Genomic DNA, 55,978 nt, shown 5'->3' with positions numbered 1-55,978 from the left:
TCATGGTTGCGGCGCGGGGCGCCGCACGACCCTGCATGAGGCAGGCGCGATCAAGGGGATGGGACCAATGATCAACCAGACGTTTTTCTTCTATCACATTGCCGATACGCTGTTCAAAACGGGAATGTCTCCTGCCCAGGGAGAGGGGCTGGAGGCCATTCTCTCCTATTGGCAGGCAAAGCTGCCTGACGGCGACGACCGCTGGCTGGCCTATGTGCTGGCGACCGCCTATCACGAGACGGGGGCTGCCATGCAGCCTGTGAGCGAGAACCTGAATTATGGCGCGCCGGGCCTGTTGAAAACCTTTTCGCGCTATTTTTCGCCGGCAGACGCCGCCGCTTATGCCCGCAAGCCCGAAAAGATCGCCAACCGCGCCTATGCCAGCCGGCTGGGCAATGGCAGTGAGGCAAGCGGCGATGGCTGGCGGTTTCGCGGGCGCGGCCTGGTGCAGATCACCGGGCGGGCAAACTACCGGACCTATGGTATCGAGAACCAGCCGGATGCGGCGCTGGAGCCCGACACCGCTATCGGTATCCTGTTCGACGGGATGATCCACGGACGGTTTACGGGCAAATCGCTGGGCGACTTCTTCAACGCCACCAACGAGGACTGGCGCGGCGCCCGCCAGATCATCAACCGCATGGACCGGGCCGATGACGTGGCCCGGTATGCGCGCGGCTTCTACGCGGGCATCAGCTACACGCTGGCGGCGTAACAGGTTTTCCCCCTCATCCGGCTTCCGCCACCTTTCCCCGGTGGGGAGAAGGGAGAAAGAACCGAAGCGGCGCAGCAAGTCCCTTCTCCCCCGCGGGGAGAGCGACTGTCTTTGCAGTCAAGCGTTTTGCCATGGTTTTTGGTCCCGGATGATGGCGTTGAGCATGGTGAGGAGTTTGCGCATTGTTGCGACGATGGCGACGATCTTGGGTTTGCCGGCTGCGACGAGACGGTCACGAAAGGCTTTGAGCACGGGGTTGTGCCGGCTGGCGACGAGGGCTGCCATGAACAGCACGGCCCGCACTTTGCCCCTGCCGCCGCCAATGAAGCTCTTGCCTTTCCACGTGCCCGATTGTCGGGTAAAGGGTGCCAGACCCGCAAGCGATGCGATCTGACGTCGATCGAGACTGCCCAGTTCCGGCATCTCGGCGAGCAGCGTGCGAGCGGTGGCGGCCCCCACCCCCGGCACCGATGTCAGTAGCTGCTCGCGCACCCGCCACAGCGGCGACCTGCGGATATGTTCATCGAGATCGGCGTCGAGACTTTCCAACTCGCGCTTGAGGGCTTTCAGCAACCGCGTAATGCTCTTCTGGGCCTCTTTCGCCAGAACCATGCGCGCCCGGTTTTCCTCAGCCACGATCATCTGGACGATCTGCCGCCTGCGGGCCACAAGTGCCGACAAAGCCTGGGTTTCCAAGTCTTTGAGCGGTCTCAGCTCTGGCTTGGTCGCAATCACGAAAGCGGCAATCACTGCCGCATCGATCGGATCTGTCTTGGCGCGACGGCCGATCGCATTGGCATAAGAACGCACCTGCGCCGGATTGACCACGAGGACGGCAAAGCCCGCCGAAGACAGCGCCGCCACCGCCAGCATCTCAAACCCGCCGGTTGCTTCCATGGCAACGGCATTGGCTTTGATCGATTGCAGTCGCGAGACCAGATCTTCGACGCCCGCATGCGTATTTTCCACCGCAAACGTCACACCGGATGGCGCCACGGCGATATCCAGACGATCCTTCGAAACATCGATCCCAACAACGATATCCATCTTTTCCCATCCTTGCCTAAACGGACTTTGCCTGCGCAAGCGGTCCTGGCGACTGTTCGGGTTCGATGGAACGGCGGACGAAGACCCTTGCTCTCCCACGGGCTTGGTGTCCCAAAGGTTTGTCGGTCTCCCATCCGCCACCGCATTGGGCATTACACACCCAAATGCGGCTATTGGGAAGTTACAAAGGGTCCGCAGGACGCAAGGCGGATGAGGGGGCAGGCCGTTCTCCTCCAAAATCCGTTCTTCTCCAAAACCATTCTCCTTCAAAAAAGAGAGAGCTTCCATGACATCGATGTTTTCCCTGCCGTGGCGGCGCGCCGCGGTGGACAGGCGCGTGGGCGAGACGCCGGTTTCTGACGTGAAGGCGCAAGCGGGCGGCTTTGCCATTGTTTCCGGCGAGGGTGTGGCGCACTGGTCCGGACGGTCCTACGGGGCGTTGTCGCGGGCGGGGTTCATGAAGAACCCGGTGGTCTACCGCGCCATCCGGATGATTTCGGAAGCGGCGGCCTCCGTGCCCTGGCTTGCCTATGAGGGCGACCGGGAGATGAGCGCGCATCCGGCGCTTTCGCTGCTGGCGCGGCCGAACCCGCGTATGGGTGGGTCGGATTTTTTCGAGATGCTCTACGGCCACCTGCTGCTTTCCGGCAATGCCTATGTGAATGGCGTGCTTTTGGGGACAAGGCCTGCCGAACTGCATCTGCTGCGACCCGACCGGGTGAGCGTGGTGGTGGGGGCGGACGGCTGGCCGGTGGCTTATGATTACCGCGTGGGCGGTTGCGTGCGGCGTCTGGGCGCTGGTGGGGAAGACGGGCCGGGGCTTTTGCACCTCAAACTGTTTCATCCGCTCGATGACCATGGCGGGTTTTCGCCGCTTGGCGCTGCAGGGGCTGCCCTTGACCTGCACAATGCCGCCGCGAGCTGGAACAAGGCGCTTCTCGACAATTCGGCGCGTCCCTCCGGCGCGCTCGTCTACCAGCCGAAGGAGGGCGGCAATCTGTCTCCCGACCAGTATGAGCGGCTGCGGGCGGAACTGGAAAACGGCTATAGCGGGGCGGTGAATGCCGGGCGCCCGCTTCTTCTGGAAGGCGGGCTGGACTGGAAGGCGATGGGGCTTTCGCCAAAGGACATGGATTTCATCGAGGCGAAAAATGCCGCTGCCCGCGACATTGCGCTCGCCTTCGGCGTGCCGCCGATGCTGCTCGGCATTCCCGGCGACGCCACCTATGCCAATTATCAGGAGGCCAACCGGGCCTTTTATCGGCTGACCGTGGTGCCGCTTCTGATGCGCATAGCGGCAAGCTTTTCCGCATGGCTATCAGAAGTTTACCGGGATCGGTTGAGCCTTCGTCCGGATCTGGACCAGGTGCCGGGGCTGGCGGGAGAGCGCGATGCTTTGTGGGCGCGGGTGGGCGCTGCCGACTTCCTGACGGACGAGGAAAAGCGCCAGGCGGTGGGCTATTGAAGGCATGACGGGCCTGCGAGCGAAAGCTGGTCTTGAGGCTTGGAGGGAGAGGGCGTATTCTCTTGTAATACAGCGTATGACAGAGGAGCCCGTCATGAGCGACAAACCCGTTCTTTCCGACCCGATCACCCTTCGCGTGCCGGAGGATATTCTGGCCGAGGTGGAGGAAATCGCCAAGGCCACGGAGCGCAGCCGCAGCTGGGTGATCGTTCGGGCGCTGAAATATTATCTGATGGCGGAGGGGGCGGAAATTCGCAGCATCCAACGCGGTCTCGACGACGTGGAGGCGGGCCGAACTGTGGATGCCGATGAGCTTTTCGCTGAACTGGACAGCATGGACCGTGAGGATGCTGCCTGATGAAAATTCGCTTTTCCGATGAGGCACGGCAATACGTCCATCGCGAAAAGCGGTATCTGGCGGCCCATAGCCGGCGTGCTTCCGTTGCGTTCTCGCAGCAGATCCGTCGCGCCGTGACGCTCATTCTCGAGCATCCGGCAGCCGGTCCCCCGGCGGGACCGGTGGGAGGCGTACGGCGTTATGTCTCCACGCCCTATACGATCTATTACGTCATCCGGGGAAACGAACTGGTCGTGGTATCCATCTGGCACGGCCGGCAGATGCCGGGCAAATTCGAGATGGATGAAGATCCCTTCGCTTAAGCGGGGGAGGGCCTCTTCGGAGGAAGCGTAGGTCCTGACTTACGCGTTGAATCAACTTCTGAACATGCGGACTCAACCTGTCAGGAACAGGCCGCAGCATCCTTGAAATTGCAGGGTTTTTTAGAAACGCGCCGGCTTTGTCCGGCAGCGGCGGGGAATGTGTGTGCGCCGTTTGCAGCTGGGTACTCATCGAAAAATCATGAGGTGAAGAATGGCGGACCTTGGCCATGATGGCGGCCTGATGGCTGCAAAGGTGATCGGCGCGACCGCCGGCGCCTGGGTGTCGCTCGTTTATATGTTGCCGCAGGGGCGGCGCGAGGCGGCGAGCCGGTTTCTGACCGGGCTGTCCTGCGGGCTGATCTTTGGTGGACCGGCAGGGCTTTGGCTTGCGGCACGGCTGGGGATTGGCGGGCAATTGTCGCCGCTGGAGATGACGCTGACGGGATCGGCAGCGGCCAGCCTTTGCGCCTGGTGGGTGCTCGGCGCCGTCTCACGGGTGGCCAGCCGTTACGGGGCACGATCCGGCGATAGCTGAAGTTTCGGCCTCGTGCCGTGCCTCGCCGGTTCGGGCGACGGCGCTTTTATCTGAAAAAATTCGGGAGAGTTTCATGCACGTTTTTCGCGGGCCACGGCCCAATGCGCGCAAATTTGCCAGCCTTGAACTGTCCGGGCTTGGCGGCGACGGCACGTTTTCCGGTTATGCCAGCGTGTTTGGCGAGGTGGATCTCGGCAAGGACACGATCGAGCGCGGGGCCTTTGCCAACTCTCTGGTGGAGCGCAGTGCACCCGGCGTGCGCATGCTTTACCAGCACGATCCGAACGAGCCGATCGGGCGCTGGACGACCATTCGCGAGGACAGCCGCGGGCTTTACGTCGAGGGCGTGCTGTCGGCTGGCGTGGCCCGGGCGCGCGAAGTGTTTGCGCTGATGAAAAGCGGCGCGCTGGACGGGCTCTCCATCGGCTTTCGAACGGTGAAGGCGAGAAGCGACGCCAAGACCGGCGTGCGGCGCATTCTGGAAGCCGATCTCTGGGAAATTTCCGTCGTGACCTTTCCGATGCTGCCATCGGCAAGGGTCTCCGACGTCAAACACGCGCGGTTTTTCCGCGACCGTGAAACCGAACTCGTCCGCAGCCTGCGGCGAACGGCGAAACTGATGATGGCAACCAGCTTTAAGGGATGACGACATGACCGAGATGATGACGAAGGGCGAACCCGAGGCCGGGATCGGCCGCGCGAAAAAGATTGCGCCTGAAGTGAAGGCGGTGCCGGATACGGTGACGGCGGCCTTCGAGGAGTTCATGGAAGCCTTCGAAAGTTTTAAGGATGTGAACGACCGCAGGCTTGGCGAAATCGAGCAGAAGCTCACCGCCGACGTGGTGACACGCGACAAGATGGACCGCATCAACCGCGCCATGGACGACCAGAAGAAGGTGCTGGACCAGCTGGTGCTGAAAAAGGCGCGTCCGCCGCTTTCCGGCCGCGGCGAAACGGGGCTGGATGCCAGCGAACACAAGGCGGCCTTTGACGCCTATATTCGCCGGGGCGACGAGGGCGTGCTGCGCGAGCTGCAGGCCAAGGCCTTTTCCGTCGGCACGGCCGCCGATGGTGGGTATCTGGTGCCGGCGGAAACCGACAGCGAGATCGGCCGGCGTGTTTCGGTGGTGTCCCCGATGCGGGCACTTTCCAGCGTGCGCACGGTGTCTGCCTCGGTGCTGAAGAAGCCGTTTTCCACCACCGGGCTTTCCACCGGCTGGGTGGCGGAAACGGCAAGCCGACCGCAGACCAACACACCGGCGCTGGCGGAACTTTCCTTCCCGACCATGGAGCTTTACGCCATGCCGGCGGCAACCCAGGCGCTGCTGGATGATGCCGCCGTGGATGTGGAGGACTGGATTGCCGGCGAAGTGGACATCGTGTTTGCCGAGCAGGAGGGCGATGCCTTCATTCGCGGCGACGGCGTCAACAAGCCGAAGGGCTTTTTGTCCTACACGTCGGTTGCCGATGCGAGCTGGAGCTGGGGCAATCTCGGATATCTGGCGACTGGTGTGGCCGGCGGTTTTGCGGCCACCAACCCGTCGGACCTGCTGCTGAATGCCGTTTATGCGCTGAAGGCCGGGCACCGCCAGAATGCCAGCTTCATGATGAACCGCAAGACGCAAGGCGAAATCCGCAAGTTCAAGGATACCCAGGGCAATTACCTCTGGCGCCCGCCGGCAACGGCGAACGAGCCGGCAACGCTGATGGGTTATCCGCTGGCGGAAGCGGAGGAAATGCCTGATATCGCCGCAAGCTCGCTGTCAATTGCGATCGGCGATTTCCGCGCCGGTTATCTCGTCGTCGACCGGGCGGGCGTGCGCATTCTGCGCGACCCCTATTCGGCCAAACCTTACGTGCTGTTCTACACCACCAAGCGCGTCGGTGGCGGGGTGCAAAACTTTGAGGCGATCAAGCTCGTGAAGTTCGCGGTGAGCTGAATTTTCGGCTGACATCGCAACGATCCTGTCTGGCGGGCCACGGTGCGGCCCGCCAACTTCCGCTGCACGATCAAAGGATTTCCTCCCATGACTTATGTGCTGACCGATCCGCCGCTGGCGGAGCCGCTGACGCTTGCCGAGGTGAAGGCGCATCTGCGCATCGACCATACGGATGAGGATGCGGGCCTTCAGGCGCTGATTATCGCCGCCCGCGAACACCTGGAGCGCGAGACCGGGCTTTGCCTGATGGCGCAGAGTTTTCGGCTCATCCTCGACGACTGGCCGGAGACGGGTGTGATTCCGATTGCCAGGGGGCCGGTGCAAACCATTGACGACATTGTCTATTATGATGCGACTGGCACCGCCGTTCATGTATCGCTCGAAGGCCATGTGCTGGATGGGCGAAACCGGCCGGCGCGGCTGTGGCTGAAAAACCGGCCTTTGCCGGGGCGCGCGATAAACGGCATCGAGGTGACGTTTTCCGCCGGTTTCGGCGAGGCGGCAACCGATGTGCCGGGGCCGCTGAAACGGGCGCTGCTGGTGCATATCGCTTATATGCATGCCTTTCGCGGCGTGCTGTCTCCCGACCAGCAGCCGGTCGGTATTCCCGATGGTTATGAGCGGCTGATTTCCGCCTACCGGCTGCGGAGGCTGTGATGGGCGCGCTGTTTCTCGACCCCGGGCAGCTGACGGCGCGGCTGACCCGCGAAGTGATGGTGGAGACGCCGGACGGGCAGGGCGGTACGACCGGGGTCTGGCAGGCGGCGGGCACGCTGTGGGCGCGGGTGGAACCGGTTTCGCATGCGGGTTCCGAGCTTGCCGGCGCCGAGCGGCAGGTTTTGGCGCATCGCATCTGGGTGGCCGCGCAGGCAGGGATTTTTGCCGGGCAGCGGTTGCGCAGGGGCGCACGGATCTTTGCCATCAAGCTGGTGCGCGATCCCGATGACACCGGGCGTTATCTGATCTGCGACTGCGAGGAGGAGGCGTCATGAGTGCGGAAAATGCGCTGATGAAGGCGGTTTATGCACGGCTGGCCGGCGATGCGGCGCTTGTGGCGCAGGTGGGGGCGGATGGCATTCGCGACCGGCTGTTGCCGCGCATGCGCCTGCCGGCCATCGTATTCGCAGAGATGGAGACGCGCGATTATTCGACCGCGACGGAGCCGGGGGCGGAGCATTTCTGGACCATCGAGGTGTGGGCCGAGGGTGAAGGCCGCCGGGCCGCAGAAGTGCTTGCTGCGCGGGTGAGATTGCTGCTGGCCAATGCGGCGCTGACGCTCGACGGGTTCGTTCTGGTGAACCTGACATTTCAATCGAGCCGCAGCCGGCGCGAGCCGAAGACGAAGTTTTCGGTGATCGATCTCAGGTTTCGCGCGGTGACGGAGTGACCACAGGCGAAACGGAGCGGGCGAGCTTTTGAAGCTGGACCAGGAGGATGATGACGATGGCGGAGAGGAGTGCTGCAAGGGCAAGGGCCGCCGTGACACCGGCCCCATCCATCAGCGCGGCAAAGGCAACGGGGGCAGCGGCAATGGCAAAATTCTGCGGCAGCGAGATGCGCGCCGATTGCAGGCCGAACTGGGCGGGCGAAAACACCGCGAGTGGCAGCACGGCGCGGGCCACCGCCATGATGCCGGAGCCGAGGCTTTGCAACACGACAAAGGTGACGAGGAGCGGTGTGGATGCCGGCAGCGCAAGCAGCAGGATGAAAGACGAAAGCGTCAGCAGCATGCCTGACAGAGCCGTCAGCACCGGATTGCCGCGCCGGCCGAAGAGAAAATCGACGCCACGTGCCAGAATGGCGAGCACGCCGCGCGCCATGCCCAGCTGAAGCGCGAGCGCCGGCGATGCGCCCGACTGGTGCAGCAGTTGCAGGAAGGTAGCCGAGAGGCCGAAGGACACGAAGGCGGCAATGGTGATGGAGGCGGCAATCAGCAGGAAGGCGCGGCGGGCCTCTCCGGGTGACAGCGCGACCGGCGGGATTTCCCGCGCGGTTGTGCCAGCAAGCGTCGGGGCGGGTTTTGGCAGGGCAAAGAGATGCAGCGGCAGGCAGACGAAAAGCTGAAGCGCCGCAAGCACCAGCAGCGTGTTTCGCCAGCCGATACCTTCCGCAAGCCAGGTGTTGACCGGCCAGAAGACGGTGGCGGAAAGCCCCGTAAAGATCATGGTGAGCGCGATGACGCGTTTTCCCTCGGCACCCTCCCGCTCGACGATGGCGGCAAAGGCAGCGGTGGAGAGTGCCAGCGCCCCGCCCCAGCCGAACACCAGCCAGGTTACCGCATAGGCGATCAGCGAATGGCAGGCGCTGAGGAGCAGCAGCCCGAGCGCCAGCCAGGCAGAGCCCATGGCCAGCACCCGCGCCGCACCATGACGCGCCAGCATGCGCCCCACAGTGGGGCCGGCAAGGCCGCTCATCAGCATCATGATGGTGAGGCCGGCAAAGATGATGGCATTGGACAGGCCAAGCTCTGCCCCGATGCGCGGCCCAAGCACCGCCGGCATATCGAAACTCGTGCCCCAGCCGATGATCTGCGTGACGGAGACGACCGCGATCAGCCGGATACGGCGCAAGCTGGGGGACATGGGGAGGCTCCGGGAGCGGGCTGGGGGGAGAGGATGTAGGCAGTAGGCAGTAGGCAATAGGCAGTGGCGAATAGCGAATAGCGAATAGCGAATAGCGAATAGCGAATAGCCTATGGTGAGGGTTAGCGGATTCGGGGCGGGGCGGGAACCGGGATTTTGGGATGCGGGGGGATGTGTGCTCCAGCAGGATGTGCGGTGGTTTTGGTGAAAAAGCGTCTCCTTGTTTGGGGCGGCGACGAAAGGTTGCCCCTCATCCCGCTGCCGCGACCTGCTCCCTTTTATGACTAGGGCTTTCGCATTTGAAATAAGACCCTCTCTGCCCTGCCGGGCTGACCGGGGTCGAGCCACGGGTCTCGCCCCGTCCTTCGGACTCCCCACAAGGGGGGAGATATTGCGCGGCAAGCGTCCGGTCCCTGCATCAGAGGGTGCGGCCGGGTTAAGCCCTCCCCCTTGTGGGGAGGGTTTGGGAGGGGACTTGTCTCATAAGCGATCGTCTTGCCCTCAGGGCGGGGAGGGCTGGGGCGAGAGGCTCAACTATTGGTGTCGAATATGAATGTGCCCCTCATCCCGCTGCCGGCACCTCCCCGTCATGACGGGGAGAAGGGGCTCCGCGGCCACCCGCCACCTCCATCTTGAAGCGTGAGGGTTTGGCAGCCGTGTCAACCTCTCCCGCTCAAGGGGCTGCGCAGTGGCGGGCTTTTGGGATGCGGCGGAAAGATCGAGCAGGGCGCAGTGACGGGCAATCGTGAAACACGACAGCGCGACGCGTGAAAAACCGACAGAAAATAATGGAGAGATCGCATGGTGGCGCAGAAGGGTAAGGATCTGCTGTTGAAGGTGGACAATGGCGGCAGCTGGTTGACGGTGGCGGGGCTGCGGTCGCGGCGGCTGGCGTTTAATGCCGAGACGGTCGATGTGACGGATGCCGAAAGCGTCGGGCGCTGGCGCGAACTGCTGGCGGGGGCGGGCGTGCAGCGGGCGTCGCTTTCGGGCGGCGGCATTTTTAAGGATCAGGCGTCTGACGTGCTGGTGCGTGCGACGTTTTTTGCCGGCACGATCCTGTCCTGGCAGGTGCTGATCCCGGCGTTCGGCACGGTGAGCGGGCCGTTTCAGATCACGGCGCTCGAATATTCCGGCGATCATAACGGCGAAATCCGCTTTGAACTGGCGCTGGAATCGGCGGGCAGCCTGACCTTTGGAGCGCTCTGATGGGAAGGACTTTGCACGGAGCAAATGTCGGCCGGGCCAACCGGCGCCGGGGCGAGATCGAGGCGGTGATCGATGGCGAGCGGCGTATTCTCTGCCTGACGCTTTCGGCACTTGCCGAGCTGGAGACGGCGTTTGCGGTCGACGACCTGACGGGGCTTGCGGCGCGGTTTGCTGAGGGGCGGCTGAGGGCGCTCGATCTCGCCCGCATTATCGGCGCCGGCCTTCGCGGCGGCGGCAATCTTCTTTCCGACGAGGAGGTGGCGGCGATGAGTATTGACGGAGGAATATATGCCTATGCCCGCGTCGTCGCGGACCTTCTGGCGGCAACCTTTGGCGGTGCGGAGGATATGGGGGGCGGTGGGCCGGGCGTCGCAAGTGCCGAAGGTGCGCCAATGGCCTCAGTTGCCTCAGATGCCCCGGCTGTGCATGGGGCAGGCGGATCTGCCGTGAAGGGCATGGCGGCAAACCCTTGAGGGCCGCAGCGGGCGAGGTGGCAGCTGTGACGCCGTTTCCCTGGGCGCGGGTGATGCACATCGGCCTTTGCCTGCTGCGGCTTTCCCCCAAAGATTTCTGGGCGCTGACGCCGCGCGAGTTTTTTGCCGCATCCGGCGGATTTTTGCCACGCGCGCCGGCGTTTTCCCGGGACGGGCTGGCCTCGTTGATGCGGGACTTTCCCGATGCGGCGCCTGCGGGTGGCTGACGGCTTTCTTTGTCCGAAAAACGTCAGGAGACGAAAGTGGAGATAGATGCGGGGGCTGTTACAGACACGCTTGCCACCCGGCTTTTTCCGGCGACGGGTGGGATTCACTGATGCGGGACTTTCGTGGTGCGGCGCCTTCGGGGGGCTGATGACTTTCTTTGTCCAACAGATATCCGGAGACGGGCATGGAGATGGATGAGGGGGCTGTTGTAGACACGCTTGCTTCCCGGCCTTTTCCCACGATGGGCTGGCCGCGTTGATGCGGGACTTTCCCGATGCGGCGCCTGCGGGTGGCTGACGGCCTTCTTTCTCAAAAGAAAAAATAGCAGGAGACGGGCATGGAGACGGATGAAGGATCTGTTGCGGAGACGCTTGCCTCGACGCAGGCGCTGGCAACGGCGATTGCGGACCTTGAAGGGCGTTCGCAGCGGTTTGGTACGGCGCTTTCAGGGGCGCTCAAATCTGCGGCGGTGAGCGGCAAGAGCCTGGAGGATGTGCTGAAGGGGCTCGGCACGCGGCTGACGGATATTGCGCTTTCTGCGGCGCTGAAGCCGCTGGATACGGCGCTTTCCGGTGCCGTCGGAAGCCTGTTCGGGGCCTCGTCCGGATCGGTGACGGCCTTTGCCGATGGCGGTGTGGTGCGCTCCCCGAGTTATTTTCCGATGGGCGGCGACATGGGGCTGATGGGCGAGGCGGGGGCGGAGGCGATTTTGCCGTTGCAGCGCGGGCCGGACGGAGTACTCGGCGTTGCTTCGGGCGGTGGCGGCGGGGCGTCGCAGATCGTTTTCAACGTGACAGCGACCGATGTGGCAAGCTTTCGAAAAAGCGAGGGCCAGATCTCGGCCATGCTGGCGCGCAGTGTTTCGCGCGGGCGGCGCGGGCTTTGATGTCAGAGCCTTGGGCTCAGAAGACGGAGGGTTTGGATGAGCGGCTTTCACGAGGTGCGGTTTCCGCTGCGGCTGGCGCTGGGCGTGACCGGCGGGCCGGTGCGGCGCACCGATATCGTCAACCTGTCGAACGGGCGCGAGCAGCGCAATGCCCGGTGGCGATCTTCAAGGCGCACCTATGATGCGGGCTCGGGGGTGAAGTCGCTGAGTGACCTTTACGAGGTGCTGGCGTTTTTCGAGGCGCGGGCCGGTGAGCTTTACGGTTTTCGCTTTCGCGATCCGCTGGACTGGAAATCTGCGGCGCCGGGGGCGGCGATTACCTCTGCCGACCAGGTGATCGGCACCGGTGACGGGGTGAGGGCGGCATTTGCGCTCACAAAAACCTATGCGGATGCGGCGGCAGGCTCGGTGCGCGCCATCGCCAAGCCGGTGGCGGGAACGGTGACGGTGTCGGTCGGCGGGGTGACGAAGGCTTTGAGCGCCTTTTCCTGCGATGCGACCACCGGCATCGTGACGTTTGCGGCGGGCCATGTGCCGGCAGCCGGCGCCGTGGTGCGGGCCGGATACGAATTCGACGTGCCGGTGCGTTTTGCAACCGACCGTATCGAGGTGAACCTCTCGAACTTCAATGCCGGCAGCATTCCGGCCATTCCGATCACGGAGATTTTGCCATGAGGAGGATTTTGCCATGAGGGTGATACCGGAGTCGCTTGCCGGCCATCTCGCCGGCGATGCCACGACCACCTGCAATGCCTGGCGCCTGACACGGCGCGATGGCGTGGTGCAGGGGTTTACCGACCATGACCACGACCTCTCCTTCGCATCGACCTTCTTTCGGGCCGCGAGCGGCTTTCTGGCCAGCGATGGCGAGGAGGAGCAGGGATTTTCCGCTAGCGCCAGTGACGTGGCCGGCGGCTTTTCGAGCGAGGTGATCAACGCGGCGGATCTTTCGGCCGGGCGGTATGACGGCGCCACCGTGGAGCTTTATCTCGTCAACTGGGGCGATCCGACGCAGCATGTGCTGTTATCCGTGCGCGAGGTGGGCGAGGTGACGCGGGCGGGTGAAAAATTTACCGCCGAACTGCGCAGCCGCGCCAACCGCCTCGATCAGCCGCAGGGGAGGCTTTACAACCGCCGCTGCGACGCAAGCCTTGGGGATGCGCGGTGCGGGGTGCATCTTGTTGCCTATCGTGGCACGGGCACGGTGCTTGCCATGGAAGACCGCAGCCATCTGGTGGTGGGCGGGCTCGGGGGATCGGCAACCGGCTTCTTTGATCGAGGTGTGCTGACGCTCTCCTCCGGCGACAGGGCTGAGGTGGAGGCGCATGTGCGCGAGGCGGATGGCACGGCGCGGCTGACGCTGTGGTTGCCGCTGGAGCGGGCGGTGTCTGCCGGCGAGGGTTTTTCGATTACGGCCGGCTGCGACAAGAGTTTTGCCACCTGCCGCACGCGCTTTGCCAACGGCCTCAACTTTCGCGGTTTTCCGCATGTGCCCGGCAGTGACTTTGCCTATTCCTATGTGGACGGGGAGCGCGTGCATGACGGCGGCGTTTTGTTCGAATGAGCGAGACGAGGACGACTGGCGCGCAGGTGGTGGCGATTGCCGAAGGGTTTCTCGGCACGCCTTACCGCCATCAGGGGGCGACAAAGGGCGTCGGCTGCGATTGCATCGGCCTCATCCGCGGTGTCTGGCGGGAGCTTTATGGGCAAGAGCCGGAAGCGGTGCCGCCTTACGCGCCGGACTGGGCGGAACGCTCCGGCGAGGAACGGCTGCTCGCGGCGGGGTTGCGGCTTTTTGGAGCGCCAGTTCCGGTCTCTCAGATGGCGGCGGGCGATCTCCTGCTGTTTCGCTGGCGGGCGGGCTGTGCGGCAAAACATGCGGGTATTCTGGCCGGGCCTCAGCACTTCATCCACGCCTATGAGCAGGGGGCGGTGACCCGCTCCGTTCTGGTGCCCTCCTGGCAGAGGCGGATTGCGGCGGTGCATCGGTTTCCGGAGCGGCTGGACGCTTGAAAACAAGGGGTTCGGGCGTATGGTGTGGTGAGCGGGCTGCTATCCCGCCCACCGTTGCCTATATGTCGAAAATTAGCCGGACGGAGACTAACCAGCCCGTCCGGGTTTTTCTGACAACTAGCGAAATACCAATCGGCGTCAGCCAGATAGAGCATTCAAGCAAAAACGCTTTCGCCTGAGCGCTCTATCTCTTTGTTTTTACGCAATTCCGGACGCAAAACCGCTTCGCACTTTTGCTGGAATTGCTTGAGCATTCCCTCCATGATCGACAGCAAGGCCATTGCCTAAGTCAGCGCGGCCCGTCCTCGCTGATGCAGCGGCTGGTCCGCTGCGTGCTGCTTGACGCTGTCGACTTCTTTCAGATTAACACAATTTTAGCGTGCGCATAGGCGTGCGGGGGATGACCCATGGCCACCATTCTGTTTCAGGCGGCAGGGGCCGCGCTGGGGTCTGTGCTCGGACCGATCGGAGCCGTTCTGGGACGGGCGGCGGGTGGGCTTGCCGGTGCTGCGGTGGACCGGGCGCTGATTTCGGGGACTTCGACGGTGACGGGAACGCGGCTTTCCACCGCGCGTGTGCCGGGGGCTGACGAGGGGACGCCGATTGCCCGCGTTTATGGGACAGCGCGTATCGCCGGCACGTTGATCTGGGCGACGCGTTTTGAGGAAGAGGTGACGACTGAGCGTCAGGGCGGCAAGGCGACGAGCGGCACGCGAGTCGAAAACTTCAACTATTATGCCAACCTCGCTGTCGGGCTCTGCGAGGGGGAGATCGCTCATGTGCGCCGGGTCTGGGCGGATGGGCGCGAGCTGGATCTGACGGCGATCGAGATGCGCGTTTATCGCGGCACGCAAAGCCAGATGCCGGACCCGCTGATCGAGGCAAAGCAGGGGGCGGGCAAGGCGCCGGCCTATCGGGGGCTTGCCTATGTGGTGTTCGAGCGGCTGCCGATCGGCGAGTTCGGCAACCGCATTCCGCTTCTGCAATTCGAGGTGGTGCGGCCTGTCGGGGCGCTGGAGCGGCAGGTGCGGGCCGTCACGCTGATCCCCGGCGCCACCGAATACGGCTATGCGACGGTGGCTGTGAGCGACAATGACGGTTCGGGCACCGCGCGCATCCTCAACCGCAATACGTTGACGGCGGCGACCGACTGGCAAGCCTCGCTCGACGAGTTGCAGGCGGTGTGCCCCAATCTTCAACGGGTGGCGTTGGTGGTGAGCTGGTTCGGCACCGATCTGCGCGCCGGCCAATGCCGTATCGTGCCGGGGGTAGAGGTATCGGCACGCGCCGGCCTCAGCATGAACTGGCAGGTGGCGGGAATTTCTCGCGAGGCTGCGCATCTGGTGAGCGAGAGCGGCGGCGGGCCGGCCTTTGGCGGCACGCCCGCAGACGAGAGCGTGCGCCAGGCGATTGTTGATCTGAAGGCGCGGGGCTTGCAGGTCTATCTCTATCCGTTCGTGATGATGGATGTGCCCTCGGGAAACGGTTTGCCGGATCCTTACGGGGGAGCGCAACAGGCGGCCTATCCCTGGCGTGGGCGCATTACCTGCCATCCGGCGCCTGATGTTTCGGGCTCGCCGGACAAGACCAGTGCGGCGCGGCTGCAGGTGGAAAGCTTTTGCAACGGGCCGGAAGGCTATCGCCGGATGCTGCTGCATTATGCGGGCCTTGCGCAGCAGGCCGGCGGCATCGACGGGATGATTCTTGCCTCGGAGCTTGTCGGATTGACGCGGGTGCGCGGCGAGGCGGGGCGGTTTCCGTTTGTCGAGCAATTGGTATCGATGGCCGGGGCGGTGCGCGCCATTCTTGGGACGACAACCAAGCTCACCTATGCGGCCGACTGGAGCGAGTATTTTGGCTATCACCCGGCAGACGGATCGGGCGATGTGTATTTTCCGCTCGATGCGCTCTGGGCTTCCAGTGCGATCCATGCGGTGGGCATCGACAATTACATGCCGCTTGCCGACTGGCGCGACAGTGATTTGGGCAATGCCAACCCTGATGGCGCGCGGCTGTGTGACGATCCGGCAGCCTTGCGGGCGGGGATTTCCGCCGGCGAAGGGTACGACTGGTATTATGCGAGCGACACGGCGCGGGCCCTTCGCCAGCGCACGCCGATCACGGACGGGCTTGCGGCAAAACCCTGGGTGTTTCGCTACAAGGATCTGGCCGGCTGGTGGAGCCATTATCATTACGAGCGGGTGGGCGGCGTGGAAAAGACAACGCCGACGGCCTGGGTGCCGGGGGCAAAGCCGATCTGGTTTACCGAGCTTGGTTGTTCGGCCATCGACAAGGCTGCAAACCAGCCTAACCTGTTTGCCGATCCGAAATCGGCCGACAGCGGTGTCCCGCATTTTTCGAGCGGCGCGCGCTCCGACAGCATGCAGCGGCGGTTTCTGGAGGCCCATCACGGCTGGTGGCAGGGGTCTGGCGCGCCGGCCGGCATGGTGGATGCCAACCACGTCTTTCTCTGGTCCTGGGACACGCGGCCTTTTCCGGCCTTTCCCAATGAACTCTCCGTCTGGAGCGATGGTGGCAACTGGAAGACCGGTCACTGGCTGAACGGACGGCTGGGGGCGACCACGCTTGCCGATGCGATTGCGGCGATCCTGACCGATCACGGGTTTTCGACGTTTGACGTGTCGGAGGTGAGCGGCGACCTGATCGGTTATGTGCAGGGCGATACGGTGTCGGCGCGCGCCTTGATCGAGCCTTTGACGAATGCCTTCCTGATCGATGTCATCGAGGAGCCGGCGGGGCTGCGGTTCCGTTCGCGCTCGCGGGCAAGTCTGGTGCCTCAAGTGATCGACGTGCTGGCCGAACGCGACGAAGAACCGGCCTGGACGGAGGTGCGTGGCCATGACAGCGATTTTGCTGCCGAGGCCGTCGCAAGTTTTGCCAATCCGGTGCTCGATTATGAACAGGCAACGGTGCGCTCACGCCGGATTGTTGGCACCAGCAACCGTATTCTGCGCGCCGATCTCGCCGCCACGCTTTATGAGGAGGCGGCGCAAAGTGCGGCGGAAAGCCTTTTGCGCGACAACCATCTGTCGCGGCGAAGCCTCAGTTTCCCGATCTCGCCGGCTGAGGTGGCGCTTGCACCCGGCGATGCGCTGCGGCTTTCCGACGGGCCTGACGGTGTCTACCTGGTGACGCGCATCGAGGAGGGGGCGGTTCGGCGCGTCGAGGCGAAACGGCACGAGCCGGCAGCGCTTCTGGCGGGCGCATCGGCTGCCACCGGGCGCTTGACCGGCGGGGCGGTCTCGGCCGGGTTTTCGCCGGTCCTTCACCTCATGGACCTGCCGCGGTTCGAGGCCGGCGAGGCGGAAAGTTTTGCCCGCGTTGCCGCCTATGGCAGCCCCTGGCGGCGCATTCTCCTTTCCAGTTCGCCGACGACCGAGGGATATCGCGCCCGCGCCACATTGGACCGGCCGGCGCAGGTGGGCCGGCTGACGGCAGCGCTTGTCGGTGGTGTTGTCGGACGCTTCGACCGGGGCCACGCGGTGGAACTCGACCTGTTCTTCGACGGGTTGTCATCGGTCGGCGAGATGGCCGCCCTGTCCGGCGAAAACCGGATGGCGATCCTGTGTGCCAATGGGGCATGGGAAATCCTGTCCTTTGCCGGGGCAGAGGAGACGGCGCCGGGGCATTTTCGCCTGACGACGCTGTTGCGGGCGCTTGCCGGCACGGAGGATGCGATGGCGGCGGGGGCTGCCATCGGCGCACCAGTCGTGCTGTTGGGCTCAGGCGTCGTGCCGCTCGGATTGAGTGATGCCGAGCGGGGTGTCGTCTATAACTGGATGGCCGAAGCCATCGCGTCGTCCGGCGGGCGGGCTGGGCCTTATGCCTTTGCCGGCGGCGCACGGGCGCAGACACCGCTTGCGCCCGTGCATGCACGCGCGGTGCGCAAAGCAGACGGCGTGCGGTTCTCCTGGGCGCGGCGCGGGCGCATCACTGCCGATGACTGGGAGGCAAGCGACATTCCGCTCGATGAACCGGACGAGCGCTACCGGCTGGAAATCCTCTCCGGCGAGACGGTGGTTCGGCTGGCCGAGGTGGCGGAGCCTGCCTTTCATTACCTGTCTGCCGATGAAATCAGCGACTTTGGCGCGGCCGCGAGCACGTTTCGCGTGCGGCTTCGCCAACTGGGGCGGGCCGTGCCGCTCGGAATTCCTCTCGTCACGGAGATCCTCGTCAAAAACCAAGGAGATGCATGATGGAAAATTCGAAAGCCTGGTATCAGTCGAAAGCGGTTTGGGGTGGCCTGATCGCCATGCTGGCCTCCGTTCTGCAGGCGCGGGGGCTTGAGGTTTCGCCGGTTGCGCAAGGGGATCTGGCGGAAGCCGGGATGAGCCTTGTGGGGGCGGTCGGCGGGCTTCTGGCCATCTATGGCCGCCTTTCGGCCAAGACCAGCATTACCGGGAATTAATGCGAAGCTGACCCAAAGATGGACGGTTGAGTGGCGCATTCATTTGCCATTCAGCCGCCTTTCGTTACATAATTCACCCAATGGTTCGGTTCGCAAACCGTGCGTCACCGTGAGTGGAAGTTGTAGTCATGGCATCAAACAGGATGATCGCGATACTTGCCGCGGCCCTTTTTACCCTTTCGACGGGGCAAGCCTTCGCACGCGATTACCTCGTTCTGGTTGCCGGCGATTGCGGTGATGCCGCTTCCAAGGTGGTGCGCGATACCGGCGGGCAGCTGCTTTCCGCCCAGCCTTCCAACGATGGCCGCACCTGCATCGTGACTGTTCTGGTGCAGGGCAGCGGGGAGCGTCCGCGCAAGGTGACGGTTCGGGTGCCGATGTAGTAGAAGACGGCTCTAACCCCTGGGCACACCGTTTCGAAGGTCTCTCATGCGCATTCTCGTGGTCGAAGACGACGTCAACCTCAACCGGCAGCTGACCGATGCGCTGAAGGAGGCCGGTTATGTGGTTGACCAGGCGTTCGACGGCGAAGAGGGGCATTTCCTCGGTGAGACCGAACCCTATGATGCCGTCATTCTCGATATCGGCCTTCCCGAGATGGACGGCATCACGGTCGTTGAAAAATGGCGTCTGGCGGATAAGGGCATGCCGGTGCTGATGCTGACGGCGCGCGACCGGTGGAGCGACAAGGTGGCCGGCATCGATGCCGGCGCCGACGATTATGTGGCAAAGCCGTTTCATGTGGAAGAAGTGCTGGCGCGTGTGCGGGCGCTGATCCGCCGCGCCGCCGGCCATTCCTCGTCCGAGCTTGCCTGCGGGCCGGTGCGGCTCGACACCAAGGCCTCGAAGGCAACGGTGAACGGCGTGACGCTGAAGCTCACCTCGCACGAATTCCGGCTGCTTTCCTACCTGATGCACCATATGGGCCAGGTGGTGTCGAGAACCGAGCTGATCGAGCACATGTACGATCAGGATTTCGACCGCGACAGCAACACGATCGAGGTGTTTGTCGGCCGGTTGCGCAAGAAGATCGGTGTTGACCTGATCGATACCGTGCGCGGCCTTGGCTACCGGATGCAAGCGCCCGACGATGTACATTAAATCGGTCACAGCGCGCGTTCTGTTGCTGGCAACCGCCTGGTCGGCGCTGGCGCTGGTGGTGATCGCGCTGGTGATCTCGGCGCTTTATGCAAAATCCTCCGAGCGGGCGTTTACCGACCTGTTGCGCGCCCAGCTCTACAATGTGATCAACTCGATCACCATTGGCGACGACAACAGCCTTGCCGGCAATCCTCAGCTGGGAGACCTTCGGTTCTCGCAGCCGGAAACCGGCTGGTACTGGATCGTCGAGCCGCTTGGCACCTTTGCCGCGACACCCTTGTCCTCCTCCTCGCTTGGTACCTCCAATATCCAGGTGCCTTCGATCCTCAACGTGCCCTTCAACAATCGCTACGAGCGGTTCTATCCGGCAACCGATGCCTATGGAAACCGTGTGCTGGTGGCCGAGACGGAAGTGGTGCTGGATGCTGACGGGCGCGCGGCACGCTTTCGGGTCTCGGGCAATCTCTCCGTGGTGGACGAGGATATCAGCGGCTTCACCCGCAATCTCTACATTGCGCTTATCGTGTTCGGGCTGGGCAGCCTTGTGGTGAACGGGCTTGCCATTCTCTTTGGGCTTCGCCCGCTGGACGAGGCCCGCCGGGCACTGGAAAAGGTTCGGCGCGGCGAGGTGGAGCGGCTGGAAGGTAAGTTCCCGCGCGAGGTGCAGTCGCTGGCCGTGGAGATGAATGCGCTCATCGACAGCAACCGGCGCATTGTGGAGCGCGCCCGCATGCAGGTGGGAAATCTCGCCCATTCGCTGAAGACGCCGATTGCCGTGCTCCTCAACGAGGCGCGGCTTTTGGAACGTTCGCAGGGCGAGGTGGTGCGAAGCCAGGCCGAGGCCATGCAGGGGCAGGTGCAATCCTATCTCAACCGCGCCCGGATTGCCGCTCAGCGCGAATCGCTTCTCGCCCGCACCGAGGCGGAACCGGTTTTGGAGCGATTGGTGCGCGTGATGCGGCGGCTGAACTCCGACAAGGACTTTCACCTGGAGGTGAGCCCGCCCGGCCTTGCACTGGCCATGGAACAGCAGGATGTGGAGGAAACCGTCGGCAACCTCCTGGAAAACGCTGCCCGTCACGCGGGAACGGGCGTCTGGTTGTCGGCCCGTCCGGCACAGGCACCCGAAGGACCGGAGGCGGCCAAGCGCAGTTGGGTGGAAATCGTGGTGGAGGACGACGGGCCGGGGCTTGAGCCGCACGAGATCAAGGAGGCGCTGAAGCGCGGTCGGCGGCTGGATGAAAGCAAGCCTGGGACAGGGCTCGGGCTTTCCATCGTCGGCGAGATCACCCGCGAATACCAGGGGGTGTTCGAACTGTCACGCGGCGGGCGCGGCGGCGTGAGCGCCCGTCTGGCGCTTCCAGGCCTTGCCAAGGAGATCGTCTGACGCAGCTGCCGGGTGATTGCCGTCACATCCGGCCATCAAGTGTCGGGAATTGACGGTTCGGGCTCGACCTTCTGCGCGAAAACGCTAAAAGACCTCAAGGGGAAGGCTGGATATCCAGTCTTTGCCGTATCTCAGGAATTGTTGGAGAAGAATGCACTTGCGCTTTGCCACACTCGTCTTGTCCGCTCTTGTTTCAGCCGTCGTGCTGAACGGCTGTTCCACCACGGGAACGAATGGTTCCCGCAGCGGGATGTTTTTCGGCCGCACCGCGCCCGGTGCCGACTATATCAGTGCATTGCAGGGCGGCATTATCGGGCGCATTCCCGTGAAGATATCGGGCGGCGACCGGCAACGGGCGCTGGAGGCGGAATACCGCGCGCTGGAACAGGCAGGCGTTGGCCAGCCGGTGTTGTGGACCGGCAGCAATGCCCGCGGCCAGGTGGTGGCTGCTGCTCCCTACCAGGTGGGATCGCAGAACTGCCGGCAGTATACGCACACCATTTTTGTCGACGGGCGCGAGGCAAAGGAACGCGGCGCTGCCTGCCGCAACGACGACGGTACCTGGACACCGTTGACCTGACGAGGGTTTGCGGCGGATCGCAGTGCGAGCAGGGCACTGCTGAGCTGTTGGCGCTGCATGCAGGTTTTGCCATATTTGAAATTCAAAGTTGTTTTTAAGGTTTGCGTCGCACGCAAGGGCCGTGGGGCAATCTTGCCAATTGACGTAGATCAAGGCTGCCGTCACAGTCGGTGGCAAGAGGTGGGACGATCATTTGCGGCAGCAAGGGTGCGGCTTGTCCGGGTGCGGTTGTCCCGGGGCGGGGACCGGGTCCTGTCCTTGCCTCAAATTCGTGTCATCGCCCGTCTTCCGATTGGAATGGGGGCCCGAGTGCAGTAATTGGCCTTCATGACTTTATGGATCCTTCTTGCAATTATCACGGCCGGCGTTTCGGCGGTTCTCATCTGGCCGCTGATGAAGGCTTCGCCACGCGGTGAGGCAGACCGCGAGGACGAGGCTGCCGTTTATCGCGACCAGTTGCGCGAGGTGGATCGCGACCGGGCGCAAGGGCTGATCGGCGTTGAGGAGGCCAGCTATGCCAAGGCCGAAATCGGCCGCCGGCTTCTGGGCCTTGCCGACAAGACGGCCGATGCGGCAGGCACGGTCCGTGCGACCGGCGGCCGATCGCGGCATAGGCTGGCAACGCTTTCCGTCATTCTCTGTCTTCCCGTCGTCGGGCTCTGTCTTTACGTGACGCTTGGCAGGCCGGAACTTCCGGCGCAGCCGCTGGAAGCGCGGCTGGCAAACCCCGGCAACAACATGGCGCTGCTGGTGGCCAAAGCCGAGCGGCATCTGGCTGAAAACCCTGATGATGGCGCCGGCTGGGACCTGCTGGCGCCGATCTATTTTCGGGCCATGCGGTTGGGCGACGCGGAAATGGCCTATCGCAACGCGATCCGACTTCAGGGGGAAACCGCTGAGCGGCTGGCAGGCCTTGGCGAGACGCTGGTGGCGGCCAATGAGGGCGTGGTGACGGAAGATGCCGCCCGCGCGTTCAACCGCGCCGTGGCGCTCGACGGCAAGAATATGCGCGCCCGGTTTTACGCGGCGCTTGCGCTGGAGCAGGCCGGCAAGGCTGGCGATGCGCGCCGCGCCTTCGAGGCGATCCTCAAAGACTCGCCGCCCGGCGCTGCCTGGATTGCGCTGGTGAGCGAACATATTGGCAAGAATGGCGGCGCGCCTTTGGCATCTGCCCCCGGTCAGGCTGCGCGGGCAGATCCAGGCCCCAAGGCGCCGGGCAATCCGAGCCAGGCACAGGTGCAGGCGATGCAGGATCTTTCACCGCAGGAGCGCCAGCAGATGATTGCCGGCATGGTGGAAACGCTTGCCGCCAGACTTCAGGACGACCCTGATAATATCGAGGGCTGGTTGCGGCTGGTGCGCTCCTACATGGTGCTGGGCGACAAGGCGAAGGCTGAGGATGCGCTGAAGGCGGGGCTGAAGACCTTTCCGGCCGACCAGGATGGAGGCAAGCGGCTGCTGGCGCTGGCATCCGAGACCGGCCTTTCTGCCGCGGGAGTAACACCATGACTGAGGCGATAACCCATAAAATGCCCCGCAGGATGACCCGCAAGCAGAAGCGCCTCGCGGTGATCCTGGGCGGCATGAGCTTTATTCTGGTGGCGGTGCTCCTGGTGATGTTCGCCTTCAGCCAGTCGGTTGCCTATTTCTTCATGCCGAGCGACCTCCAAAAGACCACCGTGCAGCCAGGCACCCGCATCCGCCTTGGCGGGCTGGTGGAAGAGGGGTCCGTGAAGCGCGGCGCCGGTTCCACCGTGAGCTTTCGCGTGACCGATGGCGGGGCAAGCGTTCCGGTGTCCTATACCGGCATCCTGCCGGACCTTTTTCGCGAGGGGCAGGGCGTGGTGACTGAAGGTACTTTCGACACGGCCCATGCCTTCGTTGCCGATTCCGTTCTGGCCAAGCACGACGAAAATTATATGCCGAAGGAAGTGGCAGATGGCCTGAAGGCAAAGGGTGTCTGGAAAGAAGGCGAAGGGGCTGCGAAATGATCATCGAGATCGGCCATTACGCGCTGGTTCTGGCGCTGGCGACTGGACTGCTTCTGTCGATCCTGCCGATCATTGGCGCACGGCGCGGGGATGCGGGGCTGATGGCGTTTGCGCCGATCGGCTCCGTCACGCAGTTCGCGCTCGTGGCCTTCTCGTTTGGCGTGCTGACCTGGGCCTATGCGGTCTCTGACTTTTCGGTGAGGAATGTCTGGGACAATTCCCATTCGCTGATGCCGATGGTCTACAAGCTGAGTGGCGTGTGGGGCAATCACGAGGGCTCGATGCTGCTGTGGCTGCTGATCCTGACGCTGTTCAGCGCCATGGTGGCCGTGTTCGGGCGCAACCTGCCGGATACGCTGCGGGCTACCGTACTGTCGGTTCAGGCTTGGATCACGGTTGCCTTCCTGCTGTTTATCCTGCTGACCTCCAACCCGTTCATCCGGCTGGACCCGGCCCCCGCCGAGGGGCAGGATCTCAACCCGGTGCTGCAGGACTTTGGGCTCGCCATCCATCCGCCGCTGCTTTATCTCGGTTATGTCGGTTTTTCCGTCTGCTTCTCCTTTGCCGTCGCTGCCCTTATCGAGGGGCGTATCGATGCGGCCTGGGCGCGCTGGGTGCGGCCGTGGACGCTGGCCGCCTGGACGTTTTTGACCGCCGGCATCGCCATGGGCTCCTACTGGGCCTATTACGAACTGGGCTGGGGTGGCTGGTGGTTCTGGGACCCGGTGGAAAACGCTTCCTTCATGCCCTGGCTTGCGGGAACCGCCCTTCTGCATTCGGCGCTCGTGATGGAAAAGCGCGAGGCGCTGAAGATCTGGACGGTGCTTCTCGCCATCATGACGTTTTCGCTGTCGCTGCTCGGCACGTTTCTGGTGCGCTCGGGCGTGCTCACCTCAGTGCATGCCTTTGCGACCGACCCCTCGCGCGGCATCTTCATCCTGGCGATCCTCACCTTCTTCATTGGCGGCGCCTTCGTGCTGTTTGCCTGGCGGGCGCCGCAGCTGAAAAGCGGCGGCCTGTTTGCGCCGATTTCGCGCGAGGGGGCGCTGGTTCTCAACAACCTCATCCTCACCGTTTCCACCGCGACCGTGCTGACCGGCACGCTTTATCCGCTGGTGCTGGAGACGCTGACGGGAGAAAAGATTTCCGTCGGCGCGCCCTTCTTCAACCTGACCTTCGGGCTGTTGATGATCCCGCTGCTGCTCGCCATGCCGTTTGGGCCGCTTCTGGCCTGGAAGCGCGGCGACCTTTTAGGGGCCCTGCAACGGCTTTACGTGGCGGCAGGGTTGGCGCTGGTGGCGGGGTTCGGGCTGTTTTATGCGGAGAACGGCGGGCCGGTGCTGGCGGCGCTTGGCTTGGCAATCGGCTTTTATCTGGTGTTCGGGGCGATGGCGGACCTCTGGTACCGCGCCAATTTCGGCAAGCTTGCGTTCAAGGTGGCCTTTGCGCGCCTGCAGGGCCTGCCGCGTTCGGCCTTCGGGACAGCGCTCGCGCATATGGGCATGGGCGTGACGGTGCTCGGCATTGTCGCGGTCACCACGTTCGAGACGGAGCATGTGGTGGAAATGCGTCCGGGCATGACGACCGAGGCCGGTGGTTACTCCATCCTGTTTGATGGTATGCGCGAGGCCGTCGGGCCGAATTTCACCGAGGAACGCGGGCATTTTACCGTGAGACGCGGTGGCGTCGTGGTCGCCGATGTCTGGTCGTCGAAACGGCTTTATACGGCGCGTCGCATGCCGACGACGGAAGCGGGCATTTTGAGTTTTGGGGCAAGCCAGCTTTACGTGTCGCTGGGCGACCATATGGACGATGGCGGCATTGTTGTGCGGATCTGGTGGAAGCCGTTCATCCTCTGCATCTGGGGCGGGGCTGTCATCATGATGATCGGCGGGTTCGTGTCATTGTCTGACCGGCGGCTGCGCGTCGGCGCTCCAAGCCGGCGGGTGAAGGCGGCGAAGGTTGTGCTGGAGCCGGCGGAATGATGCTGTTCCCGAAGGGTTTTGTTCGTGCGTTGAGGGTGCCCGCCATCATAACGGTGCCCCTTGCAGCCATCTCCTCGCAGACGGGGAGAGGGGATTTTTCGCGTGTGACGACGCGTCAGCAAATCACAGCGCGGTGGAAGGGGTTGATGATCGCTGCGGTCATTGGTTTGATGCCGCTGCCGGCGCTTGCCGTCAATCCGGATGAGGTGCTGAAGGACCCGGTGCTGGAGGAGCGGGCGCGGGGGCTTTCGGCGCAGCTGCGCTGCATGGTGTGCCAGAACCAGTCCATCGACGATTCCAATGCGGAACTGGCGCGGGACCTCCGCTTGCTGGTGCGCGAGCGGATTGTCGACGGTGACAGCGATGCTGAGGTGATCGACTACGTCGTTTCCCGATACGGTGAATTCGTGCTGTTAAAGCCGCGTCTCAGTGGCAAGACGCTGGCGCTCTGGGCGATGCCGGTAGCGCTGTTGCTGATCGGTGGCGTGACGGTGGTGATGATGTCGCGCCGCCGCAGAGAGGCGCCCGAGGAGCGCGCGCTGAGTGCGCAAGAGCAGGCCCGGTTGGACAAGCTGCTGGGCGGCTGAGCCTTGCCTTCCTGTCGCATAAACTTTTCTGATACAAGAGCTTACGAGCTTGCCAGCCTCGGCTTGTGCGTTGGCTTTCGCCAGCAAAACGGAGGGCCTCTAGGCTGCCGGCAAACATTACGAACAATTCATGACGTGGACACGTGCAGTTAACGTGGGGGCTCCTATATCTTCAGTCATCCACCGCCGCCGGACCTCCGGCACCCCAGTCTGAATGACCTGAAGAAGAAGGTATCTTACAATGTTCAAGAGCAAGATCGGACGTCCCTCGTTGAAGACAGTGTTGAAGGGCTCGACCGTGGCGGGTCTCGCGGCCGTCATGCTCTCCACTGGTCTCCCGGCCCATGTCTACGAATCCTATGCGGATCCGGTGTCCGTCAACGCACCGCAGGCTCCGAGCTTCGCCGACGTCGTTTCGGCCGTCTCGCCTGCCGTTGTCTCCGTGCGTGTCCAGTCGGATGCAACGCCGGTTTCCGATGATGATCCCGGCAATTTCTCGTTCAATTTTGGCGGCCGCGGCCTTGACCAGCTGCCTGATGACCACCCGCTGAAGCGTTTCTTCCGCGAGTTCGGCGGCCAGGGTGGTCAAGGCGGTCAGGGCGGTCAAGGTGGCCCCGGCGGCCGCAACCAGGAGCGCGCCGACAAGAACCCCAACCGTCCGCATCACCTGCGCCCGACGGCACAAGGCTCCGGCTTCTTCATCTCCGAAGACGGTTATCTCGTCACCAACAACCATGTCGTTTCCGACGGTTCGGCTTATACGGTCGTGATGGACGATGGCACTGAACTGGATGCCAAGCTGGTCGGCAAGGACAGCCGCACCGATCTGGCGCTTCTCAAGGTCGATGCCAACCGCAAGTTCACCTATGTGAAATTTGCCGATGACAGCAAGACGCGCGTCGGTGACTGGGTTGTCGCCGTCGGAAACCCGTTCGGCCTCGGTGGTACGGTGACGGCCGGCATCGTCTCTGCCCGTGGCCGCGACATCGGCTCTGGCCCGTACGACGATTTCATCCAGGTGGACGCGGCCGTCAACCGCGGCAATTCCGGTGGCCCGACGTTTAACCTCAATGGCGAAGTCGTGGGCATCAACACCGCGATCTTCTCACCGTCCGGCGGCAATGTCGGCATCGCGTTTGCCATTCCCGCTTCCACCGCCAAGGACGTAATCGCCGACCTGATGAAGGACGGCAAGGTTGAGCGCGGCTGGCTTGGCGTGCAGATCCAGCCGGTAACGCAGGATATCGCCGAATCGCTTGGTCTTGCGGAACCGAAGGGCGCGCTCGTCGTGTCGCCGCAGGAAAATTCCCCGGGCGCCAAGGCCGGCATCAAGCAGGGTGACGTGATCACCGCCGTCAACGGCGAGCCGATCAAGGATGCCCGTGACCTTGCCAAGAAGGTTGCCGCCTTCGGACCCGGCAATAAGGTGGATGTGTCCATCTGGCGCAATGGCAAGTCGCAATCGGTTGCGGTGACGCTCGGAAACCTTGCCAGCGACGATGCCGCCAAGGCTGAAAACAGCGACAAGGCGCCGGAGCAGGCTCAGCCTTCGAGCGAAAAGGCGCTGGCAAGCCTCGGCATCACGGTAGCCCCGGCAGACGATGGCACCGGCGTTTCCGTGACTGAAGTCGATCCGGACTCCGATGCGGCCGCCAAGGGTCTGCGCCAGGGCGAAAAGATTACCTCGGTCAACAACCAGGAGGTGTCCTCAGCCGCCGATATCAGCAAGGCGATCGACCAGGCCCGCAAGGATGGCCGCACAAGGGCATTGTTCCAGGTGCAGTCCGACAGCGGCAGCCGCTTCATCGCACTGCCGATCAACGAAGGCTGACCGGTCCCGTCAACGGTAACAGGCGGGGGCGCCGCGCCAAAAGGGCGCGGCGCCCCTTTTTTCATTCGAGGAGGCATTCACGCATGCAGATGAATACACCCGAGAGCGATGTGAAGAGCGAAACCGCTTTTACCGAGGGCAAGCCTCAGTCTATTGTTCCGCACATGAAGATTCTGGTGATTGAAGACGATCTTGAAGCCGCCGCCTACATGACGAAGGCCTTTCGCGAGGCCGGCATTGTGGCGGATCATGCCAGCGATGGCGAAAGCGGGCTCTTCATGGGCTCTGAAAACACCTATGACGTGATGGTGATCGACCGCATGCTGCCGCGTCGCGACGGCATTTCCGTGATCAGTGAGCTGCGCAAGCGCAACATCAATACGCCGGTGCTGATCCTGTCTGCGCTTGGCCAGGTGGATGACCGGGTGACTGGGCTTCGCGCCGGCGGCGACGACTACCTGCCCAAACCCTACGCCTTCAGCGAGCTTCTGGCCCGCGTCGAGGTGCTCGGCCGCCGCAAGGGCGCACCGGAGCAGGAAATGGTCTATCGCGTTGGCGACCTGGAGCTTGACCGCCTGTCGCACGAGGTGCGCCGTGGCGGCAAGGAAGTGCTGCTGCAGCCACGCGAGTTTCGTTTGCTGGAATATCTGATGAAAAATGCCGGGCAGGTGGTGACACGCACCATGCTGCTTGAAAACGTCTGGGATTATCATTTCGACCCGCAGACCAATGTCATCGACGTGCATGTGTCGCGGCTGCGCTCCAAGATCGAGAAGGAATTCGACAAGCCGCTTTTGAAGACCATTCGCGGCGCCGGTTACATGATCAAGGATGAGGCGTGATACCCTCCATAAGCCGCCTTCGCCTGCTGTTTCGCTCGACGGCCGTGCGGCTGTCGGCGCTCTACATCGTGCTGTTTGCGCTCTGTGCCGCTTTCCTCGTCGTTTATGTGACGGCGATGTCGGAGCGGCTTCTGGCGCAGCAGGTGCGCGAGGGGCTGAACCAGGAAATCACTGATATTCGCGGCGCCTATGATCGCGGCGGCATCAACCTTCTTTTGCGCATGATGGAGCGACGCGCACGCCAGCCCGGCGCCAATCTCTACGTCATTGCAGGGCCGACCGGCGAGATGCTCGCCGGTAACGTGCAATCGGTGCAGCCGGGCGTTCTCGATCAGGAGGGATGGACGAGCCTGCCGTTCCGCTACGAGCCTTATACCGAGATCGGCCCGCCGCGCCTGCACCTTGCAACGGCGAATGTGTTTTTCCTCGACAACGGGTTGCGCGTCATGGTCGGCCGCGATCTTGGCGAGCCGGGACGCTTTCGCGGCATCGTGCGCCGGGCATTGATGGTGGCCTTGGCGATCATGGGGCTCGGGGCGCTGTTTATCTGGTTCGGCATTGGCCGTAATGCGCTGAAGCGCATCGACCGGATGTCGGCGGCGAGCACCAAGATCGTCGCCGGCGATCTGTCGCAGCGCCTGCCGGTCGGTGTGTCCGGCGACGAATTCGACCGGCTGTCGGAATCGCTCAACCTAATGCTGGAGCGGATCGAGAAGCTGAACGAGGGCCTGCGCCAGGTTTCCGACAACATTGCCCATGACCTGAAGACGCCGCTGACGCGGTTGCGCAACAAGGCAGCCGATGCGCTTTCCGAAGACCGCGAGGATGTGCGGCGCGCCGCGCTGGAAGGCATCATTGGCGAATCGGACCTGCTGATCCGCACTTTCAATGCGCTGTTGATGATTTCGCGCGTTGAGGCCGGCTCGATTGCCGCCGAGATGAGCGCCATCGACCTGTCGGCCATTTCCGCCGACAGCGCCGAGCTTTACGAGCCTGCGGCCGAGGAGGCCGGGCTTATGCTGACGACTGAAATCGAGCCGGGACTGGTGGTTCAGGGCAACCGCGAACTGATCGGCCAGGCGATCTTCAACCTTTTGGACAATGCCATCAAATATGCCTGCGATGCGGGCAGTGAACCCGCGATCCGGGTTCTCTTGTCACGCGCCGGCGACAGTTTGCGGCTTTCGGTGGCCGATAATGGCCCGGGAATTCCCGCCGATAAACGCGCGGAAGTTAAAAAACGCTTCGTGCGGCTGGACGAGAGCCGCTCCAAGCCCGGCACCGGGCTCGGGCTATCTCTGGTCGAGGCTGTGATGGAACTGCATGGCGGCAGGCTGGAGCTTTCCGCCACCCACGCAGAGGACGCAAGCCCTCCCGGTTTGACCGTGACGATGGTTTTTCCCGCGCAAAAGCCCTAACTAATCCTTCAAGGGATCAGGGAGGAAGAGATCGTGGCGACAAAGGCAATAAGCCTCGGCGACGTACGCGCGGATGTGTTGAAACCGTTCAACCAGACAGAAGCAAAGTCGGCGCTTTCCGCGCTGAAGGAAATGGCCGGCAGCGAACCTGCGATTGCCGGCATGCTGGCTGAAGCCGGGGCGCTCAAGGACTTTCTGGTCGCTGCCTTTTCGCTCTCACCTTATCTGCGCGATATCGCGGTGATCAGCCCGGCACTCCTTGCCAATGCGCTGACACATCCGCTGGATGGCCTCATCGAGGCGGCGATTGAGCGTGCGCGCAATTGCTGGCGGCCGGATCTTGAAGGTCGCACGCCCGGTGAGGGCGAGGTGATGACCGCGCTGCGCCTTGCCAAACGCGAGGTGAGCTTTCTGCTGGCGCTGGGCGATCTCGGCGGTCTCATCGAATGCCGGGAGACGACGCGGTGGTTGAGCCGTCTGGCCGATGCGGCCGTCGCCGCCGCCATCGACCATCTGCTGCTTGCCCATCATCAGAGTGGCAAGTTGACGCTTGCCGACCCCACAAAACCTGCGGAAAATTCCGGGCTGATCGTGCTCGCCATGGGCAAGCTCGGGGCGTTCGAGCTGAACTATTCCTCCGACATCGACATCGTGGTGTTTTTCGATGGAGAGGCTAAAATCCTGCCCGATCCGCTGGAGGCGACCGAGCTTTACGGGCGCATGATGCGTCGGCTGATCCGCATTCTGCAGGAACGCACCGGCGATGGGTACGTGTTCCGCACGGATCTGCGCCTGCGGCCGGACCCCGGCTCGACGGCGCTTGCCGTGCCGGTGGAGGCAGCGCTGATCTATTACGAAGGACGCGGGCAGAACTGGGAACGGGCGGCCTATATCAAGGCGCGGCCGATGGCCGGCGACCTTGCCGCCGGAGAGGCTTTCCTGCGCGACATGGTGCCCTTCGTGTTTCGCAAATATCTCGATTACGCCGCGATTGCCGACATTCACTCGATCAAGCGGCAGATCCATGCGCATAAGGGTCACGGTGCCATTGCGGTGAAAGGGCATGACGTGAAGCTCGGGCGCGGCGGTATCCGCGAGATCGAGTTTTTTGCCCAGACGCAGCAACTGATCGCCGGCGGGCGCATGCCGGCGCTTCGCGAACGGGAGACCGAACGGGCATTGGCGGCTCTGGCCGATGCGCAGTGGATAAGGCCGGAGATCGCCGCCGAACTGACGCAAGCCTACTGGTTCCTGCGCAATGTCGAGCATCGCATCCAGATGGTGCGCGACGAGCAGACGCACCGCCTTCCGGACACCGAGACCGAACTGAAGCGCATCGCCTTCATGCTGGGTTTTGCCGATACGGTGGCCTTTTCCGAGGCGCTGGAGGCGGTGCTGCGCACGGTGGAACGGCGTTATGCAAAACTGTTCGAGCAGGAGAGCAAGCTCTCGGCAAGCGATGGCAATCTGGTGTTTACCGGCCAGAACGACGATCCGGAAACGCTGGCGACGCTTTCGCGGCTGGGCTTCGAGCGACCGGCCGATATGTCGCGCGTTATCCGCACCTGGCATTACGGCCGTTACCGGGCAACGCAGTCGGTGGAGGCACGCGAGCGGCTGACGGAACTGATGCCGGAGCTTTTGAGCGCCTTTGGGCTCAGCAAGCGGGCAGACGACGCGCTCTTGCGCTTTGATGGGTTTTTGAAGGCGCTGCCCGCCGGCATTCAGCTTTTTTCGCTGCTGAACACCAATCCCGGCCTGTTGTCGCTGCTCGTTATGGTGATGTCGGCCGCACCGCGATTGGCTGATATCGTGGCGGCGCGCCCGCATGTGTTCGATGGCATGCTCGATCCCGGCCTGATGCAGGAAATCCCTACGCGAGCCTATCTCTCCGACCGGCTTTCCTCCTTCGTCGGTGCTGCCCGCCATTACGAGGAGGTGCTGGACCGTCTGCGCATCTTTGCGGCCGAACAGCGTTTTCTGATCGGCATCCGCCTGCTCACCGGTGCCATCACCGGCGTGCAGGCGGGGCGGGCCTTTACCGATCTCGCCGATCTCGTCATCGACGCAGCGCTTTTGGCCGTGATGCGCGAGATGGAGCAGGCGCATGGGCGTTATCCGGGCGGGCGCGTGGCCGTGATGGGCATGGGCAAGCTCGGCAGCTTTGAGCTGACGGCGGGCTCCGACGTGGACCTCATCCTGCTCTATGACTATCCCGATGCGGTTGCCGAATCGGATGGCGCAAAGCCGCTCGATGCGGTGCGCTATTTTACCCGTGTGACGCAGCGGCTAATTGCGGCGCTTTCGGCGCCGACCGCCGAGGGCATCATCTTCGAGGTCGACCTGCGGCTTCGTCCGTCCGGCAACAAGGGGCCGGTGGCAACGCGGATTAACGCCTTTCGAAAATATCAGCTGGAGGAGGCCTGGACCTGGGAACACATGGCGCTGACGCGTGCGCGGATGGTATGCGGCGAGGACAGCCTGATGGCCGAGGCATCTGGTGTGATTGCCGAGGTTCTGGCGCAACCGGTTGATAAGGCAAAAATTGCGGCAGACGTTGCCGAAATGCGCAGCCTGATCGAAAAGGAGAAGCCGCCGCGCGATGTGTGGGACCTGAAGCTGATCCCGGGTGGTCTCGTCGATATCGAGTTCCTGGCGCAGTATCTGCGGCTGGTCGCGCACAATGATGCCGCTGGCGCAGACGTTGGCGCGGACTGCCTGACCAGCGGAACGCAGGCAGCTCTTGTGCGCCATGGTGCGCCAGGTCTTTCTGCCGACGATCTGGAAACCTGCAGTGCGGCTCTTTCCCTCTATACCGAACTGTCGCAGATCGTGCGGCTCTGCGTCGAAGGGGCTTTTGAGCCAAAGGATGCGCCTGCGGGCCTGATCGAAAGGCTTTCGACCGCTGCCGATGCCCCAAGCCTCAAAATGGTGGAGGCCGACATCAAGCGGCTGTCGAAGCGGGTTCGCGCAATTTTTCTGTCGACGGTGTCGCCAAAGCGGCAGGCTCCTGGGGGATAAACAGACCGACCACGGTGCCACACTCGATCTTGGAGCGAATGCGCATCCGGCCGCCATGGAGGGTGACCAGCGAGCGGGAGATGGCAAGGCCAAGGCCGGAGCCGCCCTTGCTCTTGGCATACTGGCTCTGCACCTGTTCGAAAGGCTGGCCGATCTTGCCGAGTGCATTGCGGGGAATGCCGATGCCGGTATCGGCGATGGTCAACAGCAGGCCGCGCCGCGAATGGTGGGCGCGCAGCTCAACGCGGCCGCCTTCGTTGGTGAACTTCACCGCATTGGACAAGAGGTTGAGCAGAATCTGCTTCATGGCGCGCCGGTCGCCGCTCATCTGAAGGCCCGCATCGACGCGCTGGGTGACCGTGATCGACTTGGCATCGGCCGGCATGGAGGTGAGGCGGATGCTTTCCTCGATCAGCGGCGCCAGATCGATCGTTTCGCAGACGATCTTCATATGGCCCGCCTCGATCTTCGACATGTCAAGAATGTCGTTGATGACGTTCAGCAGGTGCTTGCCGCTGTCGTGGATATCGCGGGCATATTCGCTGTATTTCGGTGAGCCGACCGGACCGAACATGCCGTTGAGCAGGATTTCGGAAAAGCCGAGGATAGCGTTGAGCGGCGTGCGCAACTCATGGCTCATATTGGCCAGGAATTCCGACTTCGCCTTGTTGGCGGCCTCGGCGCGCTCTTTCTCTGCCTGATAATTGGCATTGGCGGTGGAAAGCTCCGCCTTCTGGCGTTCGAGCTTCTTCTGCGATGAGGAGAGGTCGCCGATGGTGGCCATCAGGCGGCGCTCGGATTCGCGCAGTCGTTCCTGGTGGCGCTTCAGCAGCGATATATCGGTGCCGACAGACACCATGCCGCCATCGGCAGTGCGCCGCTCGTTAATCTGCAGCCAGCGCTCATCGGCCAGCTGCACTTCCGTGGTGCGCGAAAAGCCGTTGTGGTCGGGGTCTGCAATGCGCCGTTCGATGACCGGGCGGGCAGCGGCGGCGGTAACGACGCTTTTTTCCGTGCCGGGCACAAGTACGCTGTCCGGCAGACCGTAAGCCTGTTGGAAGTGGGTGTTGCACATGACCAGACGATCGTTCTTGTCCCAGAGGACGAAGGCTTCCGACGTGCATTCGATGGCGTCGGCGAGGCGCTGGTCGGCCTCGGCATAACGCTGGGCAAGGCGATGCTGCTCGGTCACGTCCATGGCAATGCCGATCACGTGGGTGCGGCCGCTGCTCGATTTCATCACCTGGGCGCGGGCCCGCATCCAGACATAGTGGCCGGCGGCATGGCGCATGCGAAAAACCTGGTCGATCTGCTTTTCATTGCCGCGCCCGACGGCGCGCGCCAGTGCAAAAAGGTTGCCATCGGAGGGATGCATCATCCGGGCCGCTTCGCTGAAGGAGAGCATGTTGTTGCCCGGCGGCAGGCCGAGCATTTCATACATCGAGCGCGACCAGAACAGCCGACGATTGGCCAGATCGAAGTCCCAAAGGCCGCAGCGGCCGCGCGACAGCGCCGTTTCCACCCGCATGTTGGATTCCAGAAAGATCTCGTCGGCATCGCGGGCGCGCTTCACCTGCATGTAATAGGCATAGAGGATGACGAGCAGCACCGAGGAAATGCCGGTAAACAGCGTGACGTTGAGCGAGACCTGCTGGCGCCAGAACTGGTTGGTGGCTTCCAGCGAATGGGCAGCGACCACAAGTCCGCCGGCTGCACCGCCAATGGCCTTGATTGCAGCATAGTGGGGAATGTCGCTGAACGTGGTTTCGATGACGCCGTCGTCATCGCCGAAACGGCGAAGCGCCACCATTTCCGGCAAAACCGTATCGAGACGTTCGCCGATATAGGATTGTGCCTGGAAGCTGCCGCCGAAAATGCGGCCCGTTGCATCAACAAGCACGATAAAGGCGCCTGGCTGCAGCTTGGTCTGCGGCAGGAAGAGGGCAAGGCGTGCCTCGGCAGCCTTGCGATCGGCATTTGCAAAGGCCTGTTCGTGACCGGCAAAGGCTGCAGCACTGGCCGCGGCCAGCAGCGCCGTCGACTGGCGGGCCGCCTCTTCCATGCGCGCCCGTTCCGAGACAAGCCCGAGCAGGCGCGACGCTGCAACCACCGCCAGAAACGCGATGATGAGGATCGGGATCGAGCGCTTCAGCCATAGCTCCGCACTCGGCAGCCGTTCAAGCCGGCGCCGCATCGCAGACAGCATGGTGCCGTCGACCGCCGGGAGCGTGAGGCCATCCGGAAATTTGAAGCGCAGCCGTTCCTCGGCCGCGGTTTCCCGCTGCACGTTCGCCATAGCTATGATTGATCCCTCGTCGTGATTCGCAATGCCGCTTGCGAACTATGCACAGTGAATCAAAGCTGATTCGCCTTGTCCAGAGCATGTGGTCATAAAATCTTAACCATATGGTCCGGTTTTTGCACTTGCTGCATTTTGAGGTGTTTTGGCGGAATCAGAGGATGCAGGAACGGGCGCCACAACCATTTAGGAGGTGTTCACCCGTTCATCATCAATCCTTGAGCATGCGCTCGACGATGTCGCGCACATCCGTGGAGAGGTGGGGCGCGCCGTTGATCTCGCTGAGGGCTGCCCGGGCGTGGCTGGCGCGCGCCGGTTCCAGTGAACGAAAAGAGCGCATGGCGGTGAGGATGCGGGCCGCAAGCTGGGGATTGCGCGGATCGATGCCAAGAATCTGGCGGGCCAGGAAGCGATAACCTTCGCCATCGACGCGGTTGAAGCCGGTGGGATTGGAAAAGGCAAAAGCGCCGACCAGTGCCCGCACGCGGTTTGGATTGCCGGCCACATAGTTCGGATCCTCCATCAGCGCCCGAACCCTGGCCAGCGCGCCGTTGCCGGGAATGGTTGCCTGCAAAGAGAACCATTTGTCGAGAACCAGCGCATTGCCCTCGAACCGCTTGAGGAAGGCGCCGAGCGCGTTGGCGGTGGCCGCCTGGCCCGGAAAGCGATGGGCGAGAACTGTCAGCGCCTGCACCATGTCGGTCATGTTGTCGGCCTCTGCAAAGGCGCTCGATGCGCGCTCGACACCGCCGTCCAGGTAGGAGAGGTAGGAGAGGGCGCTGTTGCGCAGGGCCCGCTTGCCGGCACTGGCCGCGTCCGGCGTAAACGTGCCCGAGAGCCGCAGGGTATCAAACAAATGCTCGAAGGTTTTGGCACCGGCCGTCGCCACCAGCGAAAGGATCGCCTGGCGGCCGGCGTGAATGGCATCGGGATCCGTGTTGCCGCCAAGCTCGCGGGCAATATCGGTTTCGCTTGGCAGGGCGAGCACCTGCGCGCGGAAGGCGGGTTCCAGGCTTTCATCGCCGGCCGCTTCCAGAAGCGCGGTCAGGAGGGCGGGGTCGCAGGTGATTTCGGCGCCGGCCCGCGCATCCCGCGCGGCCTGCATCAGGTTCGGCAGCGCGAGGTCGGTCAGTGCCTGCCAGCGGGAAAAGAGGTCGCTGTCGTGACGGGCGATATGGGCAAGGTCTGCCGTAGACTGGGTAAAGTCGAGGTTGACCGGCGCGGAAAAGCTGCGGTTGAGCGACAGAACTGGACGGGATGCGATGCCGGTAAAGGTGAAGGTTTGTCGGCGCTCCTGAAGGTGCAGCACGTCTCCCGTCACCTCGCCGCCGGTCACCGAAGCCGGTTCGGCAATCGCGCCATTGTCGAGGATCAGCGCGAATGAAAGCGGGATATGCATCGCCTCCTTGACCGGCTGGCCGGGGGTGGCCGGGATCGCCTGCTCCAGCGACAGGCTGAAATTCTGGGTCGCTGCGTCATAGGTCGCCGAAACGCTGACCATCGGTGTGCCGGCCTGCTGGTACCAGCGCGAAAACTGCGACAGGTCGCGGCCGCTGACCTCGGCAAAACATTTCACAAAGTCCTCGACGGTGGCTGCCTCGCCATCGTGACGCTCGAAATAGAGATCCATGCCCTGCTTGAACAGATCACGCCCGAGGATGGTGGCGATCATGCGGGTGACTTCGGAGCCTTTTTCGTAGACCGTCGTCGTGTAGAAATTGTTGATCTCGCGATAGGTCGTCGGGCGGACCGGATGCGCCAGCGGGCCGGCGTCCTCCGGAAATTGTTCCGACTTCAGATGACGGACTTCGGCGATGCGCTTGACGGCGCGCGAGCGCTGGTCGGCGGAAAACTCGTGGTCGCGGTAAACCGTCAGACCTTCCTTGAGGCAGAGCTGGAACCAGTCGCGGCAGGTGATGCGGTTGCCGGTCCAGTTGTGGAAATATTCGTGCGCGATGATGGCTTCGATATTGGCGTAATCCTGGTCAGTCGCCGTTTCCGGGTCGGCCAGCACGTATTTGTCGTTGAAGACGTTGAGGCCCTTGTTCTCCATCGCGCCCATGTTGAAATCGGAGACGGCGACGATCATGAAGATATCGAGATCGTATTCGCGGCCGAAGCGTTCCTCGTCCCACTTCATCGAACGTTTCAGCGCATCCATGGCGTAAGTGGCGCGCGGCTCCTTGCCGTGCTCGACATAGATTTTGAGCGCCACCTCGCGGCCGGAGAGCGTGGTGAACGTATCTTCGACGACGCCGAGATCACCGGCCACCAGTGCAAACAGATAGCTCGGCTTGGGGAAGGGATCGAACCAGGCAGCGAAATGCCGGCCTTCGTCATAATTGCCGCCGCCGAGAAAATTGCCGTTCGACAAGAGCACCGGATTGGTCGCCTTGTCGGCAATGATGGTAATGGTGTAGGGCGCCAGCACATCCGGACGGTCCGGGAAATAGGTGATGCGGCGAAAGCCTTCCGCCTCGCACTGCGTGCAATAGACACCGCTGGTGCGGTAAAGCCCCATCAACTGCGTATTGGCCTCGGGGTTGATGATGGTGATGACCGTCACCTCGAACGGTGCCGATGCCGGCAGGTCGCGGATGACAAGGCTATCGGGTGTCACGTCAAATTGTGCTGCCGGCATCTCGTTCTGGTCGAGACGCAGTTCGGAGAGGGAAAGTTCGTCGCCATCCAGCACCAGGGGAGCCGTGCCGTCCGCGCCCGGGCGCCGGTGAAAGATCAGTCGTGATTCGAGACGGGTTGCCGTGGGATCCAGTTCGAATGTCAGATCAACGCGTTCCAGAACGAAATCAGTGGGGCGGTAGTCTGCCAGGTGGACGATCTGACCCGTGTCTGTGCGCATGATGTTTCCTGGTCTTGACTTGGCAAGGATGCCGAATGTTTTGCTGGCAGTGAGATTCAGGCTGCGAATATTGCATTCAAAACTGAACGATTGCTAAAACCCATCCCAAAAGTCGGATGATGTCGAGAGGCCGAGCCCCGATTTTTCGGAGTTTGATCGATTCATCACAAGACTTGATGTATCAACGCGGCGGTTTTCGCTACTGTCCGAACGATATGAGTCAGTATTTGTTTCCTTCGGCCAACTGACGGCCGATCTCGCGGCGAGCTAGAGAATGAGTTCCGATGCGCAGGATCCCCTCAAGGGGATTGCGATGAAAGTCATGTCCGTCATTGTGTTTCTTGGCATGCAGACCTGCATCAAGTCGGCGGGCGACGGCATTCCGGCCGGCCAGATCACGTTTTACCGGTCGGCCTTCGCGCTGGTGCCGATCCTCATCTATCTCGCCATGCGCGGCGATCTGACGACCGCGTTTCGCACCGATAGTCCCTTCGGACACCTGAAGCGGGGCATGCTCGGCATCGCTGCCATGGCCTGCGGGTTTTATGGGCTCATCCACCTGCCGCTGCCGGATGCGATTGCCATTGGCTACGCATCCCCGTTGATGGCGGTTCTGTTTGCCGCCCTGATCCTGAAAGAAAAGGTGCGCGTCTATCGCTGGAGTGCGGTGGCGCTCGGCATATTCGGGGTGCTGATCATTTCCTGGCCAAAACTTTCGCTGTTCAGCCATGGCGGCATGGAAAATGCCCAGGCGATGGGGGCGGCGGCCGTGCTGACCTCTGCCGTGATCGGCGGTCTTGCCATGGTGCAGACCCGCCAGCTGGTGCGCACGGAAAAGACGTCCACGATCGTTGTCTATTTTTCGCTGACGGCGGCGGTGTTTTCGCTGGTCAGCCTGCCATTCGGTTGGGCGGTGCTGCCGACGGAAGACAAAATCTTTCTTGTCGCGTCGGGCTTCTTTGGCGGACTCGGCCAGATCTTTCTGACTGAAAGTTATCGCCATGCCGACGTCTCGACGGTGGCGCCGTTCGATTACTCCTCGATCATCCTCGGCATCATCATCGCTTATTTCCTGTTCGGCGACGTGCCGACTTCATCGATGCTGATCGGAACCGCCATCACCGTGTCAGCCGGCATCTTCATCATCTACCGCGAACATCAACTGGGGCTGGAACGCAAAGCGGCGCGAAAGGCATCCGCGCCGCCGGCATGACAGTTAAAAGGCGCGGGCCGTCAGAGCGGAATGGCGCTCGACGGGTTGCCGGCGCGCTCGTGGATGCTGGCAGCGCAGGTGAATTCGCGGCTGGCGCGAACGGCAGCGCCGATCGATGCAAAGGCATCGCACATGCTGCGCAGGTGGCGGATCGAATGCTTCATCGTCTTGTCTCCGGAATTCTGTCTGCGAATTGTTGCGGCAGCGGGCCTCAGCGCTCGCGGAAATCGGCAAAGATTGCCGTGGGACGCGTGAGATTGCCGCGGCGCGAAAAGGCGCGGGCGGTCAACTGCTCATGCGTGGCGGAGCCGTAATTGTGGTACCCCTGCGTAGAGCGGGGCGAAAGGCCGGCGAGACGCAGCGTCTCGAAGCCGGAATGTATGGGGCGAATGCGCGTGGTCATGGCCTTGGTTCCTGTACCGTTTTCCTCCCAAGACACATTGCTTATATTGCACTGCGGTATAGATTCGACAACGCTGCAGAACGGTGCGCTGCCATGCGAACTGCGCATGGCTCATTTCATAAATTGTTAATATTGCGCAATCGTTAGGCAGATCATGCGGGCAGGCCTTTTTGGAAGGCCAAAAGATCCTGCCAGGCCAGTGCCTTGTTGGCAGGCGCCGTCAGAAGATCCTGGGGGTGGAGACTGGCCAACGCCTTCACCGAAAACCCGTTCAGCACGATGTCGCGCCATTCGCCACGCATGCTGAAAATCGTGCCATCGCCGCCGAAGAAGAAACGCACGGTGAAATTACCGAGGAGAAGCAGGTGCTGAGGCTTGGCCAGCGCGATCTGCCGCTCGATGAAGGGGCGGCAGATCTCGATTTCGGCGGGTGACGGCGGACGGTTTCCCGGTGGGCGCCATGGCACGACATTGGAGAGATAGACGCTTTCGCGCGACAAACCGATGGCCAGAAGCATGCGGTCCAGCAACTGTCCCTGCCGCCCGGCAAAGGGCATTCCGTCGCGGTCATCGTCGGCGGTCGGCATCGGGCCGATGACCATGATGCCGGAGGCGGGGTTTCCCGCACCAAATACGGTGGAACGGGCCCCGTTCTTCAGGTTGCAGCCGGAAAAATCTTCGAGTGCTGCCTTCAGGGCATCGAGCGATTGGGCGCCTTCGGCCGCAAGACGGGCAGCAGCGACCGCTTCCGCATCCGGAATGGCAACGGCTGCAGCCGGTGCCGAAGAGCGCTGCACCGGCGTTGCCGTCGACCCATTGGCGCGGCGGCCCGTATCGGCGGGCGCCTGGGACTGGGCTGGCGCACGATCCCGCATCTGCGCTGCGCGCGCAGCCTGTTGTTCGGCAAAGGCTGCGATGCGATCGACGGGTGCATCTTCCAGCAGCCATTCGACGCCGGAATCGGCGTAGAAATGCAGAAGTGCTGCAAGTTCGGCCGGGGCGAGGTGGGTGGCTTCGATCATGGTCGCACTCTAGCCGATCCGCCACGGCGGATAAAGCCGAGCGGCCGCTGTTCTCCCGTGTGAACTTGCCTCAGGCAGCCCATTGCGAAACGTCGCCGCTTTCGCCGATGAGGGCAAGCCCATGGGCAATCGAAAGGAGTTCGCCGCCGCTTTCGATGCGGCCGGCATCGAAGCGCCGCGTGAAGATCTGGCGCACGGCTGGCACGAAGGAGGTGCCGCCGGTCAAGAACACCTTGTCGACGGCATCTGGGGAGGTGTTGGTCTTTTGCAGCACCTCGTCGAGCGCGTCTTCGATGCGGGCGAGATCGTCGACGATCCAGCGTTCAAAATCGGCGCGCTTCACCAGTTTCTGACCGGCCTTGCCAAGCGGCGCGAAATTGAACTCCGCTTCTTCTGACTGGGACAGCGCCATCTTGGTGGCGGAGATCGCCTGGTAGAGCGGGTAACCCTCGTCGTGCTCGATCAGCTCGATGAACAGTTCCAGCTTGTCCGGTTCGGTGGCCGAGCGGACCAGCGATTGCAGATCGGCAAATTCGCGCGTCGTCTTGAAGATCGACAGCTGGTTCCAACGGCCGAAATTGGCGTAGTAGCCGGCGGGTACGTCCAAGAGCTTGCCAAAACTCTTGAAATGGCTGCCCTTGCCGATTTCCGGCGACACGAGATTGTCGATCAATCGGAAATCGAAATGGTCGCCGGCAATGCCAACGCCGGAATGGCCGATGGGCACGGCGCGCAGCTGGCCGGCATGGCGCTCGAAACGGATCAGCGAATAGTCGGTGGTGCCGCCGCCGAAATCGGCGACCAGCACGTTGGCATCGCGCTCCAGAGACTGGGCAAAATAATAGGCGGCCGCCACCGGCTCGTAGACATAATGGATTTCGGGAAAACCGAAGCGGGTGAGCGCGGCCTGATAACGCTCGATCGCCAGCTTCTCATCGGGGTTACCACCGGCAAACCGTACCGGGCGGCCGACCACGAGGCGCGAGATGTCGTCCGGCCACTCGTCGCCCGCATAGGCCTTCAACCGGCGCAGAAAAATCTCCATGAGATCCTCGAACTGCTGGCGGCGGGCAAACACCTGCGTTGCCTGGAAGGCGGCGCTGGCGGCAAAGGTCTTGATCGACTGCAGGAAACGGCAATCGCCGGGATTTTCGATGAACATGCGGATGGCCGCCTGTCCGGCCTCCACCTTCAGCGCCTGGGCGCCAAGGGTCGCATCCTTCATGAAGGAGAGGGCGGTTCGCATGCTGTCCGTCACGCCGGCGCTGCTGGTGAAATCCAGCGACCGGGTGGTGGTCGCCCCGGCTTCTGCCTGCGCCAGAACGGTGTTGGTCGTGCCGAAGTCGAGCCCGAGCGCACGTGTCATGGCGATCGTCCTTCCTGTCAAAAATGTCCCTGGGGCGGAGCGCCGTCAGCGCACCGAACGCACAAAAGGGCGACCGGCGCCCCGTCCTTCATGGTGAGGGGGCGCTGATCGCACAGGATGGTGGTGTTGGCAAGCCTTGCCGTTCGCCGGGCCGCGCCTGCTGCCCGGGCGGCAAAGGCCCGACCAGGCGTCAGCGATAGCGGCCGTAGCGGCTCTCGTAGCCGGAAACGAGGGTCTGCAGACGCTCGGTGGCGCTCATCGTGTCCTGCTCCGTGCTGCTGGCCGACACCGCCGTGGCGCCTGCCGACGCGGTGGTGCCGAGATATTGCAGCTGGTAGCTGGCCACCAGCTGGCGCAGCTTGTCGAGTGGTGACAGGCTGCTTGCCTCGCCCCAGACATCGGCCGAGCGGCCTGAGGTTCCGAGGAACCCGTATTGCTTGTTATAGCCGGCCACCAGGCCCTGGAGCTGCTCCAGCGGGCTTGGCAATCCGCTACTGTGCGAAATGCTGCCATGGGTGTCGGTCGATGACTTGCGTGTCGGGGTGGTGACGGCACCAGAACCGGTTCCGTTATCGGTGCCCGTATCCGTATTGGTATCTGTCCCGGTGTCGGTGCCTGTGTCCGGGGCGGCTTCGGTATCGCCATCGGCATCGCTGGTGTTGCCCGGCTGGGTTTCGGTGGTTCCTCCGGTCTCGGCGGGTTCCTCGGCCTCTCCCGTCTCCTCGGTTCCCCCGCTTTCGCCCGGAGCGTCGGTGCCGGTCGAGGGATCCGGCACGCTATCTCCCGTGTCGGTTGCCGGTTCTTCGCCGGCGCCGGTCGCCGGCTCTTCGGAAGACGATTCGTCCGGTGTCGGCGTTTCCGCCGTTGTGTCATCGGCCGCCGGGGTTTCCTCCGATGTGTCGGTCGCGGGTTGCGTGTCCTGATCGGCCTGCGGCACGGTGCCGGTATAGGTGCCGTCACCGCTCTCCTCTGGCCCGTCTGTTGTGGTTTCCTCTGCCGGAGTGTCCGTGCTTGCAGCCGGCTCCTCGGTCGCGGTGGTGTCCGCTGGGGAAGAGGTCGATGAAGAGGGTGTGGTGGCGGTCGTGCCGCTGCCGGAAGATGCCGGCTGGCTCGACGGGGTCGTGGCTGGGGTGGTGCCGGTCAGGAAATCAAGCATGGGGTCCACTCGAAAGGTGATCGAGAGACTGCTACTTTAGGAAAACTGCAAGCCGTTGAACAAAAATCCGCGCATTTTAGGAAATGCGCGGATTGACTGAAATTTCTATTCGGCCGCCGCTGCCGGGGCGTGATGCGGCATGGCCTCCGAATTGGCCGGCGCGTGATCCTTGCGCCTTGAGAACAGGCGACTGATGCCCCGTCCCAGCCTGTCCATCTCGACGAAGATCACCGGTGTGATGAACAGCGTCAGGAGCTGCGACACGAGAAGGCCGCCGACCACGGCAATGCCAAGCGGCTGGCGCAGCTCGGAACTTGCGCCGGAGCCGAGCGCGATGGGAAGCGCCCCGAGCAGGGCGCAAAACGTCGTCATCATGATTGGCCGGAAGCGCCGCACGCAGGCCTCCCTGATGGCGACGACCGACGTTTCTCCCTTGTCGCGGATCAGCTCCACCGCCACGTCGATCATCATGATGGCGTTTTTCTTGACGATGCCGATGAGCATCAGCAAGCCGATGAGCGCGATGACGGAGAGATCGAACCCCATGATCTTCAGGGCCAGCAGTGCGCCGAAGGCGGCGGCTGGAAGGCCTGACAAAATGGTCAGCGGGTGGATGAAGCTCTCGTAGAGCACGCCGAGCACCACGTAGATCGTCAGCACGGCGGCCAGAATGAGCAGGCCGGTATTGCCCTGCGAATCCTTGAAGATCGCCGCCGTTCCGCCATAGGAGGTGAAGACATCCGAAGGCATGGCAAGACCTGTCTTGATCTCGTCTATCCTTGCGGTCGCCTGGCTGAGCGACACGCCGTCCGGCAGGTTAAACGAGACGGTGGTGGATACGAGCTGGCCCGTCTGGTTGATCGTGACCGGCGCTCGCTTGCGCTCGACGCTTGCGAAGTTGGACAACGGCACAAGGCTGCCATTAGAGGACAGGACATTGATGTCGCGCAGGAATTCATCGTTCCACGGCTTGTCCTTGTCGAATTCGACAATCACGTCATAGCTGTCGCCGGTGGACTGGATCTGGGCGGCCGTATAACCGCCGAAGGCCATTTCCAGCGTCTGGCGCAGCTGGTTGTTGGTGATCCCATAGGAGGCGGCCTTTTCCGGATCGACGGTGATGTCGGCCGCGATTGCGCCGGTCTGGGCATCCGACGTCACGTCGGTAAAGCTGCCGTCGCGGCGCATGGCCGTCTGCAGCTTGTCGGCCCATTCATTGGTGGCACTGGCGTTCAGTGCCTGGATGACCAGCTGATACTGGCTGGCGGTGCTGCGTCCGCCAAAGCGGAGGCTCTGCTGCGGCGTGATATAGGTCTTGATCCCGGCGATCTTGCCGGTTGACTTGCGCAACTCGTCAATCGTCTGGGCAAGCGGTGCACGGGCATCCTTGTCCTTCAGTTCAACGAACATCGAGCCATTGTTGAGCGGGCTTCGGGAACCGCCGCCGACGATGGAAGTGACATGTTTGACCGCCGGGTTCTTGCCGATGATCTCCGCCACCTGCGCCTGCAGGTCGCGCATGGCGGTGTAGGAAATGTCTTCGCGCGCGCGGGTGGAGACCGATAGCCGGCCTATGTCTTCCTGCGGGAAGAAGCTGGAGGGCAGGGTAGCAAACAGCCAGCCGGAGGCGCCAAGCGAGGCGAAGAAACTGAGCAGCACGATAAACCGGTGCCGCAGACACCAGCCGACGGCTGCGCCATAGCCGGCAAGGGTGCGGTTGAAGCCGGCATCGAACCAGCGGATGATCATCGGCGGACGACCGGAATGGGGCGACAGGCGCGCACCGAGCATCGGCGTGACAGTGAGCGAAACGAGCGCAGACGCCATGATGGCAAGCGTCACCACCATGCCGAACTCGTTGAACAGGCGTCCCACGACGCCGCCCATCAGCAGGATCGGGATGAACACGGCGACCAGCGAGATCGACATGGACAGGATGGTGTAGCTGACTTCCGAAGCGCCCTTGAGTGCCGCCTCGCGCATCGGCAGCCCTTCTTCGGACAGGCGCAGGATGTTTTCCAGCATGACGATCGCATCGTCCACCACAAGCCCGACAGACAGCGTCAGCCCCAGAAGCGAGATGTTGTCGATGCTGTAGCCCATGACATACATGGCGCCGAACGTGGCGATCAGCGACAAGGGAACGGCAAGACCCGGAATGAGCGTTGCCGTCAGATGGCCGGTGAAGAGATAGATCACCAGCACCACCAGCGCGATGGTGAGGAAGAGCGTGAACTGGACGTCGCTGATGGAATCCTTGATGGCCGTCGAGGCGTCGTTCATCACGTTGATGTGGACGGAAGGCGGCAGCTGCTGCAGGAGCGCCGGCAGCTTGGCCTTGATCTCGTTCACCACATCGACGGTATTGGCGTCGGGCTGGCGCTGGACGGCAAGAACAATCGCCTGCTTGCCGTCATACCAGCTGCCCGCGTCGAGATTGTCGACGCTGTCCTTCACCTCGGCCACGTCACCCAGGTGAACCGGCGCACCGTTCTTGGTAGCAATCACCAGTGACTTGAACTCGTCGGCATTGGTGCGCTGGGTATTGGCATTGATCGTCAGGCGCTGGTTGCTGTTTTGCAGCGAGCCGACCGGGGTCTGGCTGTTGGCGCCGGAAATTGCCGAGGTGACCGTATCGACACCGAGCCCGCGGGCCTGCAGATTGGCCGGATCGAGTTCCACACGCACCGCATAGGCCTGCGAGCCGTAGATGCTGACTTCGGCGACGCCAGACAGGGTGGACAGAAGCGGCGAGATAACGTTTTCCGCGATCTCGTCCACCTTGGAGCGCGGCATCTCATCGGAGTTGACCGTGAGCAGCAGGATCGGCGCATCGGCCGGGTTTGTCTTCCGGTAGCTCGGCGCCGTCGTCATATTGCTCGGCAGCTGGCGGGTCGCCTGGGAAATGGCCGCCTGCACATCGGCTGCAGCCGCATCGATATTGCGGTTGAGATCGAATTGCAGCACGATCGATGTATTGCCGAGCGAATTGGTGGCGCTGATTTCCGTGACGCCCGGAATGGTCTCGAATTTCTTGATGAGCGGCGTGGCAACCGAGGTTGCCATGGTTTCCGGCGAGGCACCCGAGAGGGATGCCGACACGTTGATGGTGGGGAAATCCACTTTCGGCAGGGCCGCCACCGGCAGCAGCCGGTAGCCCGCAAGGCCAGCGAGAACAAGGCCGATGGCAAGAAGAATGGTTGCGACCGGTCGGTTGATGCAAAAGGCCGGGATCATGGCTTGATGCCCCCGGTCATCGACGTCGCGTCGGCCACGGGCAGCGGCCGGTTGGCATCATCTCCCTCAAACTGCTCGATGACCGACTGGCCGTTGGCTAGCTGAACCTGGCCTTCAACCACCACGTGATCTCCTTCGCGCAGGCCCTCGGCGATTGCCGTCTGGTCGCCGTTGGCGCGGATCACCTTGACGGGCGTTGCATGCACCTTGCCGGCGCCATCGACCGTATAAACGAAGGAACCATCGGCGCCGGGGCGCACGGCAACCGTCGGCACGATGATGGAACGTTCGCTCGGGGTGAAATGCGCCGTCACGTTGACGTTCTGGCCGGGCCAGAGAAGCCCCTGATCATTTTTGAACTGCGCCTTGACCAGCACCGTGCCGGAACTCTGGTTGACGGCATTGTCGAAGAAGACCAGCTTGCCGCGGTCGACCACGCCGCCGGTTGCTGCCGGGTCGGCATCCACGATCGCACCGGCTGCGATGCCGGCCCGCAACTGCGGCAGGTAACGCTGCGGCAGCTGGAAGCTGACCGAGATCGGGTCGTAGCGGGTGATGGTGACGATGGTGGCGCCAGCACTGACATAGGCACCTTGGCTTACGGCGATATCGCCGAGGCGTCCGTCGAACGGCGCGCGGATATCGGTGTGTTCGAGCGCCACCTGATCGACGGCAAGCGTTGCGCGATCGGCATCCACCTTGGCGGCGGCCTGGTCGCGGGCGCCCTTGGCCTGCTCGAAGCTCTGCTGAGACTGGACATTTTGCTTCAGGAGGTTTTCGGCGCGCTGAAGAGCTGCTTCCAGCTCGGCAAGGCTTGCCTGGTCGCTGGCGATATTGGCCTTGTCCTTGGCAACGGTGGCGGCGGCGGTGCGATCATCGAGCTTGGCAATCAGCGTGCCGGCCTTCACCTCGTCGCCATCCTTGGCGCTCACCGAGATCACCAGCCCCTGCTGAAGGGCTGCAATGGTGGTGGTTTCATCGGCTTCGGCCCAGCCTGTCGCCGTGGCGTCCAGCGCAAGGACGCCTGCCGTGGCGGGAATGGTCTTGACCACCGATGGGCCACCGCCGCGGCGGCCCTGTCCGGCCGATTTTCCGCCGCCCTGACCTTGGGCCTGGTCCGCGGCTTGCCCCTGGCCGGGGGCCTGGTCGCCCTTGTGATGCTGGCCTTGCGCCTGCTCACCGCCTTCGCCCCTCGCAGCCGCCACCGTGCCATCTGCGGGAATGCCGCCGAAGCCGGCGGCTGCGGCAAGTTGCTTCACGCTGGGGATGCGCAGATAGGATGGCAACGCATCCTGAAAATACCAGGCGCCGGCCGCGCCGATCGCAAGAATGCCGGTGAAGGTCCAGAGCTTTTTCATGGGGGTGCCCGGTGCGTCGATGATCCACAATCGACATTTTCGCACTGCAAAATGTCGATTGGCAGAAAACGCCCAAAGCGCGACAAAATCACCTTAAATTCCGGTAATGTCCCCTAAAGATGGAGCGCCGCCGCGAAACTTGCTTTCGCGGCGGTCAATTCGATCAAAGAGATTTTGCTGCACCGCCGTCGACGCGGATCATCGAGCCGGTGAGATAGGCTGCCGGTGCCGAGCAGAGGAAGGCACCGACGGCGGCAAATTCCTCCACCGTTCCAAGCCGACCGGCCGGAATGGTCTTGATGGAGGCGGTGCGCACGTCTTCCAGCGACTTGCCCTGGCGCTTGGCATTGGCGCCGTCCAGTTCGTCGATGCGGTCGGTGTGGATACGGCCGGGCAGGATGAGGTTTGCCGTGACGCCATGGCCGGCGATTTCGGTTGCCAGCGTCTTGTTCCAGCCGACAAGCGCCCCGCGCAGCGTGTTGGACAGCGCAAGATTGCCGATCGGTTCGATGACGCCGGAGGAGGCGACCGTGAGGATGCGGCCAAAACCCTGTTCCTTCATCGCCGGCAGGAAGGCGTTGGTGACGGAAATCACGCTCAGCACCATGCTCTGGAAGAACTGTTCCAGCTTGTCCGCGTTCATATCCTCGGCCGTGCCCGGCGTCGGGCCTCCGGTATTGTTGACGAGAATGTCGACGCCGCCGAGCTTTTCCGCAACGGCTTTCTGAAGATTTGCGACGGCATCCGGTTCGGCAAGATCGGACCAGACCCAGTCGGCCTTGCCCTTGCCTTCGGCGTTGATCGCATCGCAATTGGCCTGCAGGCGGTCACCGCTTCGCCCGCACAGAAGAACATGCACACCTTCGCGCGCCAGTGCCGTCGCAATGCCAAGGCCAAGCCCGCGCGACGAGGCGAGCACGAGGGCGCGCTTGCCGGAAATGCCGAAATCCATGAATAAGTCCTTCCTGACTGTCAGTCTGCTGCCGCAAGGTTAACAAGCGGAGCCTTGGGTTTCAACGCGACCGCCACCGCAAATGGGGGAGTGCGCATCTGGAGGTGTCGTCAGACACCGCGGACGCTTGTGCGTCAGTGGGTTGAGGCGGGTGGTTCTTCGAGGAACGAACGAATGCCATCGCGCTCCACGGTTGCCAGAAACTCTTCCCAGGCATCGCGGTCGGTGGCAAACGGTTCGTCCCAGGAGGTGACGTCATCATCCTGGCTGACAACTTCCATCTGCCAGTCGACCTGCGTGCCAGCGGGGCGGAAGATATCGACCAGCACGGTTACGCCGTCGTCTTCGAATTCACCGGAGAATTCGGAATGTTCGAGTTTCGGTTCCTTGACCATGGTCGCTTGCGTTCCTGCGCTGTCGTCTTGGTGCGATAGAAGGCAAAACGACAGCCGATTGCAAGCCGCAACCTGCAGCGAAACCCGGTTATCAGCCGTCAAATGCGTGGAGCATAGCGCATCTTTTTCGATGCCTATGCGTTCGGCACAGTTCATAATGGGCCTTTGACGGTCTGGCCGACATCGGCCGGGAAACGGGGTGAGCATGCAGATACCAGGAAACGAAGAGGACGCTTTTGCGCTTTTCGACAGTCTTCAGCCGGTGGAACCGGAGGCCATCCATGGGCTCTGGCGCGGCCGTGGACTTGCAACCGGCCATCCGCTGGATGGCGTGCTGGAAAATCTTGGCTGGTACGGCAAGCGGTTCCACCCGGATGGACGTGCCGATGCGCTTCTGTTTTTTTGGGATGAGCATCGGCTGATCCCGGTCGATCCGGCCGGTATTCCGGTCCGGTTTGCTTTGCGGTTCGGCGGGATCGGGCGCCGGCGCATCGCCAAAAGCCTGTTTTACTATCTCGTGAAGGCAATGCGCGCCAAGGCCACGGTGGCAGCGGTCAGGAACGTGCGTTTTCGCGGCGTCACAAGCTCTGGCATGGCCTATGATCGCCAACCGATCATCGATCATTTCCGCAAGGTCAATGACAACAGGCTGCTTGGCGCCATGAGCATTGCCGGAGACGAAAGACATTACTTTTTCTGGCTCGACCGGGTCAAAGACCGGGAGGGTTGATCTTAAGGATGCAATCGCAAGCGGCAGGCCCACCCGTCCCCTGCAACAGGCGGATCCTATCCGTCAGTGCGAAAATATTGACGTGAACGTAAACGTCATATACCTTTTCCTGAAAATCGAGGAGGAGCCTGTGCCCAAGGACCAGCCGCCGTCGCAACCCGGCTCGACAAGCCGTGTTTGTTTTGACAAGGAGGAGGGAATGATGGGGAACAGGTCAAGCGGAGCATAAGAATGAGCGATATGGAGCTTCCTGAGCGCGAAAGCATGGAATTCGACGTGGTGATCGTGGGGGCAGGGCCGGCAGGTCTATCGGCTGCGATCCGCCTCAAACAGGTCAATCCGGATCTTTCCGTCGTCGTTCTGGAAAAGGGTGCCGAAGTGGGCGCTCATATCCTCTCCGGTGCCGTGGTCGATCCGATCGGTATCGACCGGCTGCTGCCCGGCTGGCGTGAGGAGGAGGGGCATCCCTTCGTGACGCCCGTGACGGACGACCAGTTCCTGTTTCTGGGGCCTGCCGGGTCCGTTCGCCTGCCGAACGCCTTCATGCCGCCGCTCATGAACAACCATGGCAATTACATCGTCTCGCTCGGTCTCGTCTGTCGGTGGCTGGCCGAAAAGGCCGAAGGTCTCGGCATCGATATCTATCCGGGCTTTGCCGCCACGGAGGTGCTTTATAATGACGACGGCGCTGTGATCGGTGTCGCCACCGGCGACATGGGCATCGAGAAGAACGGCGAGCCCGGCCCCAATTATACGCGCGGCATGGCACTTCTCGGCAAATACGTGCTGATCGGCGAGGGTGTGCGTGGCTCGCTTGCCAAGCAGCTGATCGCCAAATTCAAGCTCGATGCGGACCGCGAACCGCAGAAATACGGCATCGGCTTCAAGGAACTGTGGGAGGTGAAGCCGGAGCAGCACAAACAAGGTCTGGTGCAGCATTCCTTCGGCTGGCCGCTTGGCATGAAGACCGGCGGCGGGTCCTTCCTCTATCACCTCAACGACAATCTGGTGGCCGTCGGCTTCGTCGTTCACCTCAACTACAAGAACCCCTATCTGTCGCCGTTCGAGGAATTCCAGCGCTTCAAGACGCATCCGGCCATCCGCGACACCTTTGCGGGCGCCAAGCGCATCTCCTATGGCGCTCGCGCCATTACCGAAGGTGGCTATCAGTCGGTGCCGAAACTGTCCTTCCCGGGCGGCGCGCTGATCGGCTGTTCCGCCGGTTTCGTTAACGTGCCGCGTATCAAGGGCAGCCACAATGCGGTTCTCTCAGGCATGCTGGCGGCGGAAAAGATCGCCGGAGCAATTGCCGCGGGACGCGCCAATGACGAGCCGGTCGCGATCGAAAACGAATGGCGCTCGACCGATATCGGGCGTGATCTGAAGCGGGTGCGCAACGTCAAGCCGCTGTGGTCGCGCTTCGGCACGGCCATCGGCGTGGCGCTCGGCGGTCTCGACATGTGGATCAACCAGATTTTCGGCACCTCGCCGTTTACCCTGAAGCACGGCAAGACCGATGCCGCTTCGCTGGAGCCAGCGGCCAAGCACAGCAAAATCGCCTATCCGAAGCCGGATGGGGTGCTGAGTTTCGACCGGCTTTCCTCGGTTTTCCTGTCCAACACCAACCACGAGGAGGACCAGCCGGTTCATCTGAAGGTCAAGGACATGGAACTTCAGAAGCGTTCGGAGCTTGGGGTCTATGCAGGCCCGTCGGCACGTTACTGTCCGGCCGGCGTCTATGAATGGGTGGAGAAGGATGGCGAGGAGGTTTACGTGATCAACGCGCAAAATTGCGTGCATTGCAAGACCTGCGACATCAAGGATCCCAACCAGAACATCAACTGGGTGCCGCCGCAGGGAGGCGAAGGGCCGGTCTATCCGAGCATGTAATGTGAGGCGGTTGTGCAGATCGGCCAAAATGCCGTAAGATCTTCATACGGACCGGATATGGGGTAACGGCAAGGACCTGAAAGGTGCGGTTGGCGTGAAAAAGGCGGTGTTCGGCAGACGGTTCAGGGTGTGGGTGGCAACGTGCCGCCGCACGCGCATGCGTTCGCTCATTCTGGTCGTTGCCGCGGCCGGCGGTCTTCTGGTGATCTTTCCCGCAAAGCCGACCAGTGCTGTGGGAAAATGCCGTCAGGATGCCGGGCCCTCGGTTGACTGGAGCGATTGCAAGAAGCGCATGCTGATGCTGGATGGCAGCAATTTCGACGGCGCCAATCTCGCCAATGCCGATTTCAGCATGACAGATCTTGGCCGCAGCAGCATGAAGGGCGCAAACGTCACCAAGGCGGGTCTCGTGCGCACCTCGCTTGCACAATCGGACCTGACAGGGGCCGATTTCGACAAGGCGGAAGGATATCGCAGCGATTTCACCGCCGTGAAGGCGACGGGGGCAAGCTTCGTGGCGGCAGAATTGCAGCGCGGCAATTTCAGCAGCGCCGATCTGCGCAATGCCGATTTCACCAAGGCAGAGCTTGGCCGGGCAATCTTCTATCGGGCGACGTTCGAAAACACCCATTTCGCCATGGCCAACCTGTCGCGGGCGCTGTTTCACAATGCAAGCTTTGCCGGCCCCGTCGACTTCAATGATGCCTTCATGTTTCTGACGCGCATCGAAGGCGTGGATCTGACGCGGGCGACGGGCCTCAAGCAGGAGCAGATTGCCCTTTCCTGCGGTGACAACACCACCAAGCTGCCGCAGGGGCTGACGGTGCCAGCCAGCTGGCCTTGCCCGGACGAATAGTTTCCTGTTGCGGCAATGGGGCGATATCGCCAGCGTTCCGGCATGGGTTAGACATTCATTAACCATAATGTCCGTAAGTTGCGGGTGATCAAGAAATCACCGCAACAAGGACACATTCATGTCGATCTCACGCCGCGGCCTGATGTTCGGACTGCCGCTGTTTCTCGCAGGCTGCTCTGCAACGACCTTCAATCCGCAACTGAACTATGCCGCCTTGCCGGAGGAGAAATTTCCCCTGCGTCAGGTCCCGATCGACAAGATCCAACCCGAACTGCGCCGCACCGAGGTGGACTACGTGACCAGCGAAAAGCCGGGCACGATTGTTGTCGATACCCCGGCGCGCCGGCTCTACTACGTGCTCGAGAACGGCCGCGCGCTGCGTTATGGCATCGGTGTCGGACGCGCCGGCCTTGCGCTCTCCGGTAATGCCTATGTCGGGCGCCGGGCCGAATGGCCGACATGGACCCCGACCGCCAACATGATCCGCCGCGAGCCGCACAAGAACCTGAAATATGCAGCCGGCATGCCCGGCGGCCCCAATAATCCGCTCGGGGCGCGCGCCATGTATCTCTACCGCGGTGGCAATGACACGCATTTCCGCATCCACGGCACCAACCAGCCGGAGTCGATTGGTCACGCCATGTCGAGCGGCTGCGTGCGCATGATGAACCACGACGTGATCGACCTCTACAAACACGTCAAGGTGGGCGACCGCGTGGTGGTCATTCAGGAAGCGCAGGCCTGACAAAGGCTGGAGGGCGCCCGCTCTGCCGGCACCTCAGCGGCACTTCCAGGCAACCAGCATCATGGCGCCGACAATGCTCAGATGCTCGACGACCACGTAAAACTCGATCGTCTTCATCGGTTCCTCCATGGCCCAAAAACCATGGGCGATGGGGATGGTGAGCAGCGTAAACACAGCAAGAGCACCGGCACCGATCCATACGTGCCGGTTCAAAATGATCAGCGCCGATCCGCCCAGCTGCGTGATGATGACGGCGACATTAAAAAGCGCCGCCGGCTGAAGCCCGAAATGCGCCATTTCGGCGACGCCGCCCGGAAAGTCGATCAGCTTCGACAGGCCGCTTCCCCAGAACATGAATGTCAGGATCGTTCGCGCCAGATAGCCGAACCAGTTGCTGGCGAAAAGCGCGCTTGCGGACGGCATGCGTCCGCTGTCTGAAATTGCCATGGCAGTGTCCCCCTCTGCTCTATGAGGAGATCGTAAATGACAATCGTTCAGCTTGCAAAAGGGAATCTGCACGCAACCCGGCTGAAAAATCCGAATAAACGCCCTTTCAGGCTGTCTGACGGCGCTCCAGCGCAACGGAGAAGAGGAAGACCGCAAGCCCGATGACGGAGAGGATGGCGCCGACATAACCGGTCGCAGCAAAGCCATAACCCCAGGTGATCACCAGTCCGCCGAGCCAGGCGCCGAGCGCATTGGCGATATTGAAGGCGGAATGGGTGGAGGCAGCAGCCAGCGTCTGAGCGTCGGCTGCCACATCCATCAGCCGCGTCTGTACGGCCGGGCAGGCCGCAAAACCGCAGCCGATGAGGAAAACGCAGAGGCAGAGCATGATCGGATTGCTGGCCGTCAGCCCGAACACGGTCATGACAACGATGTTGAAGACCATGACGCCGCCGATCGTGCCTGTCAGCGACAGGTCGGCGAGGCGCGAGCCCACGACATTACCGACATTCATGCCGATGCCGAAAAGGGCGAGAACGATGGAGACCATGGCCACCGGCATCATTGCCGTCTGCGTGGTCGTGGCCGCGATATAGCTGAAAATGGCAAACATCCCGCCAAAGCCGGTGGCCGCCACGGCCAGCGCCAGCCAGACCTGCACGCGTTTCAGCGCACCGAGTTCCCGGCGGATGCTTGCACCCTCCTCGACCTTGTCCTGCGGCAGGAAGAGCCAGAGAAGCGTCATCGTTACAAGCGCGATGCCGCCGACCAGCAGGAAGGCCGCCCGCCAGCTCAGCATCTGGCCGGCGAAGGTGGCAACCGGCGTGCCGGCAAGGGTGGCGATGGTCAGCCCCAGCATGACGCGACCGACGGCACGCGCGCGCCGATTGGGTGGCACCATGGAGGCTGCCACCAGCGCCGCCACGCCGAAATAGGCGCCGTGCGGCAGGCCGGAGATGAAGCGCAACAGGGTAAAGCTCAGGAATTCCGGCGCGATCGCGCTCAGGATATTGCCGAGCGCAAACAGCGACATCAGCATCAGCAACAGCGTGCGCCGGCTAAGGCGGGCTGCCAGTGCGGCAATGACCGGCGCGCCGATGACGACGCCAAGCGCATAGGCGGTGATGACATGGCCGGCGTGCGGGATCGTGACGCCATAGGTATCGGCCACGTCAGGCAACAGGCCCATGATGGCAAATTCACCCGTGCCGATGCCGAAGCCACCGACCGCCAGCGCGCATTCGATCAGCGTGACGGTGAGAGGCGACAGCGAGGTCGGCGTGGACACGCGGGCCATGTCTGGCGCGGCGGATGAAGAGGCAGTCACATCTGTCATGGTGTTCGCAAGCATAAGCTGATCGCCAGAATGGCGTTCAGGGGGCTGTCCGTGATTGGGGGTAAGCCGAGAGGGGCACGGCTCTATTTGCTAAGGTTACCATACTATTTTGCAGTGCGGGAGAGTGTAAATGATGGCTGCGCAATAATGATGATAGACGCTCACACCGCTAAAGCCCTTGTCCGGATCATCAGAAGCAACCATTTCACAGGCTGCGTCGTTCTGTGGCGCTGCCAACTCGGAACCCAGTCATGAAGCTCATAGCCATCTTCAACCGCGACGGCGGTACCTTCAAGACAACGGACATGGAGGATTACTGCGCGCGAGCCGTGCAGGCGTTCCGGGCCGCAGGCCATGACATCGAGTGCCGGGTCGTCGCTGGTGACGAGGTGGTCGACGCGATGAAGACCGTGGCCGAAACGCCAGGCGTCGACGGGCTGATTGCCGGCGGCGGCGATGGCACCATATCTGCGGCAGCCGGCATCGCCTGGAAAAGCGGGCTGACGCTCGGCATCGTGCCCGCCGGCACGATGAACCTCTTTGCCCGCACTCTGAAGCTTCCTTTGGATATCTGGCAGGTGCTGGAGGTGCTGGCAGAAGGCGAGGTTCTGGCGGTGGATATTGCCAGCGCCAACGGTCGAAGCTTCGTCCACCAGTTTTCCGCCGGCCTGCATGCGCGCATGATCCGTTACCGCAACAAGATGACCTATGCGTCTCGTCTGGGGAAAATGCGCGCCAGTGCGCGGGCAGCGCTCGGGGTGATGTTCAATCCACCGGTCTTCGAGGTG

The 55,978-nt window shown here is 62.7% G+C and carries 52 protein-coding genes and 1 pseudogene (1 of these 53 only partly in view); 37 read left to right on the top strand and 16 right to left on the bottom strand.

What is annotated here, in order from left to right; translation table 11 throughout:
• The first annotated feature begins 67 nt into the window (after nt 1–67).
• Complete coding sequence (locus tag AC4CWF_RS12925; RefSeq protein ID WP_491282055.1) at nt 68–715, top strand: hypothetical protein; 648 nt, start codon at nt 68–70, stop codon at nt 713–715.
• A gap of 117 nt (nt 716–832) precedes the next feature.
• Here AC4CWF_RS12925 and AC4CWF_RS12920 read toward each other — a convergent pair whose 3' ends face one another.
• Nucleotides 833–1,762: an IS110 family RNA-guided transposase gene (locus AC4CWF_RS12920; RefSeq protein WP_491282054.1), complete on the bottom strand. Its 930-nt coding sequence runs from the start codon at nt 1,760–1,762 to the stop codon at nt 833–835.
• 286 nt (nt 1,763–2,048) lie between these two features.
• Between AC4CWF_RS12920 and AC4CWF_RS12915 the strand changes: the two genes are divergently transcribed.
• From AC4CWF_RS12915 to AC4CWF_RS12875, 9 genes are all read left to right on the top strand, one after another.
• Complete coding sequence (locus AC4CWF_RS12915) at nt 2,049–3,227, top strand: phage portal protein (protein ID WP_491282053.1); 1,179 nt, start codon at nt 2,049–2,051, stop codon at nt 3,225–3,227.
• A 94-nt stretch (nt 3,228–3,321) separates the two neighbouring features.
• Nucleotides 3,322–3,585, top strand: coding sequence for a CopG family ribbon-helix-helix protein (locus AC4CWF_RS12910; RefSeq protein ID WP_491282052.1), 264 nt, complete (start codon nt 3,322–3,324; stop codon nt 3,583–3,585).
• On the top strand, nt 3,585–3,887 hold the full coding sequence (locus tag AC4CWF_RS12905) for a type II toxin-antitoxin system RelE/ParE family toxin (RefSeq protein WP_491282051.1): 303 nt from the start codon (nt 3,585–3,587) through the stop codon (nt 3,885–3,887). Before AC4CWF_RS12910 ends, AC4CWF_RS12905 begins: the two co-directional genes overlap by 1 nt.
• 211 nt (nt 3,888–4,098) lie before the next feature.
• Complete coding sequence (locus AC4CWF_RS12900) at nt 4,099–4,422, top strand: DUF6107 family protein (RefSeq protein ID WP_491282050.1); 324 nt, start codon at nt 4,099–4,101, stop codon at nt 4,420–4,422.
• A gap of 73 nt (nt 4,423–4,495) precedes the next feature.
• Nucleotides 4,496–5,068: an HK97 family phage prohead protease gene (locus AC4CWF_RS12895; RefSeq protein WP_491282049.1), complete on the top strand. Its 573-nt coding sequence runs from the start codon at nt 4,496–4,498 to the stop codon at nt 5,066–5,068.
• 4 nt (nt 5,069–5,072) lie between these two features.
• On the top strand, nt 5,073–6,362 hold the full coding sequence (locus tag AC4CWF_RS12890; RefSeq protein WP_491282048.1) for a phage major capsid protein: 1,290 nt from the start codon (nt 5,073–5,075) through the stop codon (nt 6,360–6,362).
• Between the two features lie 87 nt (nt 6,363–6,449).
• Nucleotides 6,450–7,019 carry a head-tail connector protein gene (locus tag AC4CWF_RS12885; protein WP_491282047.1) on the top strand — a complete coding sequence of 190 codons (570 nt, stop codon included), beginning with the start codon at nt 6,450–6,452 and terminating at the stop codon, nt 7,017–7,019.
• Nucleotides 7,019–7,354 (top strand): phage head closure protein, encoded by a 336-nt coding sequence (locus tag AC4CWF_RS12880; protein WP_491282046.1) that lies wholly within the window; start codon nt 7,019–7,021, stop codon nt 7,352–7,354. Before AC4CWF_RS12885 ends, AC4CWF_RS12880 begins: the two co-directional genes overlap by 1 nt.
• The gene (locus AC4CWF_RS12875) at nt 7,351–7,749 is read left to right on the top strand and encodes a DUF3168 domain-containing protein (protein ID WP_491282045.1); all 399 of its coding nucleotides are present in this window, start codon (nt 7,351–7,353) and stop codon (nt 7,747–7,749) included. Before AC4CWF_RS12880 ends, AC4CWF_RS12875 begins: the two co-directional genes overlap by 4 nt.
• Here the strand turns inward: AC4CWF_RS12875 and AC4CWF_RS12870 are convergent.
• The gene (locus AC4CWF_RS12870) at nt 7,724–8,944 is read right to left on the bottom strand and encodes an MFS transporter (RefSeq protein ID WP_491282044.1); all 1,221 of its coding nucleotides are present in this window, start codon (nt 8,942–8,944) and stop codon (nt 7,724–7,726) included. The two genes, AC4CWF_RS12875 and AC4CWF_RS12870, sit on opposite strands and share 26 nt — an antisense overlap.
• Before the next feature lie 801 nt (nt 8,945–9,745).
• On the opposite strand from AC4CWF_RS12870, the gene AC4CWF_RS12865 reads away from it, so the two are divergent.
• The 7 genes and pseudogenes from AC4CWF_RS12865 to AC4CWF_RS12835 all read left to right on the top strand — a co-directional run bounded on the left by AC4CWF_RS12865 (nt 9,746) and on the right by AC4CWF_RS12835 (nt 13,753).
• Nucleotides 9,746–10,153, top strand: a complete 408-nt coding sequence (locus AC4CWF_RS12865; protein ID WP_491282043.1) for a phage major tail protein, TP901-1 family — start codon at nt 9,746–9,748, stop codon at nt 10,151–10,153.
• Nucleotides 10,153–10,491, top strand: a pseudogene (locus AC4CWF_RS12860) (gene transfer agent family protein); the annotation flags it as partial. The gene AC4CWF_RS12865 and the pseudogene AC4CWF_RS12860, both read left to right, overlap by 1 nt.
• 131 nt (nt 10,492–10,622) lie before the next feature.
• Nucleotides 10,623–10,853 carry a rcc01693 family protein gene (locus tag AC4CWF_RS12855; protein WP_491282042.1) on the top strand — a complete coding sequence of 77 codons (231 nt, stop codon included), beginning with the start codon at nt 10,623–10,625 and terminating at the stop codon, nt 10,851–10,853.
• Between the two features lie 338 nt (nt 10,854–11,191).
• A complete protein-coding gene (locus tag AC4CWF_RS12850) occupies nt 11,192–11,740 on the top strand; it encodes a phage tail tape measure protein (RefSeq protein ID WP_491282041.1) in 549 nt (182 codons plus the stop codon).
• A 36-nt stretch (nt 11,741–11,776) separates the two neighbouring features.
• The gene (locus tag AC4CWF_RS12845) at nt 11,777–12,415 is read left to right on the top strand and encodes a phage distal tail protein, Rcc01695 family (protein ID WP_491282040.1); all 639 of its coding nucleotides are present in this window, start codon (nt 11,777–11,779) and stop codon (nt 12,413–12,415) included.
• A gap of 13 nt (nt 12,416–12,428) precedes the next feature.
• Nucleotides 12,429–13,304, top strand: a complete 876-nt coding sequence (locus AC4CWF_RS12840; protein ID WP_491282039.1) for a DUF2163 domain-containing protein — start codon at nt 12,429–12,431, stop codon at nt 13,302–13,304.
• The gene (locus AC4CWF_RS12835) at nt 13,301–13,753 is read left to right on the top strand and encodes an NlpC/P60 family protein (RefSeq protein ID WP_491282038.1); all 453 of its coding nucleotides are present in this window, start codon (nt 13,301–13,303) and stop codon (nt 13,751–13,753) included. The genes AC4CWF_RS12840 and AC4CWF_RS12835 overlap by 4 nt, the downstream gene beginning before the upstream one ends.
• A 155-nt stretch (nt 13,754–13,908) precedes the next feature.
• Here the strand turns inward: AC4CWF_RS12835 and AC4CWF_RS12830 are convergent, their stop codons facing one another.
• A complete protein-coding gene (locus AC4CWF_RS12830) occupies nt 13,909–14,034 on the bottom strand; it encodes a hypothetical protein (protein ID WP_491282037.1) in 126 nt (41 codons plus the stop codon).
• Nucleotides 14,035–14,160: 126 nt separating this feature from the next.
• Here AC4CWF_RS12830 and AC4CWF_RS12825 point away from each other — a divergent pair, with 126 nt between their 5' ends.
• From AC4CWF_RS12825 to AC4CWF_RS12760, 14 genes are all read left to right on the top strand, one after another.
• Nucleotides 14,161–17,970, top strand: coding sequence for a baseplate multidomain protein megatron (locus AC4CWF_RS12825; RefSeq protein WP_491282036.1), 3,810 nt, complete (start codon nt 14,161–14,163; stop codon nt 17,968–17,970).
• Nucleotides 17,967–18,182 (top strand): hypothetical protein, encoded by a 216-nt coding sequence (locus AC4CWF_RS12820; RefSeq protein ID WP_491282035.1) that lies wholly within the window; start codon nt 17,967–17,969, stop codon nt 18,180–18,182. The genes AC4CWF_RS12825 and AC4CWF_RS12820 overlap by 4 nt, the downstream gene beginning before the upstream one ends.
• A gap of 128 nt (nt 18,183–18,310) precedes the next feature.
• On the top strand, nt 18,311–18,565 hold the full coding sequence (locus AC4CWF_RS12815) for a hypothetical protein (protein WP_491282034.1): 255 nt from the start codon (nt 18,311–18,313) through the stop codon (nt 18,563–18,565).
• A 46-nt stretch (nt 18,566–18,611) separates the two neighbouring features.
• The gene (locus AC4CWF_RS12810; protein ID WP_491282033.1) at nt 18,612–19,283 is read left to right on the top strand and encodes a response regulator transcription factor; all 672 of its coding nucleotides are present in this window, start codon (nt 18,612–18,614) and stop codon (nt 19,281–19,283) included.
• Complete coding sequence (locus AC4CWF_RS12805) at nt 19,273–20,670, top strand: ATP-binding protein (protein ID WP_491282032.1); 1,398 nt, start codon at nt 19,273–19,275, stop codon at nt 20,668–20,670. The genes AC4CWF_RS12810 and AC4CWF_RS12805 overlap by 11 nt, the downstream gene beginning before the upstream one ends.
• Nucleotides 20,671–20,821: 151 nt before the next feature.
• Nucleotides 20,822–21,250: an RT0821/Lpp0805 family surface protein gene (locus tag AC4CWF_RS12800; protein WP_491282031.1), complete on the top strand. Its 429-nt coding sequence runs from the start codon at nt 20,822–20,824 to the stop codon at nt 21,248–21,250.
• 327 nt (nt 21,251–21,577) lie between these two features.
• Complete coding sequence (gene ccmI / locus AC4CWF_RS12795; RefSeq protein WP_491282030.1) at nt 21,578–22,759, top strand: c-type cytochrome biogenesis protein CcmI; 1,182 nt, start codon at nt 21,578–21,580, stop codon at nt 22,757–22,759.
• A gap of 32 nt (nt 22,760–22,791) precedes the next feature.
• On the top strand, nt 22,792–23,241 hold the full coding sequence (gene ccmE, locus AC4CWF_RS12790; RefSeq protein WP_491285392.1) for a cytochrome c maturation protein CcmE: 450 nt from the start codon (nt 22,792–22,794) through the stop codon (nt 23,239–23,241).
• Entirely contained in the window at nt 23,238–25,226 is a 1,989-nt protein-coding gene (locus AC4CWF_RS12785) for a heme lyase CcmF/NrfE family subunit (RefSeq protein WP_491282029.1), read from the top strand. The genes ccmE and AC4CWF_RS12785 overlap by 4 nt, the downstream gene beginning before the upstream one ends.
• Nucleotides 25,223–25,813, top strand: a complete 591-nt coding sequence (locus AC4CWF_RS12780) for a cytochrome c-type biogenesis protein (protein ID WP_491282028.1) — start codon at nt 25,223–25,225, stop codon at nt 25,811–25,813. The genes AC4CWF_RS12785 and AC4CWF_RS12780 overlap by 4 nt, the downstream gene beginning before the upstream one ends.
• A 241-nt stretch (nt 25,814–26,054) precedes the next feature.
• The gene (locus tag AC4CWF_RS12775; RefSeq protein ID WP_491282027.1) at nt 26,055–27,644 is read left to right on the top strand and encodes a Do family serine endopeptidase; all 1,590 of its coding nucleotides are present in this window, start codon (nt 26,055–26,057) and stop codon (nt 27,642–27,644) included.
• An 89-nt stretch (nt 27,645–27,733) separates the two neighbouring features.
• A complete protein-coding gene (locus tag AC4CWF_RS12770; RefSeq protein ID WP_491285391.1) occupies nt 27,734–28,486 on the top strand; it encodes a response regulator transcription factor in 753 nt (250 codons plus the stop codon).
• A gap of 8 nt (nt 28,487–28,494) precedes the next feature.
• Complete coding sequence (locus AC4CWF_RS12765; protein ID WP_491285390.1) at nt 28,495–29,904, top strand: sensor histidine kinase; 1,410 nt, start codon at nt 28,495–28,497, stop codon at nt 29,902–29,904.
• Nucleotides 29,905–29,937: 33 nt separating this feature from the next.
• Nucleotides 29,938–32,925 carry a bifunctional [glutamine synthetase] adenylyltransferase/[glutamine synthetase]-adenylyl-L-tyrosine phosphorylase gene (locus AC4CWF_RS12760; protein ID WP_491282026.1) on the top strand — a complete coding sequence of 996 codons (2,988 nt, stop codon included), beginning with the start codon at nt 29,938–29,940 and terminating at the stop codon, nt 32,923–32,925.
• Here the strand turns inward: AC4CWF_RS12760 and AC4CWF_RS12755 are convergent.
• Together AC4CWF_RS12755 and pepN are read right to left on the bottom strand one after the other, a co-directional pair.
• On the bottom strand, nt 32,849–35,221 hold the full coding sequence (locus AC4CWF_RS12755; protein ID WP_491282025.1) for a PAS domain-containing sensor histidine kinase: 2,373 nt from the start codon (nt 35,219–35,221) through the stop codon (nt 32,849–32,851). The two genes, AC4CWF_RS12760 and AC4CWF_RS12755, sit on opposite strands and share 77 nt — an antisense overlap.
• Nucleotides 35,222–35,435: 214 nt before the next feature.
• Nucleotides 35,436–38,084 carry an aminopeptidase N gene (pepN, locus tag AC4CWF_RS12750; RefSeq protein WP_491282024.1) on the bottom strand — a complete coding sequence of 883 codons (2,649 nt, stop codon included), beginning with the start codon at nt 38,082–38,084 and terminating at the stop codon, nt 35,436–35,438.
• Nucleotides 38,085–38,358: 274 nt separating this feature from the next.
• Here pepN and AC4CWF_RS12745 point away from each other — a divergent pair, with 274 nt between their 5' ends.
• Nucleotides 38,359–39,297 (top strand): DMT family transporter, encoded by a 939-nt coding sequence (locus AC4CWF_RS12745; RefSeq protein ID WP_491282023.1) that lies wholly within the window; start codon nt 38,359–38,361, stop codon nt 39,295–39,297.
• Between the two features lie 20 nt (nt 39,298–39,317).
• Here AC4CWF_RS12745 and AC4CWF_RS12740 read toward each other — a convergent pair whose 3' ends face one another.
• The 9 genes from AC4CWF_RS12740 to AC4CWF_RS12700 form a co-directional block, all read right to left on the bottom strand.
• Nucleotides 39,318–39,461, bottom strand: coding sequence for a hypothetical protein (locus AC4CWF_RS12740; protein WP_491282022.1), 144 nt, complete (start codon nt 39,459–39,461; stop codon nt 39,318–39,320).
• A 47-nt stretch (nt 39,462–39,508) separates the two neighbouring features.
• A complete protein-coding gene (locus AC4CWF_RS12735; protein WP_491282021.1) occupies nt 39,509–39,700 on the bottom strand; it encodes a hypothetical protein in 192 nt (63 codons plus the stop codon).
• Nucleotides 39,701–39,852: 152 nt separating this feature from the next.
• Nucleotides 39,853–40,722, bottom strand: a complete 870-nt coding sequence (locus tag AC4CWF_RS12730) for a uracil-DNA glycosylase (protein WP_491282020.1) — start codon at nt 40,720–40,722, stop codon at nt 39,853–39,855.
• Nucleotides 40,723–40,792: 70 nt separating this feature from the next.
• Nucleotides 40,793–42,088 (bottom strand): Hsp70 family protein, encoded by a 1,296-nt coding sequence (locus AC4CWF_RS12725; RefSeq protein WP_491282019.1) that lies wholly within the window; start codon nt 42,086–42,088, stop codon nt 40,793–40,795.
• 190 nt (nt 42,089–42,278) lie between these two features.
• Nucleotides 42,279–43,244, bottom strand: a complete 966-nt coding sequence (locus AC4CWF_RS12720; protein ID WP_491282018.1) for a hypothetical protein — start codon at nt 43,242–43,244, stop codon at nt 42,279–42,281.
• Between the two features lie 105 nt (nt 43,245–43,349).
• Complete coding sequence (locus AC4CWF_RS12715; RefSeq protein WP_491282017.1) at nt 43,350–46,481, bottom strand: efflux RND transporter permease subunit; 3,132 nt, start codon at nt 46,479–46,481, stop codon at nt 43,350–43,352.
• A complete protein-coding gene (locus AC4CWF_RS12710) occupies nt 46,478–47,839 on the bottom strand; it encodes an efflux RND transporter periplasmic adaptor subunit (RefSeq protein WP_491282016.1) in 1,362 nt (453 codons plus the stop codon). The genes AC4CWF_RS12715 and AC4CWF_RS12710 overlap by 4 nt, the downstream gene beginning before the upstream one ends.
• Before the next feature lie 163 nt (nt 47,840–48,002).
• A complete protein-coding gene (locus AC4CWF_RS12705; protein WP_491282015.1) occupies nt 48,003–48,791 on the bottom strand; it encodes an SDR family oxidoreductase in 789 nt (262 codons plus the stop codon).
• Nucleotides 48,792–48,925: 134 nt separating this feature from the next.
• The gene (locus tag AC4CWF_RS12700; protein ID WP_491282014.1) at nt 48,926–49,186 is read right to left on the bottom strand and encodes a hypothetical protein; all 261 of its coding nucleotides are present in this window, start codon (nt 49,184–49,186) and stop codon (nt 48,926–48,928) included.
• 205 nt (nt 49,187–49,391) lie between these two features.
• Between AC4CWF_RS12700 and AC4CWF_RS12695 the strand changes: the two genes are divergently transcribed.
• From AC4CWF_RS12695 to AC4CWF_RS12680, 4 genes are all read left to right on the top strand, one after another.
• On the top strand, nt 49,392–49,916 hold the full coding sequence (locus tag AC4CWF_RS12695) for a DUF4334 domain-containing protein (protein ID WP_491282013.1): 525 nt from the start codon (nt 49,392–49,394) through the stop codon (nt 49,914–49,916).
• Between the two features lie 231 nt (nt 49,917–50,147).
• Entirely contained in the window at nt 50,148–51,806 is a 1,659-nt protein-coding gene (locus AC4CWF_RS12690) for an electron transfer flavoprotein-ubiquinone oxidoreductase (RefSeq protein ID WP_491282012.1), read from the top strand.
• Nucleotides 51,807–51,963: 157 nt separating this feature from the next.
• On the top strand, nt 51,964–52,662 hold the full coding sequence (locus tag AC4CWF_RS12685) for a pentapeptide repeat-containing protein (RefSeq protein WP_491282011.1): 699 nt from the start codon (nt 51,964–51,966) through the stop codon (nt 52,660–52,662).
• Nucleotides 52,663–52,780: 118 nt separating this feature from the next.
• On the top strand, nt 52,781–53,407 hold the full coding sequence (locus AC4CWF_RS12680; RefSeq protein ID WP_491282010.1) for a L,D-transpeptidase: 627 nt from the start codon (nt 52,781–52,783) through the stop codon (nt 53,405–53,407).
• A 33-nt stretch (nt 53,408–53,440) separates the two neighbouring features.
• Here the strand turns inward: AC4CWF_RS12680 and AC4CWF_RS12675 are convergent, their stop codons facing one another.
• Both AC4CWF_RS12675 and AC4CWF_RS12670 read right to left on the bottom strand, forming a co-directional pair.
• A complete protein-coding gene (locus AC4CWF_RS12675) occupies nt 53,441–53,854 on the bottom strand; it encodes a DoxX family protein (protein WP_491282009.1) in 414 nt (137 codons plus the stop codon).
• Between the two features lie 106 nt (nt 53,855–53,960).
• On the bottom strand, nt 53,961–55,151 hold the full coding sequence (locus AC4CWF_RS12670) for an MFS transporter (protein WP_491285389.1): 1,191 nt from the start codon (nt 55,149–55,151) through the stop codon (nt 53,961–53,963).
• A gap of 290 nt (nt 55,152–55,441) precedes the next feature.
• On the opposite strand from AC4CWF_RS12670, the gene AC4CWF_RS12665 reads away from it, so the two are divergent.
• Nucleotides 55,442–55,978 carry the 5' portion of a diacylglycerol/lipid kinase family protein gene (locus tag AC4CWF_RS12665; RefSeq protein WP_491282008.1) on the top strand. It continues 423 nt past the right edge of the window, so the window shows 537 of its 960 coding nt (coding positions 1–537); it begins with the start codon at nt 55,442–55,444; its stop codon lies beyond the right edge, outside the window.

This window comes from Neorhizobium sp. PAMB6630, from assembly GCF_058242775.1.
This window is presented reverse-complemented; position numbering and strand designations above follow the sequence as displayed.

What these genes read in the sequence shown, in the direction of transcription:
- AC4CWF_RS12685 (WP_491282011.1), top strand. Translation starts at nt 51,964, where the DNA reads ATGCGTTCGCTCATTCTGGTCGTTGCCGCGGCCGGCGGTCTTCTGGTG.
- AC4CWF_RS12865 (WP_491282043.1), top strand. Translation starts at nt 9,746, where the DNA reads ATGGTGGCGCAGAAGGGTAAGGATCTGCTGTTGAAGGTGGACAATGGC.
- AC4CWF_RS12915 (WP_491282053.1), top strand. Translation starts at nt 2,049, where the DNA reads ATGACATCGATGTTTTCCCTGCCGTGGCGGCGCGCCGCGGTGGACAGG.
- AC4CWF_RS12850 (WP_491282041.1), top strand. Translation starts at nt 11,192, where the DNA reads ATGGAGACGGATGAAGGATCTGTTGCGGAGACGCTTGCCTCGACGCAG.
- pepN (WP_491282024.1), bottom strand. Translation starts at nt 38,084, where the DNA reads ATGCGCACAGACACGGGTCAGATCGTCCACCTGGCAGACTACCGCCCC.
- AC4CWF_RS12825 (WP_491282036.1), top strand. Translation starts at nt 14,161, where the DNA reads ATGGCCACCATTCTGTTTCAGGCGGCAGGGGCCGCGCTGGGGTCTGTG.
- AC4CWF_RS12870 (WP_491282044.1), bottom strand. Translation starts at nt 8,944, where the DNA reads ATGTCCCCCAGCTTGCGCCGTATCCGGCTGATCGCGGTCGTCTCCGTC.
- AC4CWF_RS12810 (WP_491282033.1), top strand. Translation starts at nt 18,612, where the DNA reads ATGCGCATTCTCGTGGTCGAAGACGACGTCAACCTCAACCGGCAGCTG.
- AC4CWF_RS12925 (WP_491282055.1), top strand. Translation starts at nt 68, where the DNA reads ATGATCAACCAGACGTTTTTCTTCTATCACATTGCCGATACGCTGTTC.
- AC4CWF_RS12805 (WP_491282032.1), top strand. Translation starts at nt 19,273, where the DNA reads ATGTACATTAAATCGGTCACAGCGCGCGTTCTGTTGCTGGCAACCGCC.
- AC4CWF_RS12725 (WP_491282019.1), bottom strand. Translation starts at nt 42,088, where the DNA reads ATGACACGTGCGCTCGGGCTCGACTTCGGCACGACCAACACCGTTCTG.
- AC4CWF_RS12755 (WP_491282025.1), bottom strand. Translation starts at nt 35,221, where the DNA reads ATGGCGAACGTGCAGCGGGAAACCGCGGCCGAGGAACGGCTGCGCTTC.
- AC4CWF_RS12715 (WP_491282017.1), bottom strand. Translation starts at nt 46,481, where the DNA reads ATGATCCCGGCCTTTTGCATCAACCGACCGGTCGCAACCATTCTTCTT.
- AC4CWF_RS12815 (WP_491282034.1), top strand. Translation starts at nt 18,311, where the DNA reads ATGGCATCAAACAGGATGATCGCGATACTTGCCGCGGCCCTTTTTACC.
- AC4CWF_RS12840 (WP_491282039.1), top strand. Translation starts at nt 12,429, where the DNA reads ATGAGGGTGATACCGGAGTCGCTTGCCGGCCATCTCGCCGGCGATGCC.
- AC4CWF_RS12670 (WP_491285389.1), bottom strand. Translation starts at nt 55,151, where the DNA reads ATGGCCCGCGTGTCCACGCCGACCTCGCTGTCGCCTCTCACCGTCACG.
- AC4CWF_RS12710 (WP_491282016.1), bottom strand. Translation starts at nt 47,839, where the DNA reads ATGAAAAAGCTCTGGACCTTCACCGGCATTCTTGCGATCGGCGCGGCC.
- AC4CWF_RS12775 (WP_491282027.1), top strand. Translation starts at nt 26,055, where the DNA reads ATGTTCAAGAGCAAGATCGGACGTCCCTCGTTGAAGACAGTGTTGAAG.
- AC4CWF_RS12730 (WP_491282020.1), bottom strand. Translation starts at nt 40,722, where the DNA reads ATGATCGAAGCCACCCACCTCGCCCCGGCCGAACTTGCAGCACTTCTG.
- AC4CWF_RS12830 (WP_491282037.1), bottom strand. Translation starts at nt 14,034, where the DNA reads ATGGCCTTGCTGTCGATCATGGAGGGAATGCTCAAGCAATTCCAGCAA.
- AC4CWF_RS12745 (WP_491282023.1), top strand. Translation starts at nt 38,359, where the DNA reads ATGAGTTCCGATGCGCAGGATCCCCTCAAGGGGATTGCGATGAAAGTC.
- AC4CWF_RS12845 (WP_491282040.1), top strand. Translation starts at nt 11,777, where the DNA reads ATGAGCGGCTTTCACGAGGTGCGGTTTCCGCTGCGGCTGGCGCTGGGC.
- AC4CWF_RS12920 (WP_491282054.1), bottom strand. Translation starts at nt 1,762, where the DNA reads ATGGATATCGTTGTTGGGATCGATGTTTCGAAGGATCGTCTGGATATC.
- AC4CWF_RS12900 (WP_491282050.1), top strand. Translation starts at nt 4,099, where the DNA reads ATGGCGGACCTTGGCCATGATGGCGGCCTGATGGCTGCAAAGGTGATC.
- AC4CWF_RS12905 (WP_491282051.1), top strand. Translation starts at nt 3,585, where the DNA reads ATGAAAATTCGCTTTTCCGATGAGGCACGGCAATACGTCCATCGCGAA.
- AC4CWF_RS12680 (WP_491282010.1), top strand. Translation starts at nt 52,781, where the DNA reads ATGTCGATCTCACGCCGCGGCCTGATGTTCGGACTGCCGCTGTTTCTC.
- AC4CWF_RS12875 (WP_491282045.1), top strand. Translation starts at nt 7,351, where the DNA reads ATGAGTGCGGAAAATGCGCTGATGAAGGCGGTTTATGCACGGCTGGCC.
- AC4CWF_RS12705 (WP_491282015.1), bottom strand. Translation starts at nt 48,791, where the DNA reads ATGGATTTCGGCATTTCCGGCAAGCGCGCCCTCGTGCTCGCCTCGTCG.
- AC4CWF_RS12835 (WP_491282038.1), top strand. Translation starts at nt 13,301, where the DNA reads ATGAGCGAGACGAGGACGACTGGCGCGCAGGTGGTGGCGATTGCCGAA.
- AC4CWF_RS12695 (WP_491282013.1), top strand. Translation starts at nt 49,392, where the DNA reads ATGCAGATACCAGGAAACGAAGAGGACGCTTTTGCGCTTTTCGACAGT.
- AC4CWF_RS12885 (WP_491282047.1), top strand. Translation starts at nt 6,450, where the DNA reads ATGACTTATGTGCTGACCGATCCGCCGCTGGCGGAGCCGCTGACGCTT.
- AC4CWF_RS12890 (WP_491282048.1), top strand. Translation starts at nt 5,073, where the DNA reads ATGACCGAGATGATGACGAAGGGCGAACCCGAGGCCGGGATCGGCCGC.
- AC4CWF_RS12800 (WP_491282031.1), top strand. Translation starts at nt 20,822, where the DNA reads ATGCACTTGCGCTTTGCCACACTCGTCTTGTCCGCTCTTGTTTCAGCC.
- AC4CWF_RS12910 (WP_491282052.1), top strand. Translation starts at nt 3,322, where the DNA reads ATGAGCGACAAACCCGTTCTTTCCGACCCGATCACCCTTCGCGTGCCG.
- AC4CWF_RS12770 (WP_491285391.1), top strand. Translation starts at nt 27,734, where the DNA reads ATGAATACACCCGAGAGCGATGTGAAGAGCGAAACCGCTTTTACCGAG.
- AC4CWF_RS12785 (WP_491282029.1), top strand. Translation starts at nt 23,238, where the DNA reads ATGATCATCGAGATCGGCCATTACGCGCTGGTTCTGGCGCTGGCGACT.
- AC4CWF_RS12675 (WP_491282009.1), bottom strand. Translation starts at nt 53,854, where the DNA reads ATGGCAATTTCAGACAGCGGACGCATGCCGTCCGCAAGCGCGCTTTTC.
- ccmE (WP_491285392.1), top strand. Translation starts at nt 22,792, where the DNA reads ATGACCCGCAAGCAGAAGCGCCTCGCGGTGATCCTGGGCGGCATGAGC.
- AC4CWF_RS12895 (WP_491282049.1), top strand. Translation starts at nt 4,496, where the DNA reads ATGCACGTTTTTCGCGGGCCACGGCCCAATGCGCGCAAATTTGCCAGC.
- AC4CWF_RS12780 (WP_491282028.1), top strand. Translation starts at nt 25,223, where the DNA reads ATGATGCTGTTCCCGAAGGGTTTTGTTCGTGCGTTGAGGGTGCCCGCC.
- AC4CWF_RS12720 (WP_491282018.1), bottom strand. Translation starts at nt 43,244, where the DNA reads ATGCTTGATTTCCTGACCGGCACCACCCCAGCCACGACCCCGTCGAGC.
- ccmI (WP_491282030.1), top strand. Translation starts at nt 21,578, where the DNA reads ATGACTTTATGGATCCTTCTTGCAATTATCACGGCCGGCGTTTCGGCG.
- AC4CWF_RS12700 (WP_491282014.1), bottom strand. Translation starts at nt 49,186, where the DNA reads ATGGTCAAGGAACCGAAACTCGAACATTCCGAATTCTCCGGTGAATTC.
- AC4CWF_RS12880 (WP_491282046.1), top strand. Translation starts at nt 7,019, where the DNA reads ATGGGCGCGCTGTTTCTCGACCCCGGGCAGCTGACGGCGCGGCTGACC.
- AC4CWF_RS12820 (WP_491282035.1), top strand. Translation starts at nt 17,967, where the DNA reads ATGATGGAAAATTCGAAAGCCTGGTATCAGTCGAAAGCGGTTTGGGGT.
- AC4CWF_RS12740 (WP_491282022.1), bottom strand. Translation starts at nt 39,461, where the DNA reads ATGAAGCATTCGATCCGCCACCTGCGCAGCATGTGCGATGCCTTTGCA.
- AC4CWF_RS12735 (WP_491282021.1), bottom strand. Translation starts at nt 39,700, where the DNA reads ATGACCACGCGCATTCGCCCCATACATTCCGGCTTCGAGACGCTGCGT.
- AC4CWF_RS12690 (WP_491282012.1), top strand. Translation starts at nt 50,148, where the DNA reads ATGAGCGATATGGAGCTTCCTGAGCGCGAAAGCATGGAATTCGACGTG.